Origin of the sequence: Haloquadratum walsbyi C23 (assembly GCF_000237865.1) — an archaeon.
Lineage (GTDB): Archaea > Halobacteriota > Halobacteria > Halobacteriales > Haloferacaceae > Haloquadratum > Haloquadratum walsbyi.
Genome location: NC_017459.1, coordinates 2417063 through 2473825, shown reverse-complemented (window position 1 = coordinate 2473825; position 56763 = coordinate 2417063). Strand labels below are relative to the sequence as shown.

Here is a 56763-nt window from a genome sequence, read left to right as displayed (position 1 = left end):
ACATAGACACAACTAGAAGCCAACGGCTTCAGCCATTGAGGGATCCGACTCAGACCGCGGCATCGCTTTGAATTCAGCGACCTCACCGGTCTTCTCGACACAAGCGTACTGCCGCTGACAGGCGACCGCCGGGAACAGGTCGTGTCGATCAAACAGCGCTCGCGCCTGCGAGGTGAGCAGATATAGTTACATATATTTTGAATCACACCGAGGCAGCATCCCGCTCTGCAGTCTCCCGGAGCGGGAGTTGGATGTCAATTTCGTCGTATGGGACGATGGGACGCTTGGCTCGCCCCTCAGCAACGAACTCAACGACATCGTATCCTTCGAGCCGTTCAAGATTTTCCGAAACTTGTTTGATGTCTCGATCGACGACCCGAGCGGCCTCGCGGATGCTCGCGGGCTCTTCTTGTGCAATCGCCTGAAGAAGGTCGATAGCGCGCGGTGTGAAGACCTGCGCCAGCTGGTCGGTAGTTTCGAAACTTAGACGATAGGGAGCCTCCTCTCCAACTGCGTCGCCGGTGAGTGCCTGCGTGAATGCTTCAGAAGTGCGTTGCTGGACGGCACCGATCGATTCAACAGTCACAATAAGGATGTTTTGTGTCATGGGTTGTTGTTGTCCTGTGATGGCTTTTCTTCGCGCAACTGTTCAATCTCTGTCCAGAAGCGCTCTTGGACCGCCCCGTAGCCGGGAAATCGGTAGTCGTCGTCAAGTCCATTGGACGTGTGTCGTTCGTGGACGCCGTGGGAATTGTCATACCGTATTAGCGTCGTCTCGTCTTCAGTACCGAAATGAAGCCGGTACTTGACACCATCCGGGAATTTCTCCGACTCCGGCACGCTCAACACGCGGACACGGAGAACGGTGCCATCCGCAAAGCGCCGTTCCGTGTCTTCCAACACACGCACGTCGTCGGGTGCCATCGATATTTGATGTTTCGTACCACATCATAATGGATGTTGTGGTATACAACAGCATATAGACTACCCCAAGAGAGGTATCAACTCGTGTTCGACAGGCTCTGTGGTTTTCTCAACACGAGCGTATCTTAATGATCAATGGATTGAGGTTGCCGGTGTGTCCCAGTCCTCGTATGAACGCGGTCACCCCGGTCGCCGGGCGAGGGAGTCGACTCGGCGAACTGACGACGGACCGACCGAAGGGGCTGGTCGAGGTCGTGGGACGACCCCTGCTCGCGCACGTCTTCGAGAGGGCAGTCAACGCCGGGGGTGATGAGCTAGTCGTGATCGTCGGGCACGAGGCGGCCCAGATTGTCGACCGGTTCGGTGACGCCTTCGCGGGCGTCCCGATCACATACGTCCACCAGCGCGAGCAGGTGGGGCTCGGGCACGCCGTGCTTCAGACGAAGCGGCACGTTGACGGAATCTTTCTTCTTTTGAACGGCGACAATGTCTTCGCAGGGAGCGTCGCGCCCGTGGTGGAGGAGGTCTCACCAGAGGTCGCAGCGACGACCGGCGTGATCAAGACGGACGATCAGGGACGCGTGACGGGGATGGTCGAGAAACCGGCCGAGCCGTCGTCGACGCTCGTCACGACCAGGTGTTACGTGCTTCTGAAAGGCGAGTTCGTGCGGTCGCGCGAACGCTCCGAACGCCCCGAACCGCATCGTGGGTAGCCGAAGAAACAGAAACCACGACGAAGACGGCCCAGAAGTATCTCGATCAACTCGTCGAAGACAACGTCTTACAGAAGACCGACCGCGGGAGCCAGACGCTCTACTGCGTCGATCAACTGATGTCGAGCTATCGCGAAGTCGCAACCCTCCAGCGCGAGCACGACCGGGAAGAACTCGCCGACGCCATAGAGTCGATGCGGGCGCGGATCACAGAGTGGGAAGCCGAGTACGACGTCGAGTCGCCGAGTGAACTCCTCGCGAGTGTCGCTGACGTCGATACCCCTGACGAAGCTGAGAGACGGCGTGAGATCGCCGGCGAGTGGGACCATCTCGCTGACCGGTTAGCGATTATGAAGACAGCGCTGAAAGAGTACGACTGGGCGACCGACCGAGACGAGGTTCCGGTCTGAACGATGGGGTTGACAGGGACGATCGACGCGTCTGTCTATACCGGGCTTCGTGATGTCCTGAGTCGACTTTCGTGAGTATGCGGGACGAACCCCTGACACCTCACCGCGTCGAGTGCCTTTTTTACTGGGGCAGTAGTCAGCCCTCACACCCCACCGTGTCAGGTGTTACTTCGATTCACTTGGCACGGATATACACACACTCGGTACCGAGTGAGATTACTGGTCTCAACAGTGGATTCCTTCAGCAGTCGCACACATCGTCCCAGATGATCGTTGACCGTCCGTTTGGTGTTGGTCATGCGGGTTGATCGTCGCTGGCGCCATGGAGACACACACCTCGTACTGAGTGTGGGCGTGGGCGCCTGACTCGTTACTGCCGATCGGGATCCTTCATGACGATCTCAGGTGAGCGCAGAAGCCGGTGGACGCGATAGCTTCCCTCCTTATGCCCACCGCCGGTATGTTCGCTTTCGTTGGAACTCACTCGGTATGAGGTGTGTCTGTGAGCATAGAGTCTGGTCGGGGTGTCGTCCTAGCTGAACTGGGTCACACTGACTGCGTTGGACTGGTCCGGCAAGTGTTACTCAGTACGACGTGTGTGACGACGGTTTGACGGGGGTTCATCTCTCTATTTTACTCGGTACAAGATGTATCCCTCGTACTGCCCGCTGGAGGACCAGACGTTACATAGGAGCTCGATATCGACCTCGGTATCGTCGACGCCGTGGTTCGGGACTTCGACGCCATCGCGCTTCCGAAGGGCGTGGCAGCGCGGGTAGTGAGTTCGGTCGGTTTCGTTCGGCTGGTCTCCAGAAGATATCGTCCGAACTCTTGACACGGTGACGATGAACGCGACGAAGGCGCAGTCGGTCTTCGGTCTGTGCGACGCCGAGAGAAGTGTGCGATTCGGATACACCGTGTGGAATGCTCTTTTATCGACGAGGTGTGTGAGGTGATTGGCTACAAGCACCCCCGCGAACGAACGCGGAGCGCGCTGTTTCGACTGTCGAAGGAATCAACTTTTCAGGGGTGAGGCGGCTAAGTTCAAAGGTCTGAGGTCAGCGGCTCGGCGGCGGGACTGGTACTACTCGTGAAGCCACTCGTATCACTCGCCGATATCGACCAGTTCGTTCTTAACGCCATCCGTTCCGTACTGGTTAAAAACCTCGTCAACAGTCCTCGCGAGCCCCTCGGAATCGGTGTCTGGAAGCGCCTGCTCGTAGCAGAGAAGTATCCCTGCCATGGTCGTGTCCTCGGTGTAGCGGTTCGAAGTCGCTAACATTGTTCGTCACGAGAACAACACTGTTGTCCGCACACCACTGTAGCAGCGCGTCGTCAGTCGTGTATTCGCCGAATCGATCTTTCGCCTGCTCAACCTCGTGTCCGCGTTTCCGGAGCAGTCGATCGAAGACGCGACCGACGTGTTCATCAAGAAGGATTTGAGCGGTCGTCACTGAGCCGTTTCTTTGGGCTTCAGGGACAACTCTCGAACGCGGTTGAATGCCGCTTCGTTCTCTCGTTCGAGATCACGCATCTCTTTGATGTGCCCGTAGTAGTACGATAGGGCCTCGTAAACGTCGGAAAGCGGGAGATCGAACTGGTCTGCGACGTGAGCGGGTGACTGACCGCCGTCGATCACCCGGGCAGCGACGTGGCGAACACCGACTCTCGTCCCGTTGATTCGGGGTTCACCGCCGAGAACATTGTCGTCACGGACGATAGTCATATGTGGTGGTGCGGAACCCACCGTTATATCATTTCGGCAGATGCCCTCAACGATACTGAGATCGTCGTCACCGGTCGCGATATCGGGAGCATGTCGAACCGCGAGAGGAGGCGATCGAGATAATGGCTCAGAGAACCTTTGAAAACTAAGACTTGACAAGAAAATAACGGACTCAGACAGCTGTGCACTAAGTCTACAGCGATTTGACAGCGTTTGAGGACTCCTATCACTCTGCAGGAATTTTTTTCTTCTGACTTACCGGACTCCAAAATCAGCCGGAAGAAGTCTTGATGTAGCAATTCTCACCACTCAGATATAAAACACACATTCACCGTCTCACGCCCCCCGAGAATCACGAATAGAGACCGCTTACCTCCAGAATTGAAATTAATTTTCAAATCGCGTCGCGGTCATTACGTCGATCGCCTGTTAATTGCGTGTCGGCCCGCTTCGTCAAGAGCAGCTACTTTCTCGTCGACCCCGCCACGGTCGATATTGACGAGGACGGACGTGTCACAGATCTTCATCGGTGACTCGATCCATCGTTCCCTCGCTCAACCGCTCGATCTCGTTGGCGACCTTGTCAGGCGTTTCGTCGTTGAAGATGCCTTGTCCGGTGACGTCCGAGATCTCACCGCCACTGTCGAGTTTGTCGGCGATCACCTCGCTGAAACTCCGGTCTCCTTTCTCGCGTTTCAGTCGGCGGTACACGTCGTCGCTGATCGCGATGTTCTTGCTCATGCGTTACGTGTGAGTATCCATACATAAACTGGTAGCGGCGCGGGAGATGTCGCCGAACGGTTCACCGTGACGACGATCTGCCCGTCCACCGGCTAAACTACTCCTGTCGCGGGAAGATATCAACCAGACGTTTCCGGAACCGATGCGTTTTCACAACCCCGAACTCGCGGAACACGCTGGCGCTGAAACTGTTGGCGGCTTCTTTCACTGAAACCGAGAGAAAACGGTCGCCACAGCTGACCCGAACGCTATTATGAACACGATAATATTATCGAACGCATAATGATAAACAGAGAGACGGAACTCGAATGGCTCGCGTCGCATCTCTCACGAGCCGATCGACAGCTCCTCGTCGTATACGGGCGACGGCGGGTAGGGAAGACGACGCTGGTGACGTCGGCGCTCGACGAACTTGAAGACACGTCAGTCTATTATCTCTGTGACGAGCGGGGCGCAACGCACAACGCTCGGCGATTCGCGGCATAGTGCGCTGCTGCGTTCAACGATATCACACCGGATGTCGACGGGTTCGTCGAGGCGTTTCAGTATCTCACGGCGCGCGTCGACGGGTCGTGCGTGGTAGCGTTAGACGAATCCGCGTATCTCGTCGACGAGGACGACACAATCCCGTCGGTGTTTCAGACCGTTGTCGACGACGTACTCGCAGGGACAGACATCTCGCTCGTGTTGTTAGGGTCATCGATTTCGATGATGGAAGAGGGCGTGTTAAGCTACGAGAGCCCACTATACGGGCGCCGAACCGGACAGTGGGAACTCGCCCCGCTCTCGTTCGCGGACGCTCGCGCGTTCTTCCTGGATGACGATGTAGAGACACAGATCCAGCTGTATAGTGTGCTTGGAGGTGTCCCCGCGTATCTCGAACAGTTCGATCCAGAACTGAGCCTCCTCGAGAACATCGAGCAATCCATCCTCTCGAAAGGCGAGTTCCTGTACGAGGAGCCGGAGTTTCTGTTACGCCAAGAACTTCGTGAGCCCGCGACATACATGGCGATCCTCGAAGCTATCGCCGGTGGCGCGACACGCGTCACCGAGATCGCCAACGAGATCGGCCGCGACGCGAGCAGCCTCTCCCGGTATCTCCAGAACCTCACGCAGTTGGCGATCCTCGAGCAGGAGCATCCGGTGACGGACCCTGACGGCCGGGGACTGTATCGGCTGACGGACGATTTCCTTCGGTTCTGGTTTCGGTACGTGGTACCCAATCGGGGAACGCTCGAACAGGGGCGGACGGCTCCGGTCAGGTCGACGATTGCCGAGACGCTACCAATACACACGAGTCGAACCTTCGAAGCCGTGTGCCAACAGGCGGTTCGGACGCCGGCGTTTCCCGTCTCCTGCTCGCGGGTTGGCCGCTGGTGGCACGGCGGCGAGGAGATCGACATCGCCGGAGTCAATCGAGAGACTGGGACCTTGCTCCTCGGAGAGTGTAAGTGGACCACGGAACCCGTGGGTCGCAGGGTATTTGACAGACTCACGGCGCTCGAATCGGAGGTCCGGTGGCAAGGAACCGACCGGGAGGTGCGGTACGCGCTCTTTTCGCGGACTGGTTTCACCGACGAGTTACGAACCGTGGTCGACGAGCGGTCCGACGCGTCGCTATACGGGATTCCGGAGCTCGCGACGCTGTTCGAATCCGAGCGGTGAGCGGGTGGTGCTACCACGGGTTCGCATCGCGGACCGGCAGCGTCGAAACCGGACGTACTGCGGGAGTGCACAGGCTGACCGACGGATTCAGGTGTCGAGTGGTCGACCGCTTAGGCGTGGACGCGGTCATTGCCGCCGCCGGGCGAGGGATTCGGCTCGGCGAACTGACGGCGGACCGACCGAAGGGACTCGTTGAGGTCGCGCACGCCTTTGAGACGGCATCAAGACAACAAACGTCGTGATCGAGACGAGTGGACGTACGGCGTTACTAAGTAACACGACGTCGGATCCAACGGCATGAGCAGCATCGATCTCCCGTCGGACGTGTTGGACGCGATCGCGGCACCACCGGAGGATCGCGAACCGATCGTCCGGCAGGAACTCGCGGTGTCGCTGTACCGGGAAGGGTATCTGTCCTTCGGAAAGGCACGAGAGCTAGCCGGTCTTTCGAAGGCAGAGTTCCATCGGCTCCTCGGAGAACGTGGGGTGGAGTGACACTATACTGAGGAAGATCTCACGCTCGACATCGAGTACGCGTGAGAATACATCTGGTCTGGTTGAGCGAGAATAGACCACGTTTCACGACCGTCGATCCCGAAGCCACTGTGCGACTTCCTGCTGGAATCGCTTGAACTTGAACCAATGGAGGTCCTCGTGTAGCACCTCATACACTACGTCGTGGTCGACTTCTCCGTACCGATGTGCGAGAACATTTCGAAACCCAACGGCTTCCTCGATCTTCTGCTGTGTGTCACGAGAGATGATCTCCAACTCACCGAGTACCTGAATCACGTCTTTCGCCGTTCCACCCGCTGACATTTCGCTGCGCGGACGTGTTGCGTGAGATCAATACAGGACTGGATCAGATTCATCAGCGTTCGTTCGACTGCTCGCTGTAGTACGACGTCCGAAACGTACTCCTCCTTCGGGATCCCTCGCATCTCCGCAAGATCGTTCGTGTACTCGTGCGCCCGCTCCAGTTTCGTCGCGACGACATCCTCGTCCACCATCTAGATGTCTCCTCTGGCAAGCCGATCGATGAACTCGCGCCGGTTCCGTTCCCGATCGGCAGCAGTTCGATCGTACTCGGCGTCTATCTGCTCACGGTAGGCGGCGATCTCTCGTTCGTCACCGACCAGCCGAACTCCTTCTTGAAGGGCTGCGCGTGCGATCGGAAGGGGAAGGTCTTGGATGTCGCTCACGTCGACGAAGTCGTCCGCATACTCTTGGAGATCCGCATCGATACGGTTCCGGCGACGGAAGCGTTCTTTCGGGGATAGCTCCTCAGAGAATCGAAGGGTGACATCGACGTCGGACGAGTCGTGTGTCTCACCCCGGACTCGAGAGCCGAACAGGACCGCGAAGCGGACATCTGTAGCCGCGAGATATCGACGGATCGCCGCCACGTCCACGCCGTCGATCGCTGACCCGCTGTGATTCGACTCCACCATGTCGCGTCCCTACGTGATGAGCGATAAAACCGTTTGTGGACAGCATGGTCGTCCGTCGGCTCGGGTCGATCGGTTGTCAGGCGAGAGTCGTGGGAGGTCACGGGAAGTCACGGGAAGCGATAGCCCCGTCGATGGGGTTAGGTGACCGGCGTGTGGCGTCTCGCGTATGGACACGGTCATCCCGGTCGCCGGGCGAGGGAGTCGACTCGGCGAGTTGACGGCGGACCGACCGAAAGGACTCGTCGAGATCGCCGGGCAATCCCTCCTCGCGCACGTCTTCGAGACGGCGGTCGACGGGGGGGGGGCGGCGAGGTGATCGTGATTGTCGGGTACGGGGCAGGTCAGATCGTTGACCGGTTCAGCGATACTTTCGAGGGCGTCCCGATCACGTATGTCCACTAGCGCGAACGGCTGGGGCTCAAGCACGCGGTGCTTCAGACCGACCGCACGTTGACGGGATCTTTCTTTTTTGAACGGCGACAACGTCTTTACGGGGAGCGTCGCGCCCGCAGTCGAGGGCGTTGCGGAGGAGGACGCGGCGCTCGCGGTCGAGGAGGTGTCGCCCGCGGTCACGGCGACTACCGGCGTGATCGAGACGGACGAGACGGAGTGCGTGACGGGGATCGTCGAAAAGCCGACAGAGCCGTCGACGCTGGTCACGACCGGGTGTTACGTCCTGCCGGAGGACGTCTTTCATGCGTGTGCGTTGCTCCGGCCGTCGGTTGAGGACGAGTACCAGCTGAGCGAGGCTGTTAGGTTGTTGATGCGGGCGGGGTACGAGGTGGCGACGGTTCGTGTCGGTGGACGTGTGAACGTGAACACGCCTGCGGACGTGGAGAGGGCGGCGGAGTTGGTGCGTGGGGAGTGAGAACGGTCGTTCCCACGGATCTCTCTCGACAGAAGACCGGCATGAGATACGCCACGATCGACCGGATCACGTGTTTCAAATCGCTGCTCGGTCATTCCATGATATGGGAGTCGTTCGGGATCGCGAACACAGTGACGGCGCGCCGACAATCGAGGGAACGGGAATTCGTGTCGAGGACATCGCTTCAGCGTACGAACACAGCGGGTACAGTCCTGACGAGATCACACAACTGTACCCTGATCTCAGCCTCGGCGACGTCCATCGAGCACTCGCGTACTACTACGACCATATCGACGACTTTCGGACCTCGTCTTCGGAGCCCGCCTCCGCATGACGCGGCCGCTGTACTGTGACGAGAGCATCTGGATCCCCGTCGCTGATGATCTCAGCCGTCGCGGGTGAAGTTTTCACACCGCGAGAGACGAAGGAACGCTGGGAGAACCCGACCGAGAACAGCTCCTGTACGCGGTCGAACGCGACTGGATGCTATTGACCTTCGATGATGATTTTTCTCTCACTCGTCGAAGGCGAAGAGATGGAACACAGCGGGGTGATATACGCCTGACAGGCCGGACGGCGGATCGGTGATGTCGTGAGATTTTTCGACGAGCACATACAGAACCGCTCGGAAGACGCTCCATCGATCCAGTATCTGTGACGTCCGTCTCGAAGGATCGAGTCGGTGTGGGATCAGTCGTGTACTCGTGTGCCTGCTCCAGTTTTGTCGCGACGATTGCCTCGTCAACCAGCTAGACGTCTCTTTCGCGAGCCGACACGGTTCGGAAATATCATCACAGAGACCGCTGAGCTGGGTGGAATTGATATCAGCGATCTGTTTTGGGTACCGAAGACGCCCTATCGCCTCTCTTGAGGAGTGTTCTTACCGGTCCGACTGTGTCGTCTAGTAGCTAATCGACGGAGTTAGTGGACTCACTGTTAGTTGAGTGATCCGCCAATCTAGAATTTAATTATATCTCGAAGAAGAGTATCCATCGCTCAAGTGTCAAGCGTCTATCCCAGTATCTTCAGTTAAGCCATCGTCGTCCTCACCATCTTGATTAATGTACCGCCAATCTTCAGTGTCTAAATGTCCTTTGAGATATGCTTCACCGTCTTCGGTGATCATGTAGACACCATTGCCTAAGTTTTTGAGGAGGTCCTCCTCATGTAGTCTCTTACACCTCCGGTCAACATGCTGTCTGGAGTAAGGTAGAGATGCCTCTGTAGTCATCTTCGTGGGTGTTGTTGGGTCATTTTCATGAAGAAACTCTAAAATTCGGTCATCAAGCGAAGTCATCCACTTGCCTGAATGCCTCATAGAGCACATATTCAATGTCACAGTGTATATTACGGATGGATAGCACTTATACACCATCTAAGATACATATCGAATCCTCCCGTCAATTATATGTTACTGGAGGCAAATTTATGTTGTATAGAACCTGAGCTATGAATCTTCGATTCGTGAGAAAGTGGAAAAACCCCGGTTGCGGTGTAGTCGCACCCAACCGGGACGGGTTCTGTGCACAACCACAAAACCATGTTATCATTATGGACTACGGGAATTAAATCCTGCGAGACGATTGGCGAATCGAATCGTAATAATTCCGACTGTAATTTGTGCATCAACTTAGCCGACAACTACGACGTTTTCTTCGGCGGTCCACTCTCACTCTGTATACCGTGCGCTACAACACGGAGTGTTGACGCAGACACTGTGGACAGATACAATGTCTCCTCCGCTGAGAGCCGCCCATCACAACAGAAGTTAACCCCGCCGCTTACAGTTATCCGAGAAAACGCTCGCTTTGATCATGGCTCCTTACGCGGCGGGTCGGAGTGATGCTGGGCGCTATGACCAAACAGAACATCACTCTGCGGTGATCGACTGTGCGAACACACCAGCCCGTAACTCGCAAGCGAGGGATTCGACTCGTTGACCACACCACGAATCTCTCTCCCGACGGGATTACCTGTTCAGCAGTCTCCCCTCGGCTGACCGAGTGGATCCCGGACCTCCTCGATGAGCTCCGACCACATACCGAGCGAACCATCCGCGAGTATGCCACCACCGATCCGTGGCGTGTCAGCTCACAGTTTCTTTCAGAAACCCTGCCAGCGTGGCAGACCACAGAGAGCACATGGACCGACGACATCGCTGAAGCCGTTGCATACACCCACGCGATTACGGCGCTTGCGCTCACCTATCGAGACAAAGACACCAGTGAACTCAGCAGATACCACCGCCATCGACAGGAGGCTCTCATCGACACCGTCACGAGCATTGGTACGGGGCGCGGTCCAATCAACGCAGATCTTGGCGCGCTCGCGAAAGGCCCGGTTGCATTCCATCGCGAATTTGAGGACCACCCAACCGTCCTCACACTCATATTAGATGGCAGCGCGTGGACCGACCTCAGAGACCGCCGAACGGGCGTCCGCGCACTGGCGGCGATTGCTGTCCTCGCCGATGGGTTCGATGTCAGAATTGTTGCCTCTCCAACAGTTCAACGACACCTCTCGAAGCGGTATCCTCACTGGAGTGAATATCATCTTAATCTTACTGTGAGCCGGGATCGGTCCCCACATACCGACCATACTGATCACACCGATCACGCCACCGAGACTCTTGAGGCTGCATGGGAGGCTATCCGTGAACTCGACACCGAGCCAGGGAAACGCCGGCTTCTCGGGAATCTCAAGACAGGGGACGCCCGGAGTTACCGTGATCTCACGCATGACCACACGATCGATGTTGCTGAGGGTACTATTAGTAGATACGTCCTTGATCTGGAAGATCGCGATCTAGTCACGATCGACCGCCGTGACCAGCATAACACTGTCCAACTCACCAACCGAGGACGACTGGCTGTCCGGCGGTGTCTCGACGATACGTATGCACTTGTTCATCCAGATCAATGCCGGCTTAATCAATGTCTTACCGCGACCCCTCAGGAATTCACAAGTACAGTGTCGCCCCGCAGGGCGGACAGGGAGGCACCGACTTCCGATGAGTGGGTGGCGACGACTGGTGATCCAGACGGGGATGCTGAGTACGTCCAGTGGCTCACTGGTCCTGACAACGCCCCAGATCATCTCCACGAACGATTCAGCACTGTTGCTCACGACGATGCCATCACACTCGTTGATGACCATCTACACCCATTCGACGATGGTCGGGTCGCGTACCTCAGCCACACTGACGATGAAGCTCTCATTGTGCTCCAGTGGGGTGGTTCCCTCGCTACACTGGGACGTCTCGCAAACGCCTTACTGAGCGAGAAAGCTCTCTCGAAAATCCTTACACCCTCCCGACTTGGTCACGAGTTCGAAGCAATCGATGACGGAACCCAGGCGTATCCAGTCGACCGACTTCTCCGCCGTGGTCATCAGGTGGGCTGGTACAGCGACGCCGAAACCACCTACGGAGCATGGCGCGAGCGGATAACAACGGTTCGAGATCGACTGCTTACACGAGTTGCCGAACTCACGCACAGCGGTGATACAGCCGCCCGAAGCGACCTGTTCAAAGATCTTCATGGACTGATTGCCTCGGCGACACAGTTGTATCACGCGGTTGGTATCGACCTGACAACCACTATTAGAATTCCCGATACCGACGCACTCGCACGTAACACCACCCAACGACAGAATCTCTGTGCGTTTCTCAGTAAGACAGCTCCCAAACAGTCCATCTGCGGGATTCACTCAGGCTATCGCATGTTGTTCGAGGAACGACCCGCAAAGTTGTGCCGACGACTTCCCTATGAGACTGATGACGACGCGACGATGAATCTCACCATGTCATGGGTACTTTCGGGCCCGACCATCACCGCGCTTCACGACGAAATTACCACGACGCTCGCACGTGAACTCGCCACCGTCCGACAATCAATCGCCGAGGGGATTGAGCAAGTACCACCGCTTGAGATCCCTGTCGTCGACGGGACGACGTACCCCGCCATCCGGCAGGTGATCACCGAGATTGCAATGACCCACGACATTCGGTGGACACCTCGCGAGCAACAGCGACTGGTGCGGCTCTGTCTGCGCTCGTTCGGTCTGTCGGGCACACACAGAGCGTGTCCATACGATGTCGTAGAGAGCCTGCTGCGAGCGCTGAACGAGTCCGAGTCACACTCCCCAACCTCAACGCCTGCGGACGTCGAACGCGCAGCGGCTACACTCCCACCAGAGCGCTTCCGGTCCGATCTCACACCGACAGCCACCAAACTGTACGCCACCCTATTGCGAGCCGACGGTCCAGTTGGTCGCTCGGAGCTAATCGAGCAGGCGGATATCTCCGCAAGTAGCTATGACCGACGGATTGGCGATGTCCGCGAACTTGACCGCGTAACTGCAGTCCAGCAAGAGGGTCACCGCCGGTGGACCACAACAAGTCCGACACCACCAGTAACGACCTGGCTTTCGCCGAACAGCAATCAGATCGCACCGCCGCTAGTGATATATCGACAGCCGACCACACCCACCGGATCGAGAAGCATACCCTTCGACCACATGAGGAAATATACTCTTGCTGAGTGGGACAGACACCCACCACCTTCGATTGCCACCGAACTTAACGGAGATACCAGTCACATCACCGCGCATCCGATGATCAACGTCGACAAGAACCGACTGTCGAACAGCAATGCACAACAGTACCAACACCCGGACATCCAAGCCGATTCCGACCATCCCTATCACACCACGACACCGACAACACATCCGACGATAGCAGTCCCAACGCGACAAACACGGCTTCCGAATGGAGGTGAGCAGTAGTGAACGAACCAACACTCGACACGGTCACGTCCACGACAACATGGTCTATAGTTGACTATCACGATTCGACGAAGCCATTCGCTGAGAGCCTGAGATCGAGCTCAAGCTCAAGCTCAAGAAGCGCGTTGAGCGCATCTGTGCGCACTCCCGCAAGGCCGACACTCCCGAGATCAAGACGAACTAACAGGGCGCGACCGACAGGGGACTCAGGATTGTTTCAGTCTGCTCGTGACTGCTCAGCAGTGTTCTCCCTGATCCCACGAGGTCCGGACTCATGTCGAAGCGTTTCTGTTAGGATTATTCCTAACAGTTATGTGAACACTTTATGTTAACATATGTGGATGAGCGATGATATCACCGTGCTGGAAGAAGAGATCGAAGTCGACGCGACAGACCCGACCATCCGGTTTGATACCCACCACGGCGTTCATGAACTCCATCTGGGGTCGGAACCGTTCGAGATCAACTACCCCGGGCTTGTTGAGACCTTTCGCACATGGCGGGGGGCACTCCTGACATCGAAACGTGCCGACTGGTGACGTCTCTCAAGTACGGTGACTGACAAACGATCATGACTCCACTCCTCACATCATGACCCGAACACTCCACGTCCGGATCGAGTCTCCGGATCGTAGCGATCTTGAGGAACGGCTCGAAGCAATCGACGCCGGCGAAGCGGACCGGATATCGAAGCTCCCATCTTCCACACAGCGGATCACGGTCCGTGTTACGTGCCAGATCGAGAGGGCAACAACGCATACGTCGACGCCCGCAACACCGGCTACGAGTTTAGCTGAGAGCAGGTAGTCCACACTGTCATTAGTGTGGTGATACAATATGACTTGGCGGAATTATACGCGGAGCAGGCGCAATCCCACGCACGGTGTGGATACGCGCCGTCACAGTGGTAATTCCACACAGTTTTCTCCACAAACAGCGCATATGTGAATGTCAATGTCGACCCAGCGGTTACGACCCCAGTGTAGCCGAGCGCCCGAAACTGGCGGTTCAAGTGTAAGTATGAGTATGAGTGTCCGCCCACGCTGGAACCAGGGTGTGCCCTCTGTGCAAACAACAACCACCGGGCGAAGCTCGCAGTGAAAGTTAACTCCGAGTCCGTGTCCGCTGAAGTCTGAGTCTGTCGGTGTCGGACGCCCCGAAGCACAAACAACTCTGGGCGTGGGCGTCCGACTCTGACAAACGAGAGGAGTCCCGGGAGCGGGGGCGGAAGCTAGAGCTGAGATGTGGCACTCCCAGGAGACTACCCATCGACCGGCCCCGGTCACTCACCGATTCGAACGGTGTGGTGGCTTGGTATTGGGAGTCTGTCAACCCAACCCTGACATTCCCAACTCAACTCAACTCAACGCAGCGGTACGGTGCCGTTGGATTCCTCCCGTCTTCAGGCCGAGGAGGATGTCAATTTGTGATAATACGATGTGGGTTCTTGTATGGAACCGAATGCTGATCAGTCACAGACACGCTCCGCTCTCAAGGATATGATCTGTGCTGATCCGGACATCGTCTTTGCCGTTGTATTCGAATCACAGCTTTCGGGAACAGCAACGCGTTCATCAGATCTTGATATCGCTGTCAAGTTCACAGCAGACTATTCTGAACGGAACCGGTTCAAAAAGCGGTGTGTACTCTTTGGTGAGCTCCAACACGAGGAGTTCCCATCCATCGACGTGTCCGATATTGAATCGCTCCCACTGGACGTCGCACACGACGTGGTGAACGGCAAACTCCTTTGTGGTGATGAAGATGCGTTTGAAGAGTTCAAGACGGACACCGAAGCAGAATTTGATGAGCAGCGCGAAACGCTTCGCCGTCACCAGCGGGCGATCATCGATCGGATCGCGGAGGACGGATTGCGTGGTTGACGAACGCGTCGTTGGGATCAAACTCGAACAGATCGAACAATCCCACCATGGGCTCACACAGAACGAGGATCGATCCGCTCCGTGACGCCGTCGAAGTCGTCATCAAAGCTCAACACGGCGTTAATGTCGTGACGACGACACAGCGCGACCGTCGTGGCGTCTGTGAAACTCAACGCCTGATCGTCGTAGCGTTCGAACACATCGACAGCATCCTGAAAGACTGCCGCTGAGACACGGAGCAGCTCATATGCCTTCGGATACGGATCGACCCCCCTAAGCTTTGCTCCGAGCTGCCGTGCGGGGATGAACGCACCACCTCGTTTGAGTGTGAGCGTCACCGCCTCGTCGTAAATGTAGTCACTTACATACGGCTGCCCAAACTCGCCGTCGTACACGGCGTCAAGAGCAGCACTGGCGGCGGTATGCCGTGACGCATCTTGGTCATGGTCCGCGTACAGTACACCGGTATCCACAAAGACCGTCATCCGTACAGTACGTCGTCGATATCGCTCTCATCCGTTTCAACGCCTGAATGGAACCGGCCACGGCGCATGGCCTCCTTCTCTGCCGGTGACAGTGGAACTGATGACTCTCGGAACGAGTCGATCACGTCCTCACGTGATTCGTATGCGTCATCGATGAGGCGCGAGAGCAACTCCTGTTGAGTGACTGCTGACCCCGTCTGGAGTCGAATCTCCGCTTGGAGTTCTTCGAGACGAGATTTTGCATCGTCGTGGACTTTCACTGCCGTCGTCATATATTTGAGTTACATCTAACACTTGGTAAATGTTTCTACAGACAGAGCAGGCAAGTGCCTCGGGGCTTTGATGTGACCCCGAGGTGGTTCACGCACAACATCTCCCTCGCCGTGAGAAGTCAGAGTTGTCAACAGAGAAGAGACACTCTAGAGAGGAGTTTCAGACGTCTCGGTCGAGCTGTGTTTCGCAGACTCTGGATGTGCCGCAAACCATGCCTGCGCTTCCGAGATAGCCGTAGCATTCTCGGATTATGTAGCCATGGTCGCTCATGAAGTGTTCATTACGAACGTCATGGAAGACCCCACTACACTACTGTGCGTTGCGATGTCATTCAATTTCGTCTCGAACGGACTCGATCTGTGCTCCTAAGCTTGGCACCTCTTCTTGGATGGTTGTCCAGACGATTTGTAATTCGACGGTTGCGTATCCGTGGATCAACTTATCACGCATTCCAGTCATTTCTGACCACGGCACATCATCATACTCTTGACGGATCTCATCAGGAACGTTCTTCGCTACTTCGCCGATCACCTCAAAATTTCGGAGTACTGCGTCGACTGTCTTTGAGTCGTCAACGAATTCTTCGTAGGTCATCTCTCGTGTATATCGCTTGATCTTCTCGACGCCGTCAAGAATGTCATCGAGATAGTCCAGAACCGCTGTCATAACATGACGAGATCGTCGCGAACGCGGGATTCAACCCGTGGCTTCAACGAGTCTTTCGTCACGAGGTCGACCTCAATACCAAGTTCCTCTGTCAGTTCGTTTTCTAACCGAACGAGATCGAACAACGTTACTGGCTTGTCGAACGCGACGAGTATATCGAGATCGCTGTCAGGCTGTTGTTCACCACGCGCGTACGACCCAAAGATACCCAACTCGCTGATCGGATACTCCTGCTCAAGTTTCGGTTTGAGCTGTGCGAGTCGAGTTGAGATATCTTCGGTTGCCATAGGACATCTACGATTGTGCTAGGTAATTACGTTTTGGCAACAAGTGACCCTTCGAACCTGAACCCGACGTGATCGCCCTCCGGGACGAACTCCGTTGTGAGCCTGACGATTTCGTCGTCGTCGAGTGCACAGACTAGCACAAAACGCCCGTCCAGCGTGACGCTGTTGAAGCGATCGTACTGCGGGTCACTCGCGCGGGATACGCGTGCTCGCTGTCGTGCGCCACGAACCGTGTTACCACCAGTACCGTGTTGGACTGTGACTTGGCGGAATTGTTTTGTGACGATACGATGTGGATCCTCGTATGGAACCGAATACTGATCAGTCACCGCTCGTCTCTGCTAGCTTCAATGAGTTCGACAGCGTTTGTTTTGGGTCCCTCGACGGGTTCAAGATGTTCAGCAGCGCCACGCTCTTCGGTGTGTTCGGATTCGATTTCCCACCAGAGCGTTTGCTGATTGGTTTTCCGGCGGTCTACGTGACCTTGCTCAAATAGGATTTCGAGGCGCCGGCGAGCTGTGTCGGCAGAGCAGCCGAGAATGATTCTGATGTCAGTGGTGGTAACCCCTGGGCTGTCCATGCCTCGTACGGCGTCGAGGGTATCGCGGAGCGATGGCTCACGGTTGTCATCCACTGGCACGCCAGGGGGCTGTTCTCGTCTCATGATTATTATAATCCGTTGCTAAAGGCTCTTAAATCTCCTCACACGTCTGGATTCTGAGTTTCTTGACGAAGAAATGTTTGTGTATCCGTTGTTCCGTCTGTGACTGTAGTTACCACAAGGAGATGAGGAAAGCCCGTGCCCGAAGCTTGGGTCGCGAACTACGCGAGCTGGGACTTAATGAGGTCTGTCGAGATTGAACTGATCAAAACTGAACTCGACATGCCGCACTCAACCGCATACAAGTATCTTAGACGACTCGAAGAAATGGATATCCTGACTCGAGATGAAGATGTATCGCCCACGACGGTAACAGCTGACCCGATTCATCTTCAATTGAATTGGATACCGAACATGTTGTCATCAGTGCCACACCCGTCTTGATTGATGCGATTGGTCGACAACGCGAGAGCGAGGATATTCGCGTGTTTGTTGACCGACAGGGAGTTTCCAAACTGGCTGCCGCGCTCCATTACACGCTTCGGATTATAGATGGCGGCTTCACGCAGCGAACAGGTACAAACAAGCTCGGTGTCCATCCTGTTGAGGGGCTGACTGTGTTCACGGCGCTGCAAGATGTTGTCGAGGAGGCTGTGGCACATGACCCATATCTTAATCAGATCGACTGATGGGTTCGAAAATAGAGATTCCGTGTAATAGCGTACCCTAGCCATCATCGACAGTAGTGTCCTCATCGCTATGGGTGGACCGGATACCGAACAGTATCGTGCGTTCGAACAGTTCGTAACGCGTCGAAACCTCTCAATACATGTCCCAAGGCATGTTGCCGAGAAAATGGGAGAAAGCCTGAATGTGTATGTTTAGCAGCGTACCCGATCGCAGGCGGCACAAAATGCTGGGTGGCTTGAATCCGGGCGAGTCGATTTTTCAATCCCCCGCGTTTCTGAAGTCGTTGATAAAACCCGGAAGCGTATGCTGAATCTTTTTGTTAAGGACGTTACCGAAGATAACATTGAGAAAACGGACACTATTCTAGCGGGGCTCGCATATCAATACGCAATGGATGATACGACTCATGTCATCGTGCTCGTGAGCGATACGAAAGCTGAACAGGCTATTGAGGACGTGCTCACGGCTGTCGGTGTCGGGGATACCACAATGATCATAGAAGGACGGGATTTCATTGATACTCTCGTTGCTAATCAGTTCGGGTGAGATGTCAGGATACCTAGGTTGAAATAGCTAATACTGCCCGGTGTATTGTCATATGCCCGAATCAATTAATTGGAGTGGATATAGACTCATTGTATCCCATATGCACCGTGCAGTGCTTGCCTTCCATCATAAAGTAAATATCAAGTCATTGTGATTGAGAAATGAATCCTCACACTGGCGAATATGAGTTTCACAAGGTTTCGGTTTAATACAGCACTGTTCAAGAAGCGTCTGAAATCGGTGCTTTATCCGTGCTGTGATCGAACTTTCAGATTACCAAAACTCCACCAACAATCGCTGCTGTCCCAAGTCCGATGCAGACAGCCCAAAACGCGACTCGCTCAATGATTCGTAAGAGCAGATCAATACTGAGATATCCAACAATCGCTGCTGTAATGAATGCGGCAATCGCAGCCGTCGGTGTGAGTCCCTGTAATCCGGAGTCGACTGCGGCAAGAACCCCTCCACCGATTGCTGCAGGAATCGATAACACGAACGAGAGTTTCAAGAGGGAGTTCGTAGACGCACTCGAAACGTGGGACCTTGTCGTCGCATGTGACGTGACCACTCCGGCGTGGTATCCCGCCCAGCTGTTCAACGTGCGGATTGTCATCATCAATGACATCGTCAAGAAGTCGCTCCCACCACCGACCGAACACCGACCACCGAGGGGAACGATCTACACTCACCGCGAGCCGCGCGTGAGCGAACCCCGGGATGACGTTCCGCCGCTGTTGGACCGATGGAGTGATCTCGACATTGAGGCGCCGGTGTTCATCGCGGGTTGGCAGACCCCGTGTTACGCGCCTGAGCGAATAGGGAGCGATGAGTACGTCACCGGTCGCAGTATTGACTCCGACTTCGGGTAGAGCGCGTTCACTCACAGAAGAACATGTAGGGAAACCCATGGTTTCAATCCTCGGATGAGTCCAATAACCACAGAAGAGAAAAGTTACTCCCAGATCGTCTTGTAACCGGCGTTGCTGATAACACCGTCAGTCGTGAGGATGGCATCAGTCTCCTGTGCGCGGTGACTAGCGACAATCAGGCCGTCATGGATGCTGAACTCGTCCAGCAGTTGGGCGTATTCTGCCAGCTCCGCATTACCGACGGGCGCGACCGAGATCGGTCCGTTTCCAACCAGCGCCTGACGGGCGTCCTCTGGTGTCCCCGTGAGAGAGATGCCCCGAATGTCCTTGTCGCGGGAGACCGAGTACAGCACTTCAGCAATCGCTGTACTTGGTGTCTTGATGACCGTTTCCCCAGCTTCAGCTTCGGCGAACACTTGATCAGCCTCCTGTGGGAGCGCGTCGACGAGATAGACCAGCAGCGAGACGGCGTCAGTAGTGTATGCTGCCATCTCAGACTTCTTCGTAGTTCCGATCGCGGCGATTTCGAACGCGCTGTCCCAATTCTTCGGCGATCTCCTCACGCTTCGCATCCGAGGTGTCATCAGGAACGAGCATCCCACGTCCGCCGGTACGAGTACGCTTTTTCACCACGATCCCCTCACCAGTGTCCATCCAGACGACCTCGTCACCGGGATTTATGCCATATTTCTCGCGGAGTTCGTGAGGGATCGTCGCCTGACCCTTCTCTGTGACACGAGTAGACTCACTCATATATAGTAATACTTGCTATAATAGCTTACTCTTGCGCTGTGTAATTGCGTTTTGACGAAAATATCTATACCGCCGTTGAGAGGACATCAGAATATGACAAGGGATGTTTTCTCGTCCGGAGAGTGATACGAAGACCGCTCAGAAAGTATGTGATTCGAAATGCTGGATCGTATCTAAAGTACTGAACACACGAACACGTCCTTCGTATCATATACTCTCAATCACACTGGAGATTGTCCGTTCAGCATTTCGATCATCTATCAATATCCCAATCGGCTCACGGGGACTGAAACCAAGAAGCATCACAACGACAGCTGGGAGTTTCGAATAAAGCGCGTGTAACATACCAATTGCAAATATATTTGCGGTAATAACTAATATATCTGATATATATTCGATCCCGCGCCGCCCGATGGAGCAATCACGAAAGAGCAGGAGGTGTGGACAGAAACGACACATACTCGAAATCGAATCCGCAGTGTTGCCTTTGGACTCCGTGACCCCGCAACGGTAGCGATAATCGCCGATTGCATACAGTGCTCGGCGGACGCTGCATGGACTCATCTTGAGGAGTTTGTCACACTTGGAATCGTCCGGAAATATGAATAGATGACTGATGACTGAAACTGCTAAAGGCGCGATGGGACGCTGCTGCTGAGTCAAATGAATCAGACGATACAACCATAGTCAGGCTGACAGTTGGAAGTCCTTGCTGTATGTATTGTAATTCTCGATTGCATCCTCAACGATAGAAAGGCGAGATAATATGAGTTCCCAATCGCTTGCTATGTTCCGCATTTCGCGTGTCTGAGCCAGGCATTGACTCGACGAATAATCGCGCAGAGCGGGCTCTGCGCGAGCAAGTAGTCCTTCGGAAGATGTTTCGGACCCTCCGTTCGGCAGAAGGGGTCCAGATTCACGAGACAATAACAACGATGTTGGCGACGTGGAAACGACGAGGACTTGATCCACCTGAACAGCTCCAGTCAATTCTAGGTGGGAGAGAACTTCGGTAAGAACGAGAGGTATCACTGAGCGGTGTATCTTGATCTTGCTATCCAACTACGACTCGGTCATAGTACGATCATTGATTCACTGATTCATAAATTTACGTCAGACATCTAATGCCGGTCTAGACACTCTCGAACGCTGAATTCCGCGGTATATTACTCCAACAGACCCATATTTCACAAGATTGGCTAGGAATCAGTGAATTCTTGATTCATGGATTCAATGAATCCTCTACTCGCTATGCCCGGTTCCTGAGTACTGGTTTCGCTACTGGCATTACTGAATCAGTGATTCAGCCCTTCCTATAGTAACAGATTCCTTGATTCATTATCTCTTTGATTCACTGATTCATTGAATCCCGGCTCGCCGAGATCTATTGCATTCCAAGAATCAAGTACTCCTTGACTCTCTGATTAATGGTTTCAATAATTCATTGATTAACGGACTCTATGATTCACTGATCTAGCTATCCTGAAAATCTCCTTGTGGTGATCTCGTTCAGCTGGGCGACCGTCCCAGCGCTGTCTTATGTTCGGATGCTGGCGGCCACAAGCAAATGAAAACGCGTAAACCGGCCCACTAATTCCTCATGGCTTCGTCGTTCGCTTCGTTGAATGGGTTGTTTACGGGAAAAGCAGTGCCCTCGTTTGTGAACACTGCAGTGCTCTATTTCCGTGGCAAACGTTTATGATTTCTAGTTTCGTAACTCTATACAAGATGAGCTACGATACAGAACACGTGCGAAATGCGGGGGACACTCCGAGGATGATCACCGGAATCCCCACGTTTACAGAATTACTCGAAAACCCGTCCCTCGCTAGCCTCTATACATCGATTAGACGCTCAGCGACTGCCACGGCCCCCGAACTCGTCGAAGCAACAACTGTCTCGAAGAAGACGGTGTACGACTATCTCCATAAGCTGGAGCAGGCGGGTCTGATCAGCAAGGCCGGTGACGACGCCGGGACCGCCGTATACACCGCTGAAGAGTTTGAGCTGATATTGACGGTCCGCGAGACAGAAGTCTCGATTACTCCCGAACTCATTGAGGTGATCGCACAGAAGAACGAGTACCCCCCGATCAAACGGGTTCTCGAAGAGCACGGCATCGTCACGTTCGCACTCGCATACGATCTCGTAAAAGCACACAGCGAGGGGGACGTCACAATCCGGCAGATCGCGAGCCTCACAGACCTTTCGCCTGGTACTGCGTATGATCTCGTCGAAGCGCTCTATTCGATTCTCGATCTCGGTGACGACGAGTCACCCCCGACGACGTACACACCGGATGATTTCGATGAGGACGAAGGCAATCTCCTCGAGGAATTCGCCGACAAGCAGACCGAATGACGAGGATGTATACTGCGAATATTGCGGACACGGTGATGTTTCGGAATTTAGGGAAGCACCCCACTCCGCGCTTACAATCGCTCAAGCGTGCCGTAGAGCAAGCCGGAACAGAAATTTGGGTGCCAGCAGCGGTCTACCACGAACTGGCGGATACTGGGAGTACCGACTCACCGACGAACCCGTACCTCGATGCGGCTGTCGAAGAGGGGTGGCTTCGGGTAGCCACACCGCTACCAGGTGATCGCACAAAGGGGTTCGATAGTAGTGCTGGACCGGTTGAGAAAGCGCGGTTCGTTGCAGATGAGTTTCTCAACCAGCAAAGCAAGTACCCAGAGACGAACAACTGGCGAGATGCGTCGTTGGTCGCGTTGGCGGTTCGATTGTTCGACGCGAATGCCCGAATTCGTGTGATCACCCACACAGCGGACGAAAATCTGGCAATGGCGTGTGCTCGTCTCCCTCCCGAATTCGGGTACTACGATATCAAATCCCGATACTACAACCCGCCCCAGACAGCAAAATCCGAGTTTCCAACCGTTGACCAGCTTACGTGGAATGGGTAGAGAAAGTTGCGGCGGTTGGAGTAGTGTAGCTGGAAATTCAATGGTGTAGATATGCAGTATGGGGGACCGATCCTCTCTCTACATATAGAGCAATATGTATGCTACGGAGGTCAGTACGCGAAGGTATGGCAACTGAAGAAGGTCCTGAGGAAACGAAGGTGGGCGACCAGGGGATGGTGACAATCCCTGCCGATCTCCGTCGACGTCTCGACATCGAGCCGGGGGACAAGCTTCGGTGGACCACCAACGAAGAGGGGGACCTATCCATCGAGATCATCCATCAGCGTGAGGGCGTCTTTGACGACTTCGAGCCGGTGGATGCTGGCGAGACGGACGCAGCCGAGGTCGAGAGCGAGTTCGGGGCGGAATGATGCCGGTTGCCCTCCTAGACACCAACGTCCTCTTCCCAGTGCAAGCGCCCGTGACAACTACCACGACCGCGCTCAGGAGATTGTCCGAGGTATCGACCACGGCAACCTTCCGGATGTTATGGTGACGAACTACGTCGTCGCGGAAATGCTGAACCTCACCGGCGAGAAACTCGGACCAGACGCTGCGAACGAAATGCTGGATCGGCTCATTGAGGGCGCCCACTTCGAGATTGACCACGACCGAAAACGGATTTCAACGCTGTTCAGGCCCTCTTCCACCGGTACTTGGAGCTCTCATTCGTCGATTCGACCATTGCGGCATACATGGAACGAGAAGGTATCGAGTACCTCTACTCGTTCGACGATGATTTCGACGCGCTCGACGCCGTCACGCGGCTGAACACTGCGGACAACCCCTTCAACTGAGGTGAATAGCTTCGGAGTCACCCCCCGAGGTACTCGGCCTGTTCCGCCTGTAGAGGCGTTATTCGCCGGTCGGTTCAAACGCGGCAGCCAGTTGTTCACGCATATATTCTTGCCGAAGCTTCCGGGCTCGCGAATCTGAGAGGTAATTTTGCAACACGACGTCGGCGCTGGCGCTGCCTTGTTCGGCCGCAATTTCGTCGAGGCTACCGAGAACGACGTCGAGCGACGCAGAGTACGCGTCGTACCAGTACCGCCGCCCCATTTTCGGCGCAGGTGCCACTCCGTCGATTTCGTCGGCAAGCCCCACACGGTCAGCGAGCTGTGAAAATCTGTTCCAGACTGTCCACCGTGGGATTGGCCCACCCCAGGCATGGGGTGACGGGAACAAATAGCCGTCTCATAGTGATTAGTTCGAATAGTTTCACCGACGGTGTCGAATGACGCGGTTTAAGGGGCTCCTATCACGGCACGGATAATCACGGCGGTAAAGACTTGCACTAATCACTATCAGTCGTCGTGATCGGTGAACGTCGCGAGTCGGTCCTTCAGGACAGTCCGACCGTAGAGCAGCGTCACCTGGCCGGGGCCGTTCTTTCGATCCTTGAACACGATATACGGAACTTCGTCGGTGGAGACGTCGAGGACGAACTGGCGCGTGTGGAGGCGCGCGACTTCGCTCGGGCGAAGCCCCCACGCACACAGTGCGAGGACCAGGAGGTGTTCTTCTTGATCGTCGGTCGCTTGGTAGAGCGCACGGACGTGCTCGGTGGCGAGACACGGTGTGTCGATATCGTCATTAACCAACACTAACCGTGGATTGAACGAATTTGTTGGTTAATATGACGTTCTCCCGAGGCTGCGGCGAAAAGCCTTTAGTAAGCTGCGGCTCCTTCTATGCGTATGAGCGATCATGTCCGCGACGGTCAGACTTCTCACGAGACTGCTGATGCAGTCGAGACCGACGAGGAGGATGTGGATCGCCGCGAACTCGATGCCCGCGTCGAGGACCTCCTCGACGGCGACTACGTCACATTCGACGAACACAATCAGAACCGCTAACTCTGAACTCTGATTCTCTCCGCTGTATACCGGTAGTTAGTTTTATATCCGTTTTGTCGTTACTGTTGGGATTGTATGTCGGAAAGCGGCGACGAGCACCGGTACGTTATGCGCCAGCGGGCGGACAAGCAGCTGTCAAAACTGCCGGAGAGCACGGAACGAAGCGTATCTTCGCTGGCGACGAGCAAATGAACATGCCGTCTCACACAGTCTTGAGGAGCTCATCAATGAACTCGGGAGTCTCGAAATAATACACGATCAATATCAAGAACAATTCAATGCCGGGACACTTTCCGGTTTTAATCTGCCGTCTGAGGCAACACACGCCGAGATAGAAGCCCAACTGGAGACAATTTCAGAGTGGGCAATGGTATGTGAGGAAATCGGTCGATATAAAGAGGCGATTCGGGTCACGCGCCGAACAGGGGATCGGTTCACGACCTGAATCGATGGATCCAGTCGTCGAACACTTGTTTGAATGGTCATATGCACACACCCGTTAGCCACCATGGTCGCTGGTCGAAGGCCAACTGAGGAGAAACCCCTCATCACGTCGGTGGGGAAGACCATCACCAAACAATACGGGCAAACTCAGATGAACTGAACCGACCAGACTCACACTCGCTATCGGTTAATGGATTCATTCTGGCGCTTAAACGGAGGATTTTCTCCTAGTATTCTGTAATCGCCCGCTCAAACTCTCGAAGAGAGGTTGGACATTACATCCCAGACGAGTCCAGCAGGATTCTGTGATGGAAACGTATAGCTTTCATACGAATACGCAGACTCCCCTGTCCGCTCTTGGAAATGACCCCAGCCCTCCACGTGTTCTTGCTCATGATAATGCCACCCAAAATCTCGTTCAGTATCGCTATAATGAAACGAAAACTCTGGTCTAGCATCCTGCCTCTCTCCGGCAAACCATCGAGCAGTGAGCTTTGGGTTATCAGTGTCAATCCCCCACCGCTCTGTAGCTAGATCTGCAACCACTTTTACAAAATCGCCAGCGGGAAACCCACGGGTCCCTGTAACGATTGGATGTCGGTCAAGTTCTTGTTTGATACTGCGAAGGGCGCGATGGGACGCTGCTGCTGAATCAAATGAATCAGACGATCCAGCCATAGTCAGGCTGACAGTTGGAAGTCCTTGCTGTATGTATTGTAATTCTCGATTGCATCCTCAACGATAGAAAGGCGATACAATATGAGTTCCCAATCGCTTGCTATGTTCCGCATTTCGCGTGTCTGAGCAGCCGTCTTTGTCTCTGCTGCACGGTTGCGAAGCTCGCTTGGTGATTCTGTATTATACTGTTCCTGCCAATCTTCAATCTGGGATTGCAAGGAAGTCTTCAATTGAATGAGCCCATCACGATCATGTTCGTCGAGTAAGTCTCGAAGCATCTGCATTCGGGTGTGGAGCGGATCAGGGGCGTATAGAGCTGTCCCATCCTGATCGCTCCTCAACAGCACGTTCAATTCAACAAGTCGCGTAAGATGATTTCGGGCTGTATTTTCGGCAACATGAGCCTCAGCCGCAATGTGAGAGACAGGCTGTGGCTGAGAGACAGCACTGGCAACTGACTGGATGCGGTCAAACGCAGTTGTCTGCTCTTTCCAGGCTTCAACACCAGCAGAGTCAGTCATATTATAATGTAGTAAGACAAAAATAATAAAACTATCTCCAAATAGAATATGTGAAGCAATGATTTCGGGCGAGGCGTTATCCTAAGATGAAACCAGCACAGGCTCCCGATTGACATCCTTCCCGCGCGAGAGCGTGAGGATCCCTCGAGGGGGAGTTTGAGCTTCCGTGTTTCCTCTCGGTTCAACCACGCTTTCGCGTGACCTGTTCAATGGGAGCCGTCCAACATTGAGGCGGAATTTGACGATCAACGTGAGACGATTCGCCAGCACCAGCGTACGGTCATCGATCGGATAGCAGAGGACGGATTACGTGGTTGACGAACGAGTTATGTGCCTTACACTCGAGCAGATTGAGCAATATTACAATGAACTCAAAACAAAACGAGAGACACTGCCCCGGCAAGAATTCCTCTCGAGTATAACGGAGCAGCGTGCCGTCGAACGGATGTTCGAAGACGCGATTCAGGCGTGTGTCGATCTCGTTCAACACATCGCCTCACGAGAATTCGGATTCGGTGTGAGGATATCTAAGGGCGCAATTAGAATACTTGATCGTGAGGAAGTGACTACCGAAGAGACGGCTGACACCCTTGTCGCCGCAATCGGGTTTCGAGGGACGAGACCCGGTGCTCCATACTAGATACAGTAGTGAACAGCGAGTATGATTTAACGAGGACGACAAATATTAGTCATTTCTGAGAGCGTATTTTATTACTCGAGGCAATAGTTCCAAATATACATGACAACAGCCGATATTTGCTCCGAACTGTGGGAGGGTGACGTGAACGAGGCTGCGATTGAACAGTGGAAGGTGGATACAAGTACGTTCGACCGTGTTCGCCATGTCAGTGATGTCACGACTGAACCGCAGGCAGTCAGTGCGATAGCTGAACGAGCGCATGTGAGCGAGTCGACTGCGCGAAAATATCTCTCTATACTAGCGGAGACTGGTTGTGTCAAAGTAATCAACACAGAGTCCGAAACGCGGTATATGCGTGCTCCACAAATGCTGGCAATGAAGCGCATCGCAGCGATTCATCGTGAACATACAAAAACTGAAATCCGGAACACAATTCGAGATCTCAAGACTGAACTCAATAATTTCCAAAAGCAATACGATGTTGCTACCGTCGACGAACTCACTCTTGAGCTGGAACCCGGCGACGATGGCTGGCGAGATATCACCCGCTGGCAACAGATCGAAGAAAATCTTGAGATTGCACAGGCGGCGCTCTCGCTCTATGATTTCGATCCTGACGATAGCCACGCTGCTGCGGTTCGTGTTGCTAATCAGTTCGGGTGAGATATCAGGATATCTGCTTGAAATAGCTAATACTGTCCGGTGTATTGTTGTATGCCTGAACCGATTAACTGGAGTGGATATAGACTTATTGTATCCCATATGCGCCATGCAGTGCTTGCCTTCCATGATAAAATAAATGTCAATTCATCGTAATTGAGCAATGAATCCTCACACTGGCGAACATGAGCTTTCACAAGATTTCGGTTTAATACAGTACTGTTCAAGAAGCGTCTGAAATCGATGCTCTATCCCTGCTGTGACTAAACGTCTCAGATTACCAAAACTCCACCAACAATCGCTGCTGTCCCAAGTCCGATGCAGACAGCCCAAAATGCGACTCGCTCAACGATTCGTAAGAGCACATCAATACTGACATACCCAACAATCGCTGCTGTGATGAATGCGGCAATCGCAGCCGTCGGTGTGAGTCCCTGTAATCCGGAGTCGACTGCGGCGAGAACCCCTCCACCGATTGCTGCAGGAATCGATAACACGAACGAGAGTCGGAATGCATCACTCCCGTCATACCCACGTAATAATAGCGTTCCAGTCGTCATCCCTGAGCGTGTGATTCCGGGGAGGATCGCAATCCCTTGTGCTGCCCCGACTAGGATTGCATCAATAATGCTCGGATCCGGTGATGCGACGACCTCTCCTCCAGGAGACACACGCTGAAATCCGCCCATTATAATCAGTAATGCACCAATCGCAATGACGACGGCACCACCAGTGAGTGCTGAGACAATTTCTTGTAGGATAGCGTAACTCCCGATGCCGACAACTCCTGAAACACCTGTTGCAACTATATAAAACACGAGTGGTGCATCACTCTCGCCGCCGCGGAGTTGGGTTATTCCTGCGTCGATTAATTCATAAATCGTCGTTCGGTAGTATGCAGTCGCCGAGACGGCTGTTCCAAGATGCAAGAATAACGCGAGGGTAACGGCATCGCCTGGTTTTCTTCCAAGTGCAGCGAGAATGACGGTGATATTCCCCTCACTGGATATTGGGAGCCACTCAAAGAGACCCTGTAGTGCACCGAGAATGATTGCGACAATGACTGACTCCGCCATTATAGATCGGTCATAAAATTAAATTGAATATTGGTTTGTGTGTCTGCGAGTTTGATTGATCAGGTCGGTGTTATGAATTTGGTCTAATGAACTACCAGAGTCGGTATGATATCGTCTTGAATATCGATATGGGGCAATCGTTGCATAACACCACTGATTTTAGTTCTCGTTATTATTCGATATTGATTGTTTGCTTTCAGTAACTTATCATATTACGACTGCCGCTCAAGTTCTCGAATCTAGTTAATTGACTCCTGAGTATGCTCTCTCGGACGCTCTCAGTCACAAGCAAGTATCAGGAATACCAGTATTTTGACCATTGAGTGATGCCTGTCCGAGTGAGGAATGCATGTGCATGTCCTGAAATCGAATATGCCACGAGAGTCGTGATTACGCTCCGATAGCTGATTGCAACAAGTGGTCGGTTCGCACGGTGAAACTGACGTATAAAGATGTTGTCTACTCGGACAGAGCGTTATCAGTCCAACTAATAGTCCTGCTCGGATTCAGTGTAATCGTCAATGAGGGGCGCAGTGTCGACAGAAGCCTCATCTGACACTATGAATTCCGCTCTGTCGTATGCGATGACGCATCCTCATCTGTGGCTTCCGTCTGGTCTGACTCGGTATCATCATCCCGATCTGTTGGTGGCTCAGGCGGTTCGAGTAATTGAACGAGAAGTTGTCCATATCGCGTCTCTGCAAGATCCTCACCGATACTCACGATTGATCCAGTGAGTTGTGCAAGTTGTGACTCACGCCACAATGGAAGCACCCACGCAATGAATGCATCAAGAAGTGTAATGAACGGTCCAACTGTCCATGTCTCGCGCAAGTCAATGACAATGACTTCAGGCTCTGGCTCTTTTGTGAGCCACCGATATAGAAACGAGTGTATTGTCGCATCAGCAATCCACTGACCACCACGACGGAAAGCAGAGACAACTGTACTCTCGGATGTCTGAGTAAGCGCACTCACCAGTTGTGAACGCTGGACGGTTGTCTCCAAACGAGCGCGCAGTGATTCGCTCGTATCGTTATCAGTCGCAGACATACCAGTATAAATCAATACAATCGAAGATACTCACAATGCTCGTGTCACTCATATCTTTGATTTGCGGATGTATGATAGTTAAATTATACATATGATAGAATCAATATATATGCGGCGGTCATGATTCATTGAATTAGTCATAAATTACTCGATGTATACGTTTTATATCCATGAGTTTGGTCGGCATAGATTGTATGTCGTGTATCGATATACATAGTTAATAATCGAATAGGCTCTGACGAGTCGTGCCTGTGCAAAATACTGATATAATCATTTTCTAACTTACCTCGATAATTCTGAGGATCATATCACGATTACTGATTGTGTGATTGTGTGAACATAGAGATAGAAATTAGATAACATCGATGACGAAATGATTTTCACGCCATAGGAAAATATGCCATCTGATGCAGTACTCTGGTGATCTGTGGTGGATATAATCGACGACGAGGGACGACTCTTCGGTGCAGTCAATATTATTGATGCGCTTGTTGTGCTTCTTGTGCTCGCAGTTACTGTCGCCGGCGTTGCACTCGTGTTTGGGCAAAGTGATGAGCCAGCACCCGAACCCGAACCCGAGACAGACACTGTCTATGCAACACTTGATTTAGGAACTCAATCATCAACGATTGCAACAGTCATCAATGAGGGCGACACATACGAGGTGACAGATTCGAACTCACTCACGATATCCGATCTGTATGTCACGCCGAATGGAGATGGACGCCCGCGGGTACTTGCTCGCGTGGCACTTACTGGACAGTTGAGTGATCAATACGACGGCATCTCATATGATGGTGCTCCACCGCGGCTTGGGCGAACGCTTGAGATTGTCACTGGCGAGTATCGCGTCGACGGACGCATCCGAGCACTCGGGGATGCTCAGACTATCTCACAGGATCCGGCAACGGTCGTTGTCTCTGATCGACTCTCTCGCAGCGCCGCACAGGCGATTGCTGTCGGTGATGCAATTCGTGTTGCTGGACGAACGACTGGCACTGTTGAGGATCTTGCGGTATACGCGACTGATGATCCAAATGCGCATCAAGTGTATGCGCAACTCAATGTCTCGGCAACACAACGACAGGGTGAACTCCGATTTGGGGGAAGCATATTGACAAATGGGGCGTCAATCACGCTCCCAGGTGATGAGTACACGTTGAGTGGAACGGTTGAGCGCGTTGGTGGTGGACTTGACCGTGCAACACGCAATGTGCTCATTACGAATGTTATCGATGCAACGGATACCAAACAAATCACCCCTGGTGATATTTCATCTGTGGCAGGATACCGAACTGCTGCTGTCGAACGTGTTACTGTCTATGATACGAATAATCCTGACCGCAAGCGTGTGTTCATGGGACTTTCACTAACCACAGTCCAACATACTGATCGTCCACAGTTCGGGGAGATGACTGTGCAACGCGGAAACAATGTTTCCGTTCAAACGGATGCATACCGGCTCGTTGGGCAAATTCAACGCACCGGAGCACTCGAACAGCGCGGACGGGTGACAACCCGAACAATGACATTCCGTCTTGCAGGAGTTCGCGAAGGACGAGCGAGTAGTATCCAGCCAGGTCTTACTGAGCGAAGTGGTGAAGATACGATTGTCCAAGTGACAGATGTCAATCGTCGTCCATCGACAATTCTCATTCGTGGTGATGATGGATCCCTCGGTGTGTTTGATCATCCGACGAACCGCGATGTGACAATTACGGCGCGAGTCCAGGTTCGACAGACGACTGACGGCGTTCGTGTGAAAGGACAACCAGTACGACAGGGTGAGCAAGTGACGATTGATCTTGGGGTGACGACGATTCGACCGACGGTTACTGGGATTCAATGAGTTGGGTGACTCGCGACATGAGCAGTTAGTCACGAAGACAAAGCCGCTATACAACCAGATCTAAACATACCATACGGCATTGCGGCGCGTGAGACCGAAATTGTAACCAAGAAATACGGCTGCTACTTTTATCAATGGACTGTCGGTCTTTCAGGATATAGTGCATCTAATACTGGAGGAGTCTGGTGAGCTAATTTTCAATACGTCTGAAAATAGGGATTGCATGGCGGGGGATACTGTCGAGACTGACGAGAAGAAACGTTCACTGTGAAATATTACTTGCGTAGTCAGTATCCTTGTGGTTCGATAGACGCTGGTCACGTCATCTGCATTACTGCTTAGGGTGATAATATGATTAAGTGTTGACCGTCAAGCGATTAAACTGTCTTTCCAGAAAACGGGTCAAATCAGTGAGGGTTTAGACAATGGCAGTGACCGTGGTCATATAATGACATCTATTCTGAAACTATCTTATTTCGAATGCTGCCAGTGCGGTTTAATCACTTCTTTCCCATTTAATATCCTATTAACTATGTTATTTATCGCGTCATTTGAAAGTATTCTTTCTTGTGTAATATATATATGTTGACCAGATTCAATTGATGAGTATGGATAATCAAAACACTTTGAAACAAATAATAGGTAGGCAAGTCTCTTTGCCTTCTTTTTCATATTCTTATTACAATCTAAACTTTTGATGTTTTTGACCATAGTTTTAAATTCTGCTTGGTTTTTTGGATCATGTGTTACCCCAAATCCATGATATGGTGGATATCCACCAGTAATAACAGGAACTCCGTGATATGCCATCTCTAATCCAACTGTTGAAGCATACACAATACCTGCATCGAGATCGCGGATTAATGAATACGTATTTACGTCAGTGTCCGGCGGGAGAAATGTAAAATTGGAAGGTAAGGTATCATATGTCTGCTCAATCCAGTCACCAACACTTTGGTCAGTGCCTTTTATTAGCTCTGCGGGATGTGATTTTATTACAAAGTGTGTATTTTTATTTTGTGCGCCAATATTAATTATATCGCTTAACCAATCAAATATATTCCGATAAATGGACTGCTTAGGTGCTAATGCCCCATCCCACAACAAGTGTGAAAAAATACCAACAATATGATCTTTTGAGCTATCTACAGATACTTTATTTTCGGTAGTATAATATGTGCTCACAATCTCACCAGTCTCTCTTCGTTTCATGACTTCCTGCACTCGATTTTTTTGCAGTGATGACAATCCCGTATTAATTGCAGAAAGTACAGTCTCTTCATTAGCAAAATTCGGGAACGGATTTCTATTAGAAGCTCGCCCAAAACTGACTTTCCCAAACTGGTATCCACCACCACGTGTGTATGCATTTATACCATTCTTTGAACAAATTTTCGCAGGAATACCACCGTGAACATAGGCTGGTTCAACAAGAAGAGCAGCTTCTATATCAAATTTATTTACAAGCCATTGAGTCGAATCTAACATTATAGCCCCGGCTTTGATAAATTTACGATATGGATCCATAACACGATCTTCATCGTTATTAAGTGTATACTTCTGTAGATACTTCCGTGTAGAGGCAACTGCATAAGGTGACAAATCAATACCATTATAATTAAATGAATCAATAGTAGATATGGATCCATCCAAATCACAATCATAATTTTCATCAAGTATATCGTTGATACTAATAGGGGAAATTCGAAAATTCTTCTCAAATAAATTTATTCTGTAACGTTGTATATCTAGAGCGGCCTGGGAGTTAGTATAATACCGAGTGCTTGGCTTAATGGGTAACATTCCATTATTATACAAAATGATTGGCTGATATCCCTTTAGTTTAAATGCAGTAGCTAGCGTAAATATCCCAGTTGGCTTTATTCCTGGTATTAGAGTTAAGAGTATATATCCCTCACGTTCTTTATTTCTTAACTCAAACGAACTAATTTCATCACATACGTTTAATTTGGGAGTGATTTGATTGACAAAATTATCATATAAAGATATCAACGGCTGTGATACACTAAGTGTTGAAGCAAGATTAAGTGCTTTCCTCTTCATGCCTGTCACATGTCGCGTTCTGAGTATATAAAAACGGCGTGAGCCGTTAGTGACGGCCCGTAATGTCTGTGCAATTTGATTCAGCAAACAGGCCGTCAGAAGGCGTAACGGACGCCTCTAACATCAATTCTACTGATCTCGTCGCTGACGAACTGTACTCGCTGCTCGACGAAGTCGACAGCGAGTCGATTGCCGATGAATTCAAGATCGGGCTCCATTCCGACAAACACGACTTCACAAACCACGTCAAGACGGCTGTTCGTGAGGGTCTTGACCCCTCCAGCTCACTCGCTGAACTTGAGGATAAGACCATTGTCGACGACTCACTCGAACACATGCCTAAATCACGGTTTTCAGAACTCACGAACGACCGCGACTACTGCGCGGTCGTTCAGCTCCTCTTCGAAGTACTGCACACACCACAGTTGTATCATCAACGTGGAGTTCAACGAAAACGACTGGAGTGGATGACACGAGGTGTTGTCGCTGTTGATGCCACAAACCTCGAACTTACGCGCTCTGTTGTCGTCTCAGACGAGTAATGGCTTAGAGAACCTTTGAAAACTAAGGCGTAGCAAGAAAATAACGGACTAAGATAGCTGTGCACCAAGTGCACAGCGATTTGATAGCGTTTGAGGATTACTATCACTCTGCTAGAATCTTCTTCTTCTGACTTACCGGGGTCCAAAATCAGCCGGTAGAAATCTTAGTATAGCAATTTTCACCGCTCACATATAAACCACATATTCACCGTCTCACGCTCCCTGAGAATCACGAATAGAGGCCGCTTGCCTCCAGAATTGAGAATTAATTTGCAAATCGCGTCGCGGTCATTATTCGTCGGAGACGACGACAAGGTCTACAAGATCGACACAGACGATGGTGGTCTCGAACTTCACTGCGCAGCACGTGTGGATGGAGAAAATAAACATCCACTCGACGCTATTGTTACAGAGGGCGACACCCACGAAAGCCCGCAGTTCGATCTCCTCAAGGAAGATGTCGAGGTCTTTGCAGACCTCGACTCGGTAATCTGGGTCTTTGACCGCGCATACACGCGATATCTACGGTTCTGTGAGATCAAGCATAGTGACAATGATTTTGTCACACTGATGCACTCAGACGCTCGATTTGAACTCATTGAGACACTCGAAGAGTTCGAGGTCACCGTCTCAGGGAACAACGCCGCTCAGCCGACTCACTCAGATGAGGAATCAACACGACGGGTACGGGTTCGTGATGAACGAATTGAGTTAGCTGAGACTGGCGAAGAGTTCCGCAGGATTGTGCTGGAAACGCCCGATGGAGAAGAGATTGAGTACCTGACGACGCTGGCGTCGTCAGAGTACGATCCAATCGACGTAATCAACATCTACACACTACGGACAGTGATTGAGATCCTCTTCCGAGAGTGGAAACAGTACCTCAACATCGAGAACTTTCACTCGAAATCGCTGAACGGCGTGTTACTCGAGCTGTTCTGTGCATTGATTGGATATATGCTGGTCGTATGGTTTCGCCAACGCCACCCAGTCAAGGGTGGCGTGACGCGTGCTATCCAGAAAGTTCGAACCTTCTGGAATGAGACGCTAGATTCATTCGGCTAATCAATCTTCACTTCCCGGCGACAGCCGTCACCCACCAGCGACGGCTGTCGCCTGTGCGGCGATCATTCATCATTTCTTTCCCTGAACTGCTATTTCTCTTGGCTCAACACGGATTTCACCGACAACTGCTCGATGAGTGAACTCCCATACGATTCTTACCCAGCAGTTCGTTGGGAGAGAATTTCGCCGGGCTTTATGAACTCAGAACGCGACAGTGAATATCCCTCCTTCAGTATCCGGACAAAAATTCTTGACTTAGAGGGTGTAATAAACGTCTTCACACATCATAGTAGAGCTTCTGACCGTTATGGAGCGTCACTAGCTTAGAAGGTCGTGCACTTGGTGTACAGTACATTGAGATGCTTAGAGAGTGCCTTTTCGTTTCCGAATTATGATTTCTCTCACTCGCTCAGCGTGGTTTGACTCGGAGTGAACGAACGCTGTGAGGATGGTCTCAACAATCTCGGAACGGCTGACTCCGAGTTCGTCACACTCAGCAACCAGTTCATCCACTTCTCGCACGATTTCCTCGTCAACAGCGACTCCGAATTTCTCTTTTGCCATAGCTACGACAGTCTAAGAATAGCGTGCATCAAGTGCACGGCGGTTTCAATTCGTTAGGGCTGATTCAGCAACCATGAGAACTCTTCTATGACACCCTCGACTTATACTATTCAATCTGGCGATATAATCTTTCATGACCTAGGCGATAATACATGCTATCATCAAATCTCGTTCGACTGAGTACGATTATTTAGGTCTAAGATAATAAGTATTGTTTGTCCGTGGAACCTGTTTGACCGAGACAGCGTCTGTTTCTAGGAGTGGTTTCATCTGCTCAATAGTGTCGATAATTTCGTGTCTGTCTAATATAGGGAACTTCTGTTTCTGGTATTGTCGGTGCTTCGGGATAGATTCGTCGCCGATGACTTTGTGAAAGCCATCGTAAGCAGCGATAGCCTGATTACACAAGCTAGAGCTCTTGATACGCTGCTTCAATGAGCCAGCTAAATTCGGTTCTAGTAGGTTGTAGTTTCGCTGCCTGGTTGTATCAAGTGATTCAATAACGTCACACATGAGCTCAGCAGCTGATTCGTTGATGTTGTAGAAGTACTGTTTGAGTTCATTTGTCTGCTCGTCGGTCATCTTATATGAATCATCAGCTTCAAGCCATGCAGCAATATATTCCGTAAGATCTCTTCGAGACGACGCTTCGTGGCTTACAATTTGAGGCAGCCGCGATTCGTACTCCTCGTTTTGAACTGGTCGGTACGACACGACAGGCGTACCCATCATTGCGCTCTCGATCCCTGTGGTGCAGTCGTGGTGAATTACGACACTCGAACCCGCGATCCAGTCTCGGACATCTCTAGCGTCCTCAACGTGTATATGTTCATATTTTCTGAATGCCGCTTCATACGTTTCGTTCTTTTCTGATGGATGTGGACGGATGACGATATGCGTCTCTGGGAATTCCGTTTGAAGATGGTATATCACCTCGATAAACAAATGGAAAATGCGATTATTGTAGCTTATTTCAGAATTACTGGATGGATCATAAATTTCCTCTGATTTTTTTATTACGCTCTCAGCGTATGGGTTTGCACTCGAAAAGTTCCCGTTGATGAGGATGAATTGTCCATATTTTTTAATAAATGTTTTTGCCCGCTCTTCATAAATAAAACGGCGATTGGGGCGAAGAAGATCAAATCGCGGATTCCCAGTCACATGTATTTTATCAGTACCTGAATAATGCTTCCGTACCGCATTTGCGGGCTTCTCACCCCATGCACAGAACGCATCGATGTGATTGAGAAATTCTGTCTTGTTGATTGTGAATTGATCCATCGACTCGAATACGGCGCCTTCTGTATCAAGTCCGCAGACTGTAATCCCTGCACAATCCATCTGTTTGAATAATTCAACGTTTCCGTCTCCAGGATCTTTCGTGATGTGTATATCCGGCTTTATTATTCCCAGAGCGTGTCGAATTTCGAAATAGGGTCCGAGGACTACGCCGTAACCGCGCTCTACCGCATTTAATCCGACCCAGAGTTTCCCGTCAAACTCTCGTACTTTCGTCTCAATAGGTATAGATATCACCTTCTGATTATGATTATTCATTAATTGGATATATTTTGATGACCTCTAGATCTGTATGAATATTTTGTTCGTGCGATACGTTGTTAATATGATATATTATTCATGCGACATATCTAATTCGAAATAAGCAGTATTTATTATCAGCTAGTGACCTAATATAAATGTAAGAAATAATGAGTGAGTCAAAGTTACAGAAAGTAGCACGCAACTGGGACGACATCAGTTGGTGGCGCGACTCTGCTATTCCCTACGTAACTACCAAAATCATTCGTGCATACTTCAATCGCCGTCCCCCTGGGGGTACTGATATCATGAACGAAGACTGGGATAACCTGATTATTTTGGACGGATGCCGGTACGATGTCTTTGAGCAACATAATACGATTAATGGTAAGCTATCGAAACGAAAATCACACGGGTCTTCGACGCCAGAGTTTCTGAATGGAAACTTCGACAATCAAACCTTCCACGACGTAGTATACGTGACTGCAAACCCCCAAGTCAACATTCGATTAGACCAGCCCTTCCACGCTGTGGTCAATGTCTGGGAGAACTCGTGGGATCATCATTACAATACTGTTCTGCCTAAGCCAATGATGGAGGCGACCAAACAGGCATATCACGAATACCCCAGCAAACGAATCATCGGTCATTTTCTCCAACCACACTATCCATTTATTGGTCCGAAAGGACAGAAATTAGCTGACCATGCTGGGGGTGAGCTCAGCTACCGACAAGCACAGGGGAAAGAACCGAACAGGGACGCACCGACGATTTGGGATCTTCAGAATGATGGCGTTGTGTCCAAAGAGAAGGTGTGGGAAGCGTACATAGATAATCTACAGATAACGCTCCCACATGTCGAAAGCTTGCTTTCTATCTTCGATGGAAAAACAGTTGTGACATCTGATCATGGTAACTTGTTCGGTGAATTCGTTTGACCTTTTCCGTTTCGGCGATACGGTCATCCACGTGAAACATACACCGAACGACTCGTCGAAGTCCCATGGTTGGACATCGAAGGATCTACACGAAAGAGCATCAATTCAGAGATGCCAGAGAAAACCAGTGAAAATACCACATCTGATGTAGTGTCGGATCGGCTAGCCGATCTCGGATATCTATCTGAATGATTGAATTCCCCAAGTAACTCTATCATTGATGCCTACTGAGACCCTAAGAAAATTCCCAATTATCATATTCACTGATGAGAATAATAAAATGATGTGTGCAAGGATGCATCTTCACATGAGTACTTCGAGATGAAGATAACCTACGTTGTGCAGAAACTGAATCTGGATGGTGGTGGTTCAAACTTCAGTCTTAAACTCATGGCCCAAATGCTCTCAAAGGAGGGTCACGACGTTACAGTCCTTACCCTGGATCCTTCGAAGAATCATTATCCCGACGGTCTCACATTCGAGGTTGTCAGCTCCCAGACGAGGTTCGGGACTCGGATAGGCGGTCTCGAGCACGCATACCGTGCAATGTCAGAACACGCTGCTGGCACCGACCTCTTTCACGTCTTCTCTCCAATGTTATTGCCTGCTGCGGGATACTTTCGCAAGCGGAACGAGGAGACGCCTGTTGTGGGCCGATTGAATACCTACACCAGATTCTGCGTGAATCTGAATCGGATGGATGGAGAGTGCCATCGAAACTGTACTGCCCGAGCCAAGTTCGCCCATCAGGACGCTTCGATAGGAAAGCGTATCGCGAAGATTCCGTTCTACGCGTCACGGACTTTCATCGAGCCCAAATTGAGCGGAAAGCTTGATGAGTACTTTGCGATCAGCCCGGCAGTAAAAGAAATCTACTCCGATGTCAGTCTTCCTGCCGATCGAGTTTCTGTCGTTCCGAATTTCTACGATCCCACGTTCGGGTCTGACGAGATCCCGTCACATGAAATCGACCCCAGCACCCCTCTCCAACTTCTCTACGTAGCTCGACTCTGCACGTTTATAAACCGCCCTCAGAATGGAGAAAGAGGTGGTCAATATCTTCCATCAGTCCATCGAGATCGCGGTCTGGTTGATCGCGCACCCAGGAAAACATGTTGTAGATCGTCTCCTTGAGACCGTGTTCGAGTTGTGATCGGAGCGACGAGGCTTTCGAGACAAGTCGCTCCGAGGCGCTCGATTCCGGACCAAGCCGAAGAAGGCTGTAGGCCAGCATCTGAAGGTGCCAGTGACGACTGGCACCGTCAGAATCACGAACCTCGCAGTCTCCTAAGCCAAGATCCTCTTTCGAGTCCTCGAAGAATGTCTCTACTCGCCATCTGTACGAATAGCTCCGAATAATGTGTGCCGAAGGCGCGTCAATCTTGCTCGTCGCAAGATACTTTACTGGATTCTCTTTGTCCTCATCGGTAACCTTCTCTGTGATTACCAGCCGAACTTCACCTAATTTCGAGACAGGGACTGTCTTAGTCCAAATTTTGTACGTTTCACCGTCAACTTCTCGCTCTTCCTTGTCGATGCACTCTTCGAGCGCATCGACGCGTCTCTCTTTGTTCGCGTAGGTCACCTGTCGGTTGCCCCGTAGTGGTCCAATCCAGTCCTTGCCGTGTGATTCGACGTGTTCGATCAGACCGGAGTCATGAGCAAACCATGCATCGAAGAGGTAGGTGCCCGCAGGCACACCTACCTCTTCTTCTAATTCCGTGATTATCTCTCGTGCGAGGTCGTATTTTGTCTCCTGTTCGTCTTCCTCGTCCTCGTCGTCGGCCTTCTCGTACTGGCGAAAAGCAAGTGGATAGGACGTTTTATCATCGGTATAGAACGCGTAGACGAGGTTCTGTCCCCAAACAGGCTCACCCTCAGAGTGATCGTAGAACTCTCCAGCACCGGGAAGGGACTTCCCGGTTCGCTGGATGACTGAATCGTCAATAACGATATAGCCGTTTTGTGACCAGCGTGTCTCTCCGTGTTTTTGCAGTTCCTCTAACCGCTCGTGGTTGAGCTGATCCTCATCCCAATCGTATTCGGTGATGAACTTGTTGAGTGCTCGGTCACTTCCGGCAGGAAGGACCTCTCGTGCAATTCCGGTTACAGTCTTGCTGCGGCCCGCAGCAAGACCTGTCACGTACGTTTTGGCGTGAGTCGTTTGATGATATGATAGCGAGTCGAATTCATCCAGCACGTCGGTGCACGAGAGGAAATCCGTAATCGGCAGCATCAGGTTTCAATGCTGCCTACATCACGCCCCTACTTAAACGTGCAGAGCCGAGTACGTAGGTCGAATTGAACCGATGAAAGGGTTAGATTGTCTCATCAATGCGCTAACCCAAACAGCCGGAATTGAACTAACCGTTCTTGGGACTGGATCTGCAGTGTCTGATCTCCGCACTCTTGCTGACTCCAACGGTATCGAAGATAGAGTTTCGTTCCAAGGGTGGGTAGAACACGACGAATTGCCACAATACTACCGGAGTAGTGATTTATTCGTCCACCCTGCTATGTGGCCTGAACCGTTTGGTCGGACTCTGCTCGAAAGTATGCAGATGGGGACACCAGCGCTCGTCTCAGACATCGGAGGTCCTCCGTGGGTCGTCGGAGAAGCGGGATTGACATTTCCCCGTGGGAATGTAGGACAACTTTCAAAAATATTGTCGGACATTAGATGTGATCCTGATAGGCTGGTTGAACTCAGTGAGGCTTGCGCCACTCGACTCGAACAGTTCGAACCACACAGTGTTGTTTCGTTTATCGAACGAGAATACGCTCGTATTATGACTCAATAAATGGTACAAGTGCACCCCTGTCGTCGACATTCTCAAATGGCATAGTATAATCAACAGTGGAGCAAAGCTGAATTATAACATGAGTCTTCCTTCGATTCTCTATTCGTCGTATATAAAACCGTGGTCAATACGGCTCGGTGTCCATAAGTATCTCCGGGGAATATATTGGAGAATAAAATTGTTCCGAAATCAGACTATCGAGAAGACGATTAAACGGGAAACAGTAAAATTTAATATCAACAATAAACGAGAGTTTCTGCGATTTAGCAACCTTGGCGGTGAGCGGGCGATCATTGAGGATCTGCTATCTGAGCTTCAGTCAGACGATGTCGTCTTTGATGTCGGTGCAAACGTGGGGACGTATACTTGTTTCATCTCTCAGAAGGCACCGGCATCACAGATCATCGCTTTTGAACCACATCCCACAAATCTTGACGGGCTCCAGTCGAACCTACGATTAAATAATAGAGATGCTATAACCATCGAAAAAGCGCTGGCTGATTCGGTAGGAACTGCCGAACTTGAAGTTGCATCGCCAGACATTGGCGAAGGCAAACATTCACTCGCGACGGGCAAGGCTTCGGAGACGATTGAAATCAAATTAACAACTGGTGATAGACTTGTTGAGAACGGCTCAGTCCCACAACCAACTATTCTAAAAGTTGACGTAGAGGGGGCCGAAGGTCGAGTCTTTGCGGGAATGCATTCCATTCTATCGCGGTCTGCGTGTCGAATATGCTATGTGGAGGTCCACCCTGATCGCCTCAAAGAGTACAGTGACACTGAATCAGATATCGTAACCACATTAGAGGATTGCGGATTTGACGTGGCTAGGTTATCATATCGTGGGAGCGAGTACTTCCTCAAGGGAAAGAAGTGAGTCGAGTGAGACATGTATGATTGAGATTGTTCATAGAATGAACATACACGTAACCTTAGATTTCTTCCGCTAGGCTAGATCACTAACTCGATCACCTTCTTAAAAATGAAGGGGACATAAAAGGGTCATACTCGCGCAAACACCGGATAATTCTTCATTTGTCTTTATCGAATCGCCAAATTACGCCGTAATGCGTTCCTAAACCACAGGATTTAATATGTATGTTCGTAAATCTGACTAAACATTACCACTGATGCCGAAGCGAAATAGCTCTGGCTTGCCAAGAGAAGTTCCAGTAATGTGGATGAACCTGCCGCGCATAGAACTGGCGGCAACTTCACTATGTGTGCGATGATTTCACTTTACGATCTGTGAATTAATCTTGAGAAGGTTTCCGTAATAATGATTGAATTGATGGATACGATTACGAAATTTTTGAGATTCTCAGTGTTGATACGGACAACCTCCCAGTTGATGAGTAGCTCAACTTACGCGAGAGTTCCGTGAACTCGACATCAGATCACACTGGTCGAACATCGTGCGTTCACTCCATACGATCATATAGACAACGCCCAGACTGGCGACAATCGAAATAATCAAACCTACCAATCTCTCGATCAAACCGCTTGTACGGTCCAGCTGTTCGAGTGCGTAAATGGTATCATGAACTCCACGGGATTGGAGTAATGTATCTCATCTGTAATATCAAGCGGTACTTCAATCATGAGATCAAACGTTCTATGCTGATTTAATCGGATCCCTCAGCGTAGTCTTCCGACATCGCAGGGTGAAAGAAGCCATTAATACGACGATCTTATCAGATGTTGGAGGATTCAAAATACATACAGCAGAGACTGATATAATTCTTCGATCTGTGAGACTATTTTTTTTCGCTCATATCGTCTCACATGATCCTTCGCCCCTTTCGAGAGCGAAGCCAGTCGATTGTCCCTGAGAACATCGCTAATTACCTCGATATAAGACTCAACACTATCATCAGCTGTCACACCCCCGTCCCCAATAATCGATTGAACACTCCCATATTCACGAGTCACAATCGGTGTTCCCGTAGCCAATGCCTCAATGTACACACGCGCAAGGGGTTCTTCCCAAACACCCGGGTGAATAAACAGGTCATGACCTGCATATACTTCGGGCAGTTTTTCGTTAGATACGAAGCCTGCAAAATCAATAGACTCAGCACAATCTAACTCTGTTCTTTGTTGCTCCATTTTTGCTCGAAATCCACCGGTGCCTACAACTGTGAGTTCTACGTCAAGTCCATCTTGACGCAAACCGTGAATAATCGGAACAAGTTTGTCAACGCCTTTATGTTTTTCAAGTGCCCCAACATAGAGAATCTGTATTGGATCAGTAAAATCGCTCTTATGATCTACAAGAAATAAGTCATTGAGAGGGTGTGAAATTACTTGGATCTTTTTTTTCTGATACCCGAATTGCTCGTAGTTCTCTTTAACATGGTCGGAAGGTGCTCGAAAGGCATCAATATGCTCAAGTCTGCGTTCGCCTTTATTTATCGAACGGAGAGATAACAGTTGGCTAGCCGTCTGATACAGGTACCCGTGCTCGTTGTTCGAGAATCCAGTTCGAGCAATGCAATTCATACATTTGGCTGTCGACTTGGACTCACATTGCTCTTCATTGAGATAAAGTAGGTCGTTTTTTGCACAGGTACCGCCGTAGGCGTTGAGTGTGACAACTGTACCGACATTCAATTGTTGACCGATTTCTGCGATAGAAGGTATTAGTGAAGGTAGATAACTGTGAACAATATCGTATTTGTCAAATTTGTCTAGTCGTGCTTTCACCTCTCGATTTAGTTTTGTAGATGTATGTGGATGAATACTCTCCCCATCAAGATGATACAGGGCGCTGTTAGATTGCACATCCTCCGATTGGGGATTTGCAGTACAGTATATATCGACGCTGTGACCGGCTTCAGTAAGGCCAGTCACAATCTGTGTTGCAGAATGTGTTGCCCCAGTTCCCTCTGCAGAGGGATATGAAGGATGCATGAAAGCGATGTCCATTAACCTCTATTAATTAAAAACGCCGTTTCAATCTTGTTCTTTTTAGATAACAAATATCAATATATATGTAAACAGATGTTGGTACGACTCATAATGAGCTATATATATCGATTGTCCCGTGCCCTCCAAAATCCTCGACACTTTTTACCTGGGATTAATTAGCTGTATCATCGCCGCGCTGGACTTCATCCAGAGAATACAGCTGGAATCGATGTGTTCGATGAGGATTGGATACTCTCGTCGTTCTAGGTGCCTGCGGATACGACATGCTTGAATCAACGAGTTAACTTCGGTACTTCACGAATGAGTCGAAACTTCCAGCGACAGTGACGGCCGAATAGTCATATTCTATATGGTTTCTCGAGTGAGTTACAAAAATCAGTGAGTTGCTTTCCACTTCGAACAGAGTGCGCACTCAAACAGCTCATTTCCCCCGTTTTCGACTACTTCTCGAAGAGAGCTGTTGCTCATACAGAGGCAGACTGACCAGGGCTGACCGTGGTCAGCCCTCGGTCGTTTGGTATGACGGTGGAATACCTGTCTCGTTCATCTTGATCTTCCACCGTCGCTCCAACTGCTCCTCCAACTCCCTCCGAATCCAATCGCAAAACACAGAGAACGTGAACTCTTCAGGTAAGTCGCGCCCGCCCCGCTGCGGGCGGGCGACGACGGCCCAGCGAAGCACCAACCAGAGGTTCTCCAGAATGGCAGCCACGAGCATGAAGGCAAACCGAACGACGGGGTCACGAGTTGTCGTGACCCCTCGTGCCTGCCGAATCAGCCGGTAGGTCGTCTCGATGCCTGATCGTTTCCGATAGATCCGTTCAACCTGTTTGGCGGTATGATCGGTAACGCCGCAAGCCACGTAGCCACGGACAACCTCGCCGTGTTTGTTCCGATCACCGTTCTGGTAGGAGACAGAGACCGCGAGCGGGACACGGAGTTCCCGCTCGCTGTCTTTGTACATGCGGTAGGTCGTCATGTACGACTTGTGCACGTCGAGTTTCTTTTTCATGCGATCTCCTTTCTTTGGAACGTGAACGACTGTGGCAGCGATCTCTCGTGACCGACGAATCACACGCTCATTGAAGAAGCCGCTGTCAGCAAGCAGCAACTCGATCTCAAAGGGGTAGTTCTCGACGCGGGCGAGCACGCGCTCGACCGCGTCAGCCTCTGTCTCGTCGTTACGAACGTACGTCATCGCCAGCGTCACCGGTTTTCCGTTGGAAACGACGTACGCTGTACAGTATCGATGGCACGTGGTCGTGCCATCTTTCGGAGCCATCAAGCAGAGTTCTCCTTGCTCGTCGTAGTGGTCGCCGTGATAGGGGTTGTCGATGAAGTCGATAGAGACGATTCTCGACTGCTCTGCGTCGAGAATCGTCATAGCGAGGCGGCTAAGCTGGAGGTTAGCAATGACTTCGAGCCACCCACGATTGAGTGTGTGAAGCCACGCCAGAACAGTATCATCGCAGGGCGTTCCATCGTGTTCGTTGCAGGTTTCCCAGATTGAGGTTTCGTTCACGCAGGCAAAGATAACAACGAGCCAGATATCGCCGGGGTCGAGGGGGCTCCCCTCGACACCCGGCAGTGGGAGCGGAGAAATAACCGCTTCCGCGGTATCTTTGACTTCTGATGCCGAAAGGTACCCGTCTGGGTCTGTAAGGTCTAACACATCCAGAACCAGACATTTCTTTCCGGTTAACTCACCGGATTAATTCGGCCCATTACACCGTTCGTGAAGTACCGAACTTGATGATTCTCTCCTCACGAGTCTCAAGAGGTTCATCTACAGTAGAGTGGCTCAAAGCGAATTTCGATGGACGCGACCTCCGCGATACCGTCTACATCACCGCAAACCCCCAACTCGAACGGAATCGTAGCACGTGGGATATCAACTTACATGAGATTATTACCGTTTGGCTTGACGAGGGTTGGGACGATCAAATAGGCACTGTCCGTGCCGAGACAATGACTGACGCTGCAATAGAAACTGCTGGGCAGTTCCCGAATAAACGACTCGTTGTCCATTACATTCAACCGCACTATCGCTAGTTGTCCACTCTGTCTCAGTGATGCCGTCGCTGACATATAGTGCCAGATGAAGCGGGTGAATCAGGAAGCTGATTCATCCGCTGCCCGGATGTGGGTGACGTGAACCTACCAAAGCTCAAACGAATCCTCACCGATCCGGACGAGTTCATTTCGAACAGCCAGCTGAAATCTCTTAGCATGGAGTTGCTTGAGTTGATACCCATGGAAGTCGTTTTACGAGCTGCTGTTGACCAGACATCGGTCAACGGTGTCACAACCAGCACTGAGGACACACCAAACCGGGAGACAGTGATGGATTGGCTCCACACGCTGGAAAAAGAGACAATGCTTGATGCTGTCAACGACATTCTCGCGCTGGTAGCTATGACGGTTCTCGACCGCGACGGGTCGAGAACCATCTGCATCGACTTCATGAACAACCCATTCCACGGCTGTCCAGACGATGAAGACGAATTCCGGCGGATGAGTGCCCGCGACGGCACTACAAAGTGTCACCGCTACTGTACAGCGTTTGTTCTTGCACAGGGGAAGCCGCTGACGCTGGCGGTTGAACCGGTTGATGGCAAAGATAGCAAGGCCGACGCGATCGAGCGCGTGCTCGCCCGCGTCGAGACTTATCCGTTCGAGATCGATCAGATTCTCATGGACAGAGACGCCTTCTGTGGCGAGTTAATCGGCGTTCTCCGTGAGGCAGCATCGCCGGTCTTTCCGGTGAGAACCGGGAAAGAAACCCTCGAAGAGAAGCTCACAACGGGTTCCTCGTACATGACTGAGGAGATAATCTGCGAAGGGAAAGAGCACGAACAAACGTATCCACTGGCGGTCAACGTCACGTATCAAAACGGAGATCGCGGGAAGTCAGGGCTCAAACAGACAGGATACGCGGCGTACGGTCTGGAAGACCGAACGCCGCGGCAAGTGGCGCAGGTCTACAACCACCGGGCACAGATTGAGAAGAGCTACGAGACATTCCGGAAAGCGCGTGCTCTGACAACAACACCATCGACGACGATTCGGCTGTTCTACGTGGGCGTTGGGTTCCTGCTGGAGCAGTTGTGGGTTGTGTTGCAGTGGGCAGTGCTCGCCCGACCACGGCGTGGCGGGCGAGCACTTCCGACCGATTTCACGTTCAACAACGCGTTTCTCCATGGGGTCGAAGAGGTGCTGGACGATGAGCTCGGCTGGAAAGATGAACACCAGACGAACGGCCAGGGACTACCAGCAGGGCACGAACACGGACTCGGGTAAGCCGCCTCGCTTCGGGCGAAGCGAGGCTGGCGACCAGCGACAGCTGTATCTGAATTGCGGCTTCAACACAGAGCTCAGTAGAGACAAGTAGTAAACTCGATATCTGTTTAGGTCACTGAGACAGCTGTTGGCGTCTTTGTCTTGTTTCGACGTCTTCCGGACGTGAAGTTTTACTTTCGCGGCTGCGGTTATCGGTAGAGTGGACAACTAGCGACTATCCGTTTGTTCCCGCCAAAACGGAGGCCGATAAGAAGCACCTCCATCAAATGGATAACAAAGGCGGAGACCCATCAGGAGAAACCATTTGCAATCAAAAATTTAAGTGCGAACTTAATCTCCCTCAGGAGAAACTATTGTTAATATACACGGACAATCTCAAATATGTAATTATATATTGAGGGAGCCTGTTATAGAAAGCCTCACATGCGAAGCAGCAGGGTTTGGAGACAGTGTCTACAAGCTCCAAAGCCCTACGAAACGAAGTTTCGGTCGACGAGTTCTTGAATGCAACGGCTACCGAGACGGTTCCGCTGTTTGAGCATCTCGACTTCGAGTTTCTACTGGAGTACGAAGTGTTCGCCCCCGGCGAGCGGGGGCGAACGCGAGTTCACAAACCACCAGACCTCTTTTGCGGCTTTCTACACTGTTACTACGTGGATGTCTACGGCACTTGTCCGATCACACGAGAACTCCAGCATAGCCTTGTCTGGTACTACTGCGGACTCGACAAACCGCCGTCCAGAGACACTATTGATCGGTTTCTCACTGATCTCGAACACGTCGTTGACGATGTTTTCGACAGACTCATCGAGCAGGCCGCCGCCCGCGGCCTGCTCGACTCCACGTACTCCATCGATTCAACTCATGTCGAAGCGATCCAGCACAACGACGCCGCCTCGTGGAACTACGACCCAACAGCCGAGGAGTACTACTACGGCTTCGGCTGTACACTCGTCTCAACCGGCGCAAAGATCCCGATAGCAGCGGAGTTCACACAGGCTAAACAAGCGGATCAGGAGACGGCGATGCGCGTCACACGTGACGCGCTCGCCGTCGATACACCAATCTGGATGCTCGGAGACAGCGCCTACGATATCCTCGACTGGCACGACCACCTGCTGACCGCAGGTGTCGTGCCAGTCGCCCCGTACAATCCACGAAACACTACCGACCCGAAAGACATCGAGTACAGAGTCGAAGACCGTATCGAAGAACACAGCGAGGGGGTTCAGCTCAAGCAATCCATCTTAGATGAGACGTACAATAACCGGACAGGAGTCGAACGAACCAACGATGCGGTCAAGGACTGCGGTCTCGGGCACGTCCGCGCCCGAGGCCGCGTCCACGCACGAACAGAAGTGTTCCTTGCGCTGTGTCTCCGTCTCGTCGTTGCAATCACCAACTTCGAGCGGGGGAGACGACCCTGGCCGCGAGAAGCTCAAGCTATGAGATGGTTTCTATAATAGGCTCTATTGAGGAGCTACTTACAAATAATTTTGGTAAAATAGTGGTTACAGGAGACCATGGTAACCATATTGGGGAACATGCATCACCGATTCCAATCAAAGAATGTGGTCATCCGCGTGGGATGTACGACGAACCAGTAATACGTATTCCTTGGCTGGAAATTAATACAGGCAATCGACGGCAGATCACTTCTGAGTTGACTAATAAATCAAGCCGAGAGATTCAAAATAATGTTGTTACTGAGCGATCACAAAGCCTATGATATAAATAATAAGCTAATCATAGAATTATGTATTGCGAATCTCATCTGAACTGGTTACACACCTATCAGAAAGTTTGACTGAAAGCCGACGTGAAACAGCAACGCCTGCTAAAATAAAAAAAACAAATTGAAACTGAGAGCGATGACGCATTGCTGGACCGACATTTCCTTCTACGAGACCATATCCAAGTAACCCAGCAAGGCTGAATACGATCAGCGGTAACACAAGCTCCGAGCCACGTTGCCGAGTAAGTACATCTCGGAATCCAAAGAGGGCACATATCACAACAGGATACCATAATACCAGATTCTGCAGGAATGCAATCGTCGAGAGCAAATTAACTACATGCCATGGAAACGGAACCAACGCAAAGTGAAGAGCACCGATTGGAGCAAACACGAATAATTCGTACAGCGATTCATACGTCAATCCGGTGAGATAGCTCCCCGGTGCAGAGCGAGCGAGCCAAGACCGCCGCCCCGCCAGCTCACTGAGAAGGATTTCTTTACCAAATCGAGCGTACATAAGCCCAACAAATAATATCCCAACAGCAGTCGATGTAACCAATCCCCGTACATCACGACCAATGAAGAGTAGAGCTGCCGTGGCAAACAATGCGCCGATCACAAACAGATTCTGGAGTCGGAGGCTAACTGCCGATACCGTTGTCACCACAACTAAGAGCAATAGACGGCGTGTGTGTTCGCCGGACTGCCATCGAACAGTGAAATACACCACAGCTGAGAGGAAAAAGATAATAAGCATATCTCGGTACAGAATACCACTTAAAACAACCCAATACGGAAAAATCATAGTAATCCCTCCTGCAATCATGCCAGCCTGATGATCCCACAGCAGATTCGCAATCAGATACACATTAACCACTACAAAGGAGCCGATGAGAGCCATCTGTAGTCGGGGGAGCAGTTGTATACGTCCGAAGAAAGCATACGCCGGTGAGAAGAGAGTCGTATAGAGAAGCATATAGTTTGCAGTATTACCAGGTGCAAGTCCATACTGTAATGGTGCAAACAGCACACCAGATTGCCACTGCTGTGCGACAAACCAAATAGTGGTTTCATATCCGCTTTCGTCGCCACCACCAGAGTAGAAGCCAACGATACTGTCGAAAAACACATATCCAATTCGGAGACTAAATGCACCGAATGCGAGTCGCCAAAGATTGTGTGGGGCTTGACAGCGTGTGAGATAGCCTGCCAACATCCCACTAAGCAGAATGACAAATACAGATGCAACGATCCATCCAAGGACCATACTCATATATTGAGCGTGTCCAGATTATACAGTTTTGGTTTTCATGAGTACCTGCTCAAACCGATCAACTAGCACTGCTTGTGAATACCGAGCTTGAACTCGGTGTCGGCCAGCAGCCCCCATCTCATTTCTCAAATCGGGATCTGCTCTAAGCTGTTGGAGTCGATTGCAAAAGCATTCAATATCGCCTGCCTCGCATAAATAGCCTGTTTCGCCAGGGACAACAGATTCCGTGATGCCGCCGACACTGCTGGCGACAACTGGGAGCCCACAAGCCATTGCTTCGATTGCCGTCATACACAGTCCTTCATGTTTCGATGGTTGGAAATAAATATCAAAATTCGATAAATAATTCGGGATTGAATCATTATCAACTGCACCATGAAATGTTACGTTCGCTGGAGCTTGGTTGGTGAGTTCAGGGCGTTGCTCCCCTTCACCAATAACTTCGAATTGAAACTGATTCCCAAGAGATTCTGCACAAGATATTACATCAAAAACACCCTTTTCTTCAACGAGCCGAGCTATCGTACCAATTTTCAACTGCTCTTCAATATTAGAGTCAAAACACTTTGGACCGTATTCTTTTGTATCAATACCAGCAATCGGCAGCTGAGAAATATTATGACTGGAAATCCCAAATTTCTCTGAAATCATGACCGATACTGCATCTGAATCTGCTAAAACCTGATCGCTTAATTGATAAAGTACGCGATACACCCCTTGACGCACCTTTGACTTGAATCTGATACTATGCTGCCAGATCAAGACTTTGGGGATACGCAATAACCGTCCAATTGGAACACCAACGGCACTTGCATGGAAGAGTGAACACACCAACACATGGGTGCCACGCAGTAACTGAAACAATTTTATTATCCGGTGGATCTCGGTCGGTTGTGAGATATGTAATCGATAAAGAGTAGCAGATTCAGGAAGTAAGGAAACGATATCATCTGGTGTCTCAACAACTGAAATGACGGTAATATCGTATCGCTCTGGATCTAGCCCATTAAGTAGGCGAACCATCCCGATGTTCGCACCACCATACTGAAGCCCAGTAATCAGGTATGTCAGTTGTATTGCATGATTGGCTGGCATTGATAACTACTGTGGCACCAGCATACAAAATTCTCATGACTCGATTCTAGATCGCAACCAACATCACAACAAACAGGATTTTATATGTCCTAAATTAGAGATTGCTCATGAACATTCTCTATATCACCGTTGATGCTCTGCGTGCAGATCATGTAACTCCAAGTCTGATGCCTGCAACAAGTGAGTTCATTAATCAAGGAGTGGAATATGTGCGGTGCTATGCGAATGGACCTGGGACACCGTGGTCATTTCCCGCTCTATTGGGAGGGCGATACTCAGCCTCAACCGAGGGCTTCGGGATTCCCTGCGCAAACGATCCACGACCAACTCTTGCAGAGGTACTTCAAAAGAAAGGGTATGTAACTGCTGGTTTCACCGATAATCGCTTCGCCAGCAGTGAGTATAATTATGACCGTGGGATGGACTCAATGTTTGACGCTGGGGCGACCTCATCTGATAAGCAGCTCAAGCAAATCGTTCGAGAACGCTTAGATCATGACGGCATCTTGTATCAGTCTCTTCTCAAGGGCTATCATTTGACAGATGATATTATTGTGAATTTACGCGGGAGAGAGACACGATTTGTGCGTGCTGAGTCACTTATCTCTCAACTTAAGCAGTGGATTCAGGATCAGAGTACCGAGTGGTTTGCGTGGCTCCACCCAATGGACACACATGCGCCATACGAAGCACCTGATACATATCAGGTCCAATATTTGGATGAACCCATCTCTAGACGCCACTCACAAAAAATCGCACAGAAAGCGGTTCACCATCCTGAAGATCTCAACGAATCAGAGTGGAAAATGCAACAACGGTTATATAAGTCTGAATGTGCGTATTTAGATGATAAGCTCGGTGACTTATTCACATATATATGTCAGAAAGTAGATGATAATACACTTATCATATTCACTGCAGATCACGGTGAAATGCACGGGGAACACGGGCTGGGTGGACACCCACAACGGTTTTGGGAAGAGGTAATACATGTTCCTTGCGCTATTTCAGCACCCGATAATAAAGATGCAAAAATAACTGATCAGATTAGTCTGGTTGATCTCCCGCCAACAATACTAGCTCTCGCAGGGATTGATACACCAACCGAGTGGGTCGGGAAAAACATCTATCCGTCTGCAAATGTGGTTAACCCTGAACGTGAGTTTGTGTTTATTGACGTTGGAGCTGAGTTAAATAGAAATCTTGTTGCAGTACGACGTGCTGACAATTGGAAGCTACTGCGTCATCATGAGGACGGTGAGCTATTGCTTGATCTAGATTCAAATCCCATAGAAGATCCATCTAAAGACAAGCAAGAGAATGAATCTGACGTGTATCAATCATTAACCAATGCTGTAGATGCCCATTTAGACGCGATGGATAAAGACAGAAATAAAAAGCGTGAAGCAGTTGAGGACGAAGAAATGATTGAGGAACATCTGAAGGAGCTTGGATATCTTGAGTGATGTGTAGTTGGATAGCGAGACCAAGAGACACCGCCCAGTGATGCCTCTTGTCCTTACCGAAGCTCTCTCCCACCTAGAATTGACTGGAGCTGTTCAGGTGGATCAAGTCCTCGTCGTTTCCACGTCGCCAACATCGTTGTTATTGTCTCGTGAATCTGGACCCCTTCTGCCGAACGGAGGGTCCGAAACATCTTCCGAAGGACTACTTGCTCGCGCAGAGCCCGCTCTGCGCGATTATTCGTCGAGTCAACGCCTGGCTCAGTCATGAACGTCAGCCAATGACCCAACCCGTTGCTGATCTTCTTGATCAGCTGCTGAACCTCTCGGACCTCGTAATCTTCCCTAATCAGCCCCTCTAAGTGCAAGGACGCTTCCGCCCGCTTCTGTTCGCGGGCGGAAGCCGACGGCTCTCCTTCGACGAACGTCGTTAGATCGTCGTGGAGTGCATGCAACTCTTCAGACAGCCGCTCTGCTTCCTCGTACCGTTCAGCGACGTACTCAGCCTCCCGTGACAGGTGCGCCCAGCACCGCTGAAGTTTCGTGTGATAACTCGAATACGCTGACCAACCGTCACAACTGAGCGTCGAGTCCTCGGCGAATTCCTCGCCGAGGACGTCTTCTAAGACTCCACTTCCACGGCTCTCATCAACCCAGAACAGCACCTCGTCATCAGTGACGAACGTCCACGCCCAGTGTTGCTCTCCGTCAACCGGAAAGCCTGTTTCGTCGCAGTAGACGACATTACTCTCCCGAATCTTCTCTTTGATATCGTTGTATGCGGGTCGCAGCCGGTCTGCGACCCGCTTGGTCAGGTTGTAGATCGTCCGGTGGGAGACTGGATGATCAAGCTCCCAGTCAAATAGCTCGGCTTGCTTCCGGTTTGGCAGTCGTTGATGGAACCGACTGAGAGCGGTTTGGGCCATGATATTTGGCCCAAACCGCCCCTTTTTTGGGCAGTCGGGATGCTCAGCAACGACCTCGTTTCCGCACGAACAGTGGTGTTTACCGAGTTCGTACTTTACGACGGTGGTTGGAACAGGAAGCGGGACATCGATAACAGTTTGTGAGACGTAGTTCTCAGGGTTCGAGAGGATTTGCTCACAGTCTGGACAGTATCCCTGATCAACCCGAATCGTCTCTTCGGGTTCTGGTGGCGGTCGAGTTGTCCCTTCGTGACCTTCACTCCGTCCTGGTGAAGAGTCGCTGGCGGCGTCAGGGTCGCCGCCAGCATCATCTTCTTCAGATTCTTCGTCTTCATCCCCGTCTTGATCGTCTCTACCAGGTGATTTAGCCGCACCACCCTGCTTACTGGGTGGTGTGTTTGGGTTTTCGTACTGCTTGAGGCGAGCCTCAAGCTGTTCGATCTCCTGTTGTTGTGTAGTGATCTGGCGGCGTAGAAACCGGTTCTCAAGCTCTTTGATTACCAGCTGCTGGCGGAGTAGCGAACTATCATCGGTGCGGATCACGGAATCTGTCGATTCCGTTGATCCGCGACTCCTCAGCGACACAGTAGTTCCGTATTGATGAACGATCTATGAGACTGCTACGAAATCGTCTTGGCATGGAGCTGCTATCCAACTACAGTGATGTTATTGATTACGTACGTTTATTTATTAGTAGTCATGAAACCTGAATAAATCAGTGTGTGGTATTGCAGGCATCTATTCGACACAGTCGCTCCCGGCAGCAGGTGTACTTGAACAGATGAACGATTGTATTAAATATCGTGGTCCAGACGAGTCTGGGTATTACCGTGAGGGCGCGGTCGGTTTTGCTCATCGCCGGCTCAGTATTGTCGGAATTGAGACAGGACAGCAGCCAATTTTTAACGAAAACCATACAATATGTGTTATTTTTAATGGCGAGATTTATAATTATAATCAATTGAGGGAAGATATTGAAACAAACCATACGTTTACAACAGAAACAGATACCGAGGTGCTTGTCCACCTGTATGAAGAGTACGGCTCCTCCTTTGTAGAACGGCTCAAAGGGATGTTTGCGTTCGCGTTATGGGATGTCGATGCACAACAATTATTACTTGCACGTGACCGAATGGGCATCAAGCCACTCTTACTTGCTGATGATGGGGAGACTATGAGCTTTGCCTCAGAACTCCAACCGCTTCTTAGTTCAACCGTTGACCACGGTGGGATCAGTGAGCAAGCGGTAGCCGAATACTTTGCCTTCGGTCAGATCCCAGCGCCACGTACGATTTTTTCCAATATTCAGAAACTCAATCCCGGTGAACTCGTCATTATCGATGAGGACGGTCGTTCTCACGAGCATTTTTATACTCCAAATATCTCAACACAATCGCCATCATTTGAGGAAGCTTCCACTGAACTTCGACAACAGATTGAAACTGCTGTTGAACGACGCTTAATGAGCGATGTCGAATTAGGCGCTTTTCTCAGTGGAGGCATTGACTCGAGTATCGTTGTTGGTACAATGTCAGATCTAATGGATGATCCGGTGAAAACATTCAGTGTTGGGTTTGAACAGTCACTGTTCGACGAATCGTGGGCTGCACAAGAAGTCGCCGAGTATCACGAAACTGACCACACCGAGTTCACAGTTACCTCAGATGAGGTTCGAGAGACGATTCCAGCAGTCGTTGATAAACTCGGAGAACCGTTTGCAGATCCTTCATTGATCCCGGCGTATGTTATCTCACGAGAGACAAGCCGCGATGTGAAGGTCGCATTGTCTGGCGACGGTGCAGACGAACTCTTTGCAGGCTACAGTAAGTATCGTGGAGAATACTATTCGAAGTACTATCGTAAAATACCTCAACAACTCCGAAATAAGATTGTTGCCCCAGTAATTAATCGATTAGAGGCGTCTCGGTCGGAACGGCGTGGTGAATTGATCCGAAAGGCACAGAAATTCCTTCGGGGTGGTGCAGAAGATACTGTAGATAGACACTTTGCATGGAACCGCACTCTCACAGACGGGTCTCTAACCCCATTGGAGGCAGATAATTCAGCCAGAGCTGGACGTGAGCGGCTACATGAAGCACATTCCAACCAATCGATAGCTGTTACTGCTGCCACTGATGACCTCTCACAAATGCTGGCAGTCGATACCCAGTTTGGTCTTCCAAACCAGATTTTACATAAAACTGATCTTGCAAGCATGTACAATTCACTTGAGGTGCGTGTTCCATTTCTTGATACGAATGTCGTTGAATATGCTCTCTCGTTGCCGACCGAATTCAAGATTACCCGGAATACACAAAAAAGAATCTTGAAACATGCGTTTGCGGATCGATTGCCCGAGGCGATTCTTCAGCGGAGCAAGCAAGGGTTCGATATGCCCATCGGAGAATGGTTCAAAGATGAGCTTGCTGATGAGTTTTGTGAGACTGTGCATAGATTGGATACTGATTTGTTAGATACACA

The 56763-nt window shown here is 51.0% G+C and carries 62 protein-coding genes and 9 pseudogenes (1 of these 71 running past the window's edge); 38 read left to right on the top strand and 33 right to left on the bottom strand.

The genetic code is table 11. From position 1 onward, the window contains the following. Window positions 1–202: 202 nt before the first annotated feature. Entirely contained in the window at window positions 203–607 is a 405-nt protein-coding gene (locus tag HQRW_RS11105; RefSeq protein ID WP_014556662.1) for an HVO_A0114 family putative DNA-binding protein, read from the bottom strand. Then, entirely contained in the window at window positions 604–924 is a 321-nt protein-coding gene (locus HQRW_RS11100; RefSeq protein ID WP_014556661.1) for a toxin-antitoxin system TumE family protein, read from the bottom strand. The genes HQRW_RS11105 and HQRW_RS11100 overlap by 4 nt, the downstream gene beginning before the upstream one ends. A gap of 170 nt (window positions 925–1094) precedes the next feature. Between HQRW_RS11100 and HQRW_RS11095 the strand changes: the two genes are divergently transcribed. Then, window positions 1095–1637: a sugar phosphate nucleotidyltransferase gene (locus HQRW_RS11095; protein ID WP_077260087.1), complete on the top strand. Its 543-nt coding sequence runs from the start codon at window positions 1095–1097 to the stop codon at window positions 1635–1637. Next, window positions 1562–2047 (top strand): DUF7342 family protein, encoded by a 486-nt coding sequence (locus tag HQRW_RS11090; RefSeq protein ID WP_049892046.1) that lies wholly within the window; start codon window positions 1562–1564, stop codon window positions 2045–2047. Before HQRW_RS11095 ends, HQRW_RS11090 begins: the two co-directional genes overlap by 76 nt. A 1169-nt stretch (window positions 2048–3216) precedes the next feature. Here the strand turns inward: HQRW_RS11090 and HQRW_RS11085 are convergent. The 3 genes from HQRW_RS11085 to HQRW_RS11075 all read right to left on the bottom strand — a co-directional run bounded on the left by HQRW_RS11085 (window position 3217) and on the right by HQRW_RS11075 (window position 4514). Continuing rightward, window positions 3217–3501 carry a DUF5615 family PIN-like protein gene (locus HQRW_RS11085; protein WP_231852332.1) on the bottom strand — a complete coding sequence of 95 codons (285 nt, stop codon included), beginning with the start codon at window positions 3499–3501 and terminating at the stop codon, window positions 3217–3219. After that, a complete protein-coding gene (locus HQRW_RS11080) occupies window positions 3498–3773 on the bottom strand; it encodes a DUF433 domain-containing protein (protein ID WP_014556659.1) in 276 nt (91 codons plus the stop codon). The genes HQRW_RS11085 and HQRW_RS11080 overlap by 4 nt, the downstream gene beginning before the upstream one ends. A 513-nt stretch (window positions 3774–4286) precedes the next feature. Further along, entirely contained in the window at window positions 4287–4514 is a 228-nt protein-coding gene (locus HQRW_RS11075) for an antitoxin VapB family protein (RefSeq protein ID WP_014556658.1), read from the bottom strand. Window positions 4515–4796: 282 nt separating this feature from the next. Between HQRW_RS11075 and HQRW_RS11070 the strand changes: the two are divergent. The 3 genes and pseudogenes from HQRW_RS11070 to HQRW_RS11065 all read left to right on the top strand — a co-directional run bounded on the left by HQRW_RS11070 (window position 4797) and on the right by HQRW_RS11065 (window position 6674). Then, window positions 4797–6179 (top strand): annotated as a pseudogene (locus tag HQRW_RS11070) (ATP-binding protein). Window positions 6180–6295: 116 nt separating this feature from the next. Next, a pseudogene (locus HQRW_RS16550) lies at window positions 6296–6397 on the top strand (sugar nucleotidyltransferase); the annotation flags it as partial. Between the two features lie 79 nt (window positions 6398–6476). Then, window positions 6477–6674 carry a UPF0175 family protein gene (locus tag HQRW_RS11065; RefSeq protein WP_049892044.1) on the top strand — a complete coding sequence of 66 codons (198 nt, stop codon included), beginning with the start codon at window positions 6477–6479 and terminating at the stop codon, window positions 6672–6674. Between the two features lie 84 nt (window positions 6675–6758). Here the strand turns inward: HQRW_RS11065 and hepT (HQRW_RS16810) are convergent. Together hepT (HQRW_RS16810) and mntA are read right to left on the bottom strand one after the other, a co-directional pair. Further along, window positions 6759–7120: pseudogene (hepT, locus tag HQRW_RS16810) on the bottom strand (type VII toxin-antitoxin system HepT family RNase toxin). Between the two features lie 69 nt (window positions 7121–7189). Beyond that, complete coding sequence (gene mntA, locus HQRW_RS11055) at window positions 7190–7591, bottom strand: type VII toxin-antitoxin system MntA family adenylyltransferase antitoxin (protein ID WP_231852324.1); 402 nt, start codon at window positions 7589–7591, stop codon at window positions 7190–7192. A 189-nt stretch (window positions 7592–7780) separates the two neighbouring features. Here mntA and HQRW_RS16805 point away from each other — a divergent pair, with 189 nt between their 5' ends. The 4 genes and pseudogenes from HQRW_RS16805 to HQRW_RS17000 all read left to right on the top strand — a co-directional run. After that, window positions 7781–8032, top strand: a complete 252-nt coding sequence (locus tag HQRW_RS16805; protein WP_338042642.1) for a hypothetical protein — start codon at window positions 7781–7783, stop codon at window positions 8030–8032. Between the two features lie 67 nt (window positions 8033–8099). Continuing rightward, the gene (locus tag HQRW_RS16540; RefSeq protein WP_149031556.1) at window positions 8100–8498 is read left to right on the top strand and encodes a sugar phosphate nucleotidyltransferase; all 399 of its coding nucleotides are present in this window, start codon (window positions 8100–8102) and stop codon (window positions 8496–8498) included. Further along, window positions 8488–8832 (top strand): DUF433 domain-containing protein, encoded by a 345-nt coding sequence (locus HQRW_RS11045; protein ID WP_231852319.1) that lies wholly within the window; start codon window positions 8488–8490, stop codon window positions 8830–8832. The genes HQRW_RS16540 and HQRW_RS11045 overlap by 11 nt, the downstream gene beginning before the upstream one ends. Window positions 8833–8921: 89 nt before the next feature. After that, window positions 8922–9086: pseudogene (locus HQRW_RS17000) on the top strand (hypothetical protein); the annotation flags it as partial. A gap of 415 nt (window positions 9087–9501) precedes the next feature. On the opposite strand, the gene HQRW_RS11040 reads toward HQRW_RS17000, so the two are convergent. Further along, entirely contained in the window at window positions 9502–9816 is a 315-nt protein-coding gene (locus tag HQRW_RS11040; protein WP_014556650.1) for a hypothetical protein, read from the bottom strand. Between the two features lie 572 nt (window positions 9817–10388). Between HQRW_RS11040 and HQRW_RS11035 the strand changes: the two genes are divergently transcribed. The 3 genes from HQRW_RS11035 to HQRW_RS11025 all read left to right on the top strand — a co-directional run bounded on the left by HQRW_RS11035 (window position 10389) and on the right by HQRW_RS11025 (window position 15166). After that, complete coding sequence (locus HQRW_RS11035) at window positions 10389–13283, top strand: hypothetical protein (RefSeq protein WP_049892041.1); 2895 nt, start codon at window positions 10389–10391, stop codon at window positions 13281–13283. A gap of 341 nt (window positions 13284–13624) precedes the next feature. Next, window positions 13625–13822 (top strand): hypothetical protein, encoded by a 198-nt coding sequence (locus HQRW_RS11030; RefSeq protein ID WP_014556649.1) that lies wholly within the window; start codon window positions 13625–13627, stop codon window positions 13820–13822. A 912-nt stretch (window positions 13823–14734) separates the two neighbouring features. Further along, entirely contained in the window at window positions 14735–15166 is a 432-nt protein-coding gene (locus tag HQRW_RS11025; RefSeq protein WP_014556647.1) for a nucleotidyltransferase domain-containing protein, read from the top strand. Window positions 15167–15219: 53 nt separating this feature from the next. On the opposite strand, the gene HQRW_RS11020 is transcribed toward HQRW_RS11025, so the two are convergent. The 6 genes from HQRW_RS11020 to HQRW_RS10995 form a co-directional block, all read right to left on the bottom strand. After that, window positions 15220–15651, bottom strand: a complete 432-nt coding sequence (locus tag HQRW_RS11020) for a type II toxin-antitoxin system VapC family toxin (RefSeq protein ID WP_014556646.1) — start codon at window positions 15649–15651, stop codon at window positions 15220–15222. Continuing rightward, window positions 15648–15923, bottom strand: coding sequence for a hypothetical protein (locus HQRW_RS11015; RefSeq protein WP_014556645.1), 276 nt, complete (start codon window positions 15921–15923; stop codon window positions 15648–15650). The genes HQRW_RS11020 and HQRW_RS11015 overlap by 4 nt, the downstream gene beginning before the upstream one ends. A gap of 328 nt (window positions 15924–16251) precedes the next feature. After that, window positions 16252–16590, bottom strand: a complete 339-nt coding sequence (locus tag HQRW_RS11010) for a HepT-like ribonuclease domain-containing protein (RefSeq protein WP_014556644.1) — start codon at window positions 16588–16590, stop codon at window positions 16252–16254. Continuing rightward, a complete protein-coding gene (locus HQRW_RS11005) occupies window positions 16587–16877 on the bottom strand; it encodes a nucleotidyltransferase family protein (protein WP_014556643.1) in 291 nt (96 codons plus the stop codon). Before HQRW_RS11005 ends, HQRW_RS11010 begins: the two co-directional genes overlap by 4 nt. 26 nt (window positions 16878–16903) lie before the next feature. Next, window positions 16904–17206, bottom strand: a complete 303-nt coding sequence (locus tag HQRW_RS11000) for a hypothetical protein (protein ID WP_014556642.1) — start codon at window positions 17204–17206, stop codon at window positions 16904–16906. Then, window positions 17203–17541 carry a hypothetical protein gene (locus HQRW_RS10995; protein ID WP_014556641.1) on the bottom strand — a complete coding sequence of 113 codons (339 nt, stop codon included), beginning with the start codon at window positions 17539–17541 and terminating at the stop codon, window positions 17203–17205. Before HQRW_RS10995 ends, HQRW_RS11000 begins: the two co-directional genes overlap by 4 nt. Window positions 17542–17879: 338 nt before the next feature. Here HQRW_RS10995 and HQRW_RS16275 point away from each other — a divergent pair, with 338 nt between their 5' ends. The 3 genes from HQRW_RS16275 (at window position 17880) to HQRW_RS10985 (ending at window position 18714) form a co-directional block, all read left to right on the top strand. After that, a complete protein-coding gene (locus HQRW_RS16275; RefSeq protein WP_197535314.1) occupies window positions 17880–18167 on the top strand; it encodes a DUF7437 domain-containing protein in 288 nt (95 codons plus the stop codon). A gap of 70 nt (window positions 18168–18237) precedes the next feature. Continuing rightward, window positions 18238–18363, top strand: a complete 126-nt coding sequence (locus tag HQRW_RS16735) for a hypothetical protein (protein ID WP_269448461.1) — start codon at window positions 18238–18240, stop codon at window positions 18361–18363. Between the two features lie 108 nt (window positions 18364–18471). Beyond that, a complete protein-coding gene (locus tag HQRW_RS10985) occupies window positions 18472–18714 on the top strand; it encodes a hypothetical protein (protein WP_049892039.1) in 243 nt (80 codons plus the stop codon). A 268-nt stretch (window positions 18715–18982) separates the two neighbouring features. On the opposite strand, the gene HQRW_RS10980 is transcribed toward HQRW_RS10985, so the two are convergent. Beyond that, entirely contained in the window at window positions 18983–19327 is a 345-nt protein-coding gene (locus HQRW_RS10980) for an undecaprenyl-diphosphate phosphatase (RefSeq protein WP_269448596.1), read from the bottom strand. A gap of 88 nt (window positions 19328–19415) precedes the next feature. On the opposite strand from HQRW_RS10980, the gene HQRW_RS15920 reads away from it, so the two are divergent. After that, window positions 19416–19583, top strand: coding sequence for a hypothetical protein (locus HQRW_RS15920; protein ID WP_158307761.1), 168 nt, complete (start codon window positions 19416–19418; stop codon window positions 19581–19583). A gap of 83 nt (window positions 19584–19666) precedes the next feature. Here the strand turns inward: HQRW_RS15920 and HQRW_RS10970 are convergent, their stop codons facing one another. The 3 genes from HQRW_RS10970 to HQRW_RS15915 all read right to left on the bottom strand — a co-directional run bounded on the left by HQRW_RS10970 (window position 19667) and on the right by HQRW_RS15915 (window position 20681). Continuing rightward, on the bottom strand, window positions 19667–20074 hold the full coding sequence (locus HQRW_RS10970) for a hypothetical protein (RefSeq protein WP_014556640.1): 408 nt from the start codon (window positions 20072–20074) through the stop codon (window positions 19667–19669). A 1-nt stretch (window position 20075) separates the two neighbouring features. Further along, window positions 20076–20336 (bottom strand): AbrB/MazE/SpoVT family DNA-binding domain-containing protein, encoded by a 261-nt coding sequence (locus HQRW_RS10965; RefSeq protein ID WP_014556639.1) that lies wholly within the window; start codon window positions 20334–20336, stop codon window positions 20076–20078. Window positions 20337–20543: 207 nt separating this feature from the next. Continuing rightward, complete coding sequence (locus tag HQRW_RS15915; RefSeq protein ID WP_158307760.1) at window positions 20544–20681, bottom strand: hypothetical protein; 138 nt, start codon at window positions 20679–20681, stop codon at window positions 20544–20546. A 93-nt stretch (window positions 20682–20774) separates the two neighbouring features. Here HQRW_RS15915 and HQRW_RS15910 point away from each other — a divergent pair, with 93 nt between their 5' ends. The 6 genes and pseudogenes from HQRW_RS15910 (at window position 20775) to HQRW_RS15165 (ending at window position 24057) form a co-directional block, all read left to right on the top strand. Next, on the top strand, window positions 20775–20945 hold the full coding sequence (locus tag HQRW_RS15910) for a DUF7342 family protein (RefSeq protein WP_158307759.1): 171 nt from the start codon (window positions 20775–20777) through the stop codon (window positions 20943–20945). Window positions 20946–21139: 194 nt separating this feature from the next. Further along, window positions 21140–21352 (top strand): annotated as a pseudogene (locus HQRW_RS10960) (IS66 family transposase); the annotation flags it as partial. A gap of 712 nt (window positions 21353–22064) precedes the next feature. Next, on the top strand, window positions 22065–22697 hold the full coding sequence (locus HQRW_RS10955) for an ArsR family transcriptional regulator (RefSeq protein WP_231852316.1): 633 nt from the start codon (window positions 22065–22067) through the stop codon (window positions 22695–22697). Between the two features lie 5 nt (window positions 22698–22702). Then, on the top strand, window positions 22703–23260 hold the full coding sequence (locus HQRW_RS10950) for a hypothetical protein (protein WP_014556637.1): 558 nt from the start codon (window positions 22703–22705) through the stop codon (window positions 23258–23260). Between the two features lie 125 nt (window positions 23261–23385). Continuing rightward, the gene (locus HQRW_RS10945; protein WP_014556636.1) at window positions 23386–23631 is read left to right on the top strand and encodes an AbrB/MazE/SpoVT family DNA-binding domain-containing protein; all 246 of its coding nucleotides are present in this window, start codon (window positions 23386–23388) and stop codon (window positions 23629–23631) included. After that, window positions 23631–24057: pseudogene (locus tag HQRW_RS15165) on the top strand (type II toxin-antitoxin system VapC family toxin). The gene HQRW_RS10945 and the pseudogene HQRW_RS15165 overlap by 1 nt, the downstream one beginning before the upstream one ends. A gap of 58 nt (window positions 24058–24115) precedes the next feature. Here the strand turns inward: HQRW_RS15165 and HQRW_RS10940 are convergent. Together HQRW_RS10940 and HQRW_RS10935 are read right to left on the bottom strand one after the other, a co-directional pair. After that, on the bottom strand, window positions 24116–24364 hold the full coding sequence (locus tag HQRW_RS10940) for a hypothetical protein (protein WP_049892027.1): 249 nt from the start codon (window positions 24362–24364) through the stop codon (window positions 24116–24118). Between the two features lie 200 nt (window positions 24365–24564). Then, window positions 24565–24864 (bottom strand): hypothetical protein, encoded by a 300-nt coding sequence (locus HQRW_RS10935; protein WP_049892026.1) that lies wholly within the window; start codon window positions 24862–24864, stop codon window positions 24565–24567. A 93-nt stretch (window positions 24865–24957) separates the two neighbouring features. On the opposite strand from HQRW_RS10935, the gene HQRW_RS15905 reads away from it, so the two are divergent. Next, window positions 24958–25116 carry a hypothetical protein gene (locus HQRW_RS15905; protein ID WP_158307758.1) on the top strand — a complete coding sequence of 53 codons (159 nt, stop codon included), beginning with the start codon at window positions 24958–24960 and terminating at the stop codon, window positions 25114–25116. A gap of 693 nt (window positions 25117–25809) precedes the next feature. Here HQRW_RS15905 and HQRW_RS10930 read toward each other — a convergent pair. Beyond that, window positions 25810–26238, bottom strand: a complete 429-nt coding sequence (locus HQRW_RS10930; RefSeq protein WP_014556634.1) for a hypothetical protein — start codon at window positions 26236–26238, stop codon at window positions 25810–25812. Between the two features lie 2 nt (window positions 26239–26240). Beyond that, on the bottom strand, window positions 26241–26759 hold the full coding sequence (locus HQRW_RS10925) for a DUF7342 family protein (protein WP_014556633.1): 519 nt from the start codon (window positions 26757–26759) through the stop codon (window positions 26241–26243). Between the two features lie 310 nt (window positions 26760–27069). Here HQRW_RS10925 and hepT (HQRW_RS10920) point away from each other — a divergent pair, with 310 nt between their 5' ends. Next, the gene (hepT, locus tag HQRW_RS10920) at window positions 27070–27399 is read left to right on the top strand and encodes a type VII toxin-antitoxin system HepT family RNase toxin (RefSeq protein ID WP_049892023.1); all 330 of its coding nucleotides are present in this window, start codon (window positions 27070–27072) and stop codon (window positions 27397–27399) included. 99 nt (window positions 27400–27498) lie between these two features. Further along, complete coding sequence (locus HQRW_RS16535) at window positions 27499–28062, top strand: DUF7342 family protein (RefSeq protein ID WP_014556631.1); 564 nt, start codon at window positions 27499–27501, stop codon at window positions 28060–28062. A 269-nt stretch (window positions 28063–28331) separates the two neighbouring features. Here HQRW_RS16535 and HQRW_RS10910 read toward each other — a convergent pair whose 3' ends face one another. Both HQRW_RS10910 and HQRW_RS10905 read right to left on the bottom strand, forming a co-directional pair. After that, window positions 28332–29135, bottom strand: coding sequence for an undecaprenyl-diphosphate phosphatase (locus HQRW_RS10910; RefSeq protein WP_014556630.1), 804 nt, complete (start codon window positions 29133–29135; stop codon window positions 28332–28334). A 558-nt stretch (window positions 29136–29693) separates the two neighbouring features. After that, window positions 29694–30188, bottom strand: coding sequence for a hypothetical protein (locus HQRW_RS10905; protein WP_014556629.1), 495 nt, complete (start codon window positions 30186–30188; stop codon window positions 29694–29696). Between the two features lie 430 nt (window positions 30189–30618). On the opposite strand from HQRW_RS10905, the gene HQRW_RS10900 reads away from it, so the two are divergent. Continuing rightward, complete coding sequence (locus tag HQRW_RS10900; protein WP_014556628.1) at window positions 30619–32037, top strand: DUF4330 family protein; 1419 nt, start codon at window positions 30619–30621, stop codon at window positions 32035–32037. A 471-nt stretch (window positions 32038–32508) separates the two neighbouring features. On the opposite strand, the gene HQRW_RS10895 is transcribed toward HQRW_RS10900, so the two are convergent. Then, window positions 32509–34101 carry a capsular polysaccharide export protein, LipB/KpsS family gene (locus tag HQRW_RS10895; RefSeq protein ID WP_014556627.1) on the bottom strand — a complete coding sequence of 531 codons (1593 nt, stop codon included), beginning with the start codon at window positions 34099–34101 and terminating at the stop codon, window positions 32509–32511. A gap of 62 nt (window positions 34102–34163) precedes the next feature. On the opposite strand from HQRW_RS10895, the pseudogene HQRW_RS10890 reads away from it, so the two are divergent. Then, window positions 34164–34640: pseudogene (locus HQRW_RS10890) on the top strand (IS4 family transposase); the annotation flags it as partial. A 297-nt stretch (window positions 34641–34937) separates the two neighbouring features. Beyond that, a pseudogene (locus tag HQRW_RS10885) lies at window positions 34938–35708 on the top strand (IS4 family transposase); the annotation flags it as partial. 363 nt (window positions 35709–36071) lie between these two features. Here HQRW_RS10885 and HQRW_RS10880 read toward each other — a convergent pair. Beyond that, entirely contained in the window at window positions 36072–36272 is a 201-nt protein-coding gene (locus HQRW_RS10880; protein ID WP_014556625.1) for a ribbon-helix-helix protein, CopG family, read from the bottom strand. A 186-nt stretch (window positions 36273–36458) separates the two neighbouring features. Then, entirely contained in the window at window positions 36459–37832 is a 1374-nt protein-coding gene (locus HQRW_RS10875; protein ID WP_014556624.1) for a surface carbohydrate biosynthesis protein, read from the bottom strand. Window positions 37833–38122: 290 nt separating this feature from the next. Between HQRW_RS10875 and HQRW_RS10870 the strand changes: the two genes are divergently transcribed. Both HQRW_RS10870 and HQRW_RS16995 read left to right on the top strand, forming a co-directional pair. Continuing rightward, window positions 38123–38752: a hypothetical protein gene (locus HQRW_RS10870; RefSeq protein WP_231852315.1), complete on the top strand. Its 630-nt coding sequence runs from the start codon at window positions 38123–38125 to the stop codon at window positions 38750–38752. A gap of 321 nt (window positions 38753–39073) precedes the next feature. After that, entirely contained in the window at window positions 39074–39886 is an 813-nt protein-coding gene (locus HQRW_RS16995; RefSeq protein WP_394324576.1) for a glycosyltransferase, read from the top strand. Here HQRW_RS16995 and HQRW_RS10865 read toward each other — a convergent pair. Beyond that, complete coding sequence (locus tag HQRW_RS10865; protein WP_014555610.1) at window positions 39771–40988, bottom strand: IS701-like element ISHwa4 family transposase; 1218 nt, start codon at window positions 40986–40988, stop codon at window positions 39771–39773. The two genes, HQRW_RS16995 and HQRW_RS10865, sit on opposite strands and share 116 nt — an antisense overlap. A 64-nt stretch (window positions 40989–41052) precedes the next feature. Between HQRW_RS10865 and HQRW_RS10860 the strand changes: the two genes are divergently transcribed. Beyond that, a complete protein-coding gene (locus HQRW_RS10860) occupies window positions 41053–41553 on the top strand; it encodes a glycosyltransferase family 4 protein (RefSeq protein ID WP_269448595.1) in 501 nt (166 codons plus the stop codon). A gap of 178 nt (window positions 41554–41731) precedes the next feature. Then, entirely contained in the window at window positions 41732–42433 is a 702-nt protein-coding gene (locus HQRW_RS10855) for an FkbM family methyltransferase (RefSeq protein ID WP_049892015.1), read from the top strand. A gap of 833 nt (window positions 42434–43266) precedes the next feature. Here HQRW_RS10855 and HQRW_RS10850 read toward each other — a convergent pair. Next, window positions 43267–44469 (bottom strand): glycosyltransferase, encoded by a 1203-nt coding sequence (locus tag HQRW_RS10850; RefSeq protein WP_197535313.1) that lies wholly within the window; start codon window positions 44467–44469, stop codon window positions 43267–43269. A 517-nt stretch (window positions 44470–44986) separates the two neighbouring features. Continuing rightward, window positions 44987–46159 carry an ISH3 family transposase gene (locus HQRW_RS10845; protein WP_014556619.1) on the bottom strand — a complete coding sequence of 391 codons (1173 nt, stop codon included), beginning with the start codon at window positions 46157–46159 and terminating at the stop codon, window positions 44987–44989. Between the two features lie 80 nt (window positions 46160–46239). Between HQRW_RS10845 and HQRW_RS10840 the strand changes: the two genes are divergently transcribed. The 4 genes and pseudogenes from HQRW_RS10840 (at window position 46240) to HQRW_RS15635 (ending at window position 49516) form a co-directional block, all read left to right on the top strand. Then, complete coding sequence (locus tag HQRW_RS10840) at window positions 46240–46539, top strand: hypothetical protein (protein ID WP_049892013.1); 300 nt, start codon at window positions 46240–46242, stop codon at window positions 46537–46539. Between the two features lie 90 nt (window positions 46540–46629). Next, window positions 46630–47787 carry an ISH3 family transposase gene (locus HQRW_RS10835; protein ID WP_014556618.1) on the top strand — a complete coding sequence of 386 codons (1158 nt, stop codon included), beginning with the start codon at window positions 46630–46632 and terminating at the stop codon, window positions 47785–47787. Window positions 47788–48236: 449 nt separating this feature from the next. Continuing rightward, window positions 48237–49236 (top strand): annotated as a pseudogene (locus HQRW_RS10830) (IS5-like element ISHwa14 family transposase). 58 nt (window positions 49237–49294) lie between these two features. Further along, the gene (locus tag HQRW_RS15635) at window positions 49295–49516 is read left to right on the top strand and encodes a hypothetical protein (RefSeq protein WP_149031555.1); all 222 of its coding nucleotides are present in this window, start codon (window positions 49295–49297) and stop codon (window positions 49514–49516) included. A 25-nt stretch (window positions 49517–49541) separates the two neighbouring features. Here HQRW_RS15635 and HQRW_RS15155 read toward each other — a convergent pair whose 3' ends face one another. Both HQRW_RS15155 and HQRW_RS10820 read right to left on the bottom strand, forming a co-directional pair. After that, a complete protein-coding gene (locus HQRW_RS15155; protein WP_014556616.1) occupies window positions 49542–50798 on the bottom strand; it encodes a hypothetical protein in 1257 nt (418 codons plus the stop codon). A gap of 18 nt (window positions 50799–50816) precedes the next feature. Further along, window positions 50817–51893, bottom strand: a complete 1077-nt coding sequence (locus HQRW_RS10820) for a glycosyltransferase family 4 protein (RefSeq protein ID WP_014556615.1) — start codon at window positions 51891–51893, stop codon at window positions 50817–50819. A gap of 107 nt (window positions 51894–52000) precedes the next feature. Between HQRW_RS10820 and HQRW_RS10815 the strand changes: the two genes are divergently transcribed. Next, window positions 52001–53359 (top strand): sulfatase-like hydrolase/transferase, encoded by a 1359-nt coding sequence (locus tag HQRW_RS10815; RefSeq protein ID WP_014556614.1) that lies wholly within the window; start codon window positions 52001–52003, stop codon window positions 53357–53359. A 53-nt stretch (window positions 53360–53412) separates the two neighbouring features. Here the strand turns inward: HQRW_RS10815 and HQRW_RS15150 are convergent, their stop codons facing one another. Beyond that, window positions 53413–54867: an IS66-like element ISHwa11 family transposase gene (locus HQRW_RS15150; RefSeq protein WP_014556613.1), complete on the bottom strand. Its 1455-nt coding sequence runs from the start codon at window positions 54865–54867 to the stop codon at window positions 53413–53415. A 133-nt stretch (window positions 54868–55000) separates the two neighbouring features. Between HQRW_RS15150 and asnB the strand changes: the two genes are divergently transcribed. Further along, window positions 55001–56763 carry the 5' portion of an asparagine synthase (glutamine-hydrolyzing) gene (asnB, locus tag HQRW_RS10805; protein ID WP_014556612.1) on the top strand. It continues 133 nt past the right edge of the window, so the window shows 1763 of its 1896 coding nt (coding positions 1–1763); its start codon is at window positions 55001–55003; the stop codon falls past the right edge of the window.

Bases quoted from the DNA above. Each gene is read 5' to 3' on its own strand.
- HQRW_RS11005 (WP_014556643.1), bottom strand. From the start codon at position 16,877: ATGGCAACCGAAGATATCTCAACTCGACTCGCACAGCTCAAACCGAAA.
- HQRW_RS10870 (WP_231852315.1), top strand. From the start codon at position 38,123: ATGAACGAAGACTGGGATAACCTGATTATTTTGGACGGATGCCGGTAC.
- HQRW_RS10985 (WP_049892039.1), top strand. From the start codon at position 18,472: ATGCTGAATCTTTTTGTTAAGGACGTTACCGAAGATAACATTGAGAAA.
- HQRW_RS11020 (WP_014556646.1), bottom strand. From the start codon at position 15,651: ATGACGGTCTTTGTGGATACCGGTGTACTGTACGCGGACCATGACCAA.
- HQRW_RS16535 (WP_014556631.1), top strand. From the start codon at position 27,499: ATGACAACAGCCGATATTTGCTCCGAACTGTGGGAGGGTGACGTGAAC.
- HQRW_RS11015 (WP_014556645.1), bottom strand. From the start codon at position 15,923: ATGACGACGGCAGTGAAAGTCCACGACGATGCAAAATCTCGTCTCGAA.
- HQRW_RS11025 (WP_014556647.1), top strand. From the start codon at position 14,735: ATGGAACCGAATGCTGATCAGTCACAGACACGCTCCGCTCTCAAGGAT.
- HQRW_RS11075 (WP_014556658.1), bottom strand. From the start codon at position 4,514: ATGAGCAAGAACATCGCGATCAGCGACGACGTGTACCGCCGACTGAAA.
- HQRW_RS11065 (WP_049892044.1), top strand. From the start codon at position 6,477: ATGAGCAGCATCGATCTCCCGTCGGACGTGTTGGACGCGATCGCGGCA.
- HQRW_RS11105 (WP_014556662.1), bottom strand. From the start codon at position 607: ATGACACAAAACATCCTTATTGTGACTGTTGAATCGATCGGTGCCGTC.
- HQRW_RS11030 (WP_014556649.1), top strand. From the start codon at position 13,625: ATGAGCGATGATATCACCGTGCTGGAAGAAGAGATCGAAGTCGACGCG.
- HQRW_RS10910 (WP_014556630.1), bottom strand. From the start codon at position 29,135: ATGGCGGAGTCAGTCATTGTCGCAATCATTCTCGGTGCACTACAGGGT.
- HQRW_RS10945 (WP_014556636.1), top strand. From the start codon at position 23,386: ATGGCAACTGAAGAAGGTCCTGAGGAAACGAAGGTGGGCGACCAGGGG.
- HQRW_RS10930 (WP_014556634.1), bottom strand. From the start codon at position 26,238: ATGGCTGGATCGTCTGATTCATTTGATTCAGCAGCAGCGTCCCATCGC.
- HQRW_RS16735 (WP_269448461.1), top strand. From the start codon at position 18,238: ATGGGTGGACCGGATACCGAACAGTATCGTGCGTTCGAACAGTTCGTA.
- HQRW_RS10950 (WP_014556637.1), top strand. From the start codon at position 22,703: ATGTATACTGCGAATATTGCGGACACGGTGATGTTTCGGAATTTAGGG.
- HQRW_RS10905 (WP_014556629.1), bottom strand. From the start codon at position 30,188: ATGTCTGCGACTGATAACGATACGAGCGAATCACTGCGCGCTCGTTTG.
- HQRW_RS15905 (WP_158307758.1), top strand. From the start codon at position 24,958: ATGAGCGATCATGTCCGCGACGGTCAGACTTCTCACGAGACTGCTGAT.
- HQRW_RS11010 (WP_014556644.1), bottom strand. From the start codon at position 16,590: ATGACAGCGGTTCTGGACTATCTCGATGACATTCTTGACGGCGTCGAG.
- HQRW_RS11095 (WP_077260087.1), top strand. From the start codon at position 1,095: ATGAACGCGGTCACCCCGGTCGCCGGGCGAGGGAGTCGACTCGGCGAA.
- HQRW_RS10980 (WP_269448596.1), bottom strand. From the start codon at position 19,327: ATGACAATCCGCACGTTGAACAGCTGGGCGGGATACCACGCCGGAGTG.
- HQRW_RS10815 (WP_014556614.1), top strand. From the start codon at position 52,001: ATGAACATTCTCTATATCACCGTTGATGCTCTGCGTGCAGATCATGTA.
- HQRW_RS10875 (WP_014556624.1), bottom strand. From the start codon at position 37,832: ATGAATAATCATAATCAGAAGGTGATATCTATACCTATTGAGACGAAA.
- HQRW_RS10970 (WP_014556640.1), bottom strand. From the start codon at position 20,074: ATGGCAGCATACACTACTGACGCCGTCTCGCTGCTGGTCTATCTCGTC.
- HQRW_RS10820 (WP_014556615.1), bottom strand. From the start codon at position 51,893: ATGCCAGCCAATCATGCAATACAACTGACATACCTGATTACTGGGCTT.
- HQRW_RS10850 (WP_197535313.1), bottom strand. From the start codon at position 44,469: ATGCATCCTTCATATCCCTCTGCAGAGGGAACTGGGGCAACACATTCT.
- HQRW_RS10880 (WP_014556625.1), bottom strand. From the start codon at position 36,272: ATGGCAAAAGAGAAATTCGGAGTCGCTGTTGACGAGGAAATCGTGCGA.
- HQRW_RS11100 (WP_014556661.1), bottom strand. From the start codon at position 924: ATGGCACCCGACGACGTGCGTGTGTTGGAAGACACGGAACGGCGCTTT.
- HQRW_RS10895 (WP_014556627.1), bottom strand. From the start codon at position 34,101: ATGAAGAGGAAAGCACTTAATCTTGCTTCAACACTTAGTGTATCACAG.
- HQRW_RS10955 (WP_231852316.1), top strand. From the start codon at position 22,065: ATGAGCTACGATACAGAACACGTGCGAAATGCGGGGGACACTCCGAGG.
- HQRW_RS10995 (WP_014556641.1), bottom strand. From the start codon at position 17,541: ATGAGACGAGAACAGCCCCCTGGCGTGCCAGTGGATGACAACCGTGAG.
- HQRW_RS11040 (WP_014556650.1), bottom strand. From the start codon at position 9,816: ATGAGGCATTCAGGCAAGTGGATGACTTCGCTTGATGACCGAATTTTA.
- HQRW_RS10865 (WP_014555610.1), bottom strand. From the start codon at position 40,988: ATGCTGCCGATTACGGATTTCCTCTCGTGCACCGACGTGCTGGATGAA.
- HQRW_RS10840 (WP_049892013.1), top strand. From the start codon at position 46,240: ATGATTCTCTCCTCACGAGTCTCAAGAGGTTCATCTACAGTAGAGTGG.
- HQRW_RS11080 (WP_014556659.1), bottom strand. From the start codon at position 3,773: ATGACTATCGTCCGTGACGACAATGTTCTCGGCGGTGAACCCCGAATC.
- HQRW_RS16995 (WP_394324576.1), top strand. From the start codon at position 39,074: ATGAAGATAACCTACGTTGTGCAGAAACTGAATCTGGATGGTGGTGGT.
- HQRW_RS10965 (WP_014556639.1), bottom strand. From the start codon at position 20,336: ATGAGTGAGTCTACTCGTGTCACAGAGAAGGGTCAGGCGACGATCCCT.
- HQRW_RS15915 (WP_158307760.1), bottom strand. From the start codon at position 20,681: ATGTTACACGCGCTTTATTCGAAACTCCCAGCTGTCGTTGTGATGCTT.
- HQRW_RS10925 (WP_014556633.1), bottom strand. From the start codon at position 26,759: ATGACTGACTCTGCTGGTGTTGAAGCCTGGAAAGAGCAGACAACTGCG.
- HQRW_RS15155 (WP_014556616.1), bottom strand. From the start codon at position 50,798: ATGAGTATGGTCCTTGGATGGATCGTTGCATCTGTATTTGTCATTCTG.